The organism is Gluconobacter sp. GP1, assembly GCF_032913585.1.
Lineage (GTDB): Bacteria > Pseudomonadota > Alphaproteobacteria > Acetobacterales > Acetobacteraceae > Gluconobacter > Gluconobacter cerinus.
Genome location: NZ_JASGXC010000005.1, coordinates 1 through 56542, shown reverse-complemented (window position 1 = coordinate 56542; position 56542 = coordinate 1). Strand labels below are relative to the sequence as shown.

Annotated in this window: 59 protein-coding genes and 1 tRNA gene (1 of these 60 cut by a window edge); 37 read left to right on the top strand and 23 right to left on the bottom strand. The window is 54.5% G+C overall.

Going from position 1 to position 56542, the window contains the following annotated elements; all coding sequences use genetic code 11:
* The 3 genes from R5H23_RS12815 to hflX all read left to right on the top strand — a co-directional run.
* Positions 1-648, top strand: partial view of a sigma-54 dependent transcriptional regulator gene (locus tag R5H23_RS12815; protein WP_046901107.1) — the end only. 759 nt of this gene lie to the left of the window's left edge; only the last 648 of its 1407 coding nucleotides appear in the window; its start codon lies beyond the left edge, outside the window; the stop codon is at positions 646-648.
* Positions 649-744: 96 nt separating this feature from the next.
* Positions 745-960 (top strand): RNA chaperone Hfq, encoded by a 216-nt coding sequence (hfq, locus tag R5H23_RS12810; protein ID WP_369826498.1) that lies wholly within the window; start codon positions 745-747, stop codon positions 958-960.
* Positions 957-2264, top strand: coding sequence for a GTPase HflX (hflX, locus tag R5H23_RS12805; protein WP_046901109.1), 1308 nt, complete (start codon positions 957-959; stop codon positions 2262-2264). The genes hfq and hflX overlap by 4 nt, the downstream gene beginning before the upstream one ends.
* On the opposite strand, the gene R5H23_RS12800 is transcribed toward hflX, so the two are convergent.
* The 4 genes from R5H23_RS12800 to R5H23_RS12785 form a co-directional block, all read right to left on the bottom strand.
* Entirely contained in the window at positions 2237-3403 is a 1167-nt protein-coding gene (locus R5H23_RS12800) for an OpgC family protein (protein ID WP_211516188.1), read from the bottom strand. The two genes, hflX and R5H23_RS12800, sit on opposite strands and share 28 nt — an antisense overlap.
* A gap of 203 nt (positions 3404-3606) precedes the next feature.
* The gene (locus R5H23_RS12795) at positions 3607-4032 is read right to left on the bottom strand and encodes a cupin domain-containing protein (protein WP_317215649.1); all 426 of its coding nucleotides are present in this window, start codon (positions 4030-4032) and stop codon (positions 3607-3609) included.
* The gene (locus tag R5H23_RS12790; RefSeq protein ID WP_317215648.1) at positions 4029-4643 is read right to left on the bottom strand and encodes a cupin domain-containing protein; all 615 of its coding nucleotides are present in this window, start codon (positions 4641-4643) and stop codon (positions 4029-4031) included. The genes R5H23_RS12795 and R5H23_RS12790 overlap by 4 nt, the downstream gene beginning before the upstream one ends.
* 83 nt (positions 4644-4726) lie before the next feature.
* Positions 4727-6181: a SulP family inorganic anion transporter gene (locus tag R5H23_RS12785; RefSeq protein ID WP_317215647.1), complete on the bottom strand. Its 1455-nt coding sequence runs from the start codon at positions 6179-6181 to the stop codon at positions 4727-4729.
* Between the two features lie 173 nt (positions 6182-6354).
* On the opposite strand from R5H23_RS12785, the gene R5H23_RS12780 reads away from it, so the two are divergent.
* On the top strand, positions 6355-7218 hold the full coding sequence (locus tag R5H23_RS12780; protein ID WP_099213128.1) for an SDR family oxidoreductase: 864 nt from the start codon (positions 6355-6357) through the stop codon (positions 7216-7218).
* Positions 7219-7294: 76 nt separating this feature from the next.
* Positions 7295-7370 (top strand) — tRNA-His (locus tag R5H23_RS12775).
* Between the two features lie 179 nt (positions 7371-7549).
* Here R5H23_RS12775 and R5H23_RS12770 read toward each other — a convergent pair.
* The 3 genes from R5H23_RS12770 to rplM all read right to left on the bottom strand — a co-directional run bounded on the left by R5H23_RS12770 (position 7550) and on the right by rplM (position 9794).
* Positions 7550-8629, bottom strand: coding sequence for a branched-chain amino acid aminotransferase (locus R5H23_RS12770; protein WP_317215645.1), 1080 nt, complete (start codon positions 8627-8629; stop codon positions 7550-7552).
* A 190-nt stretch (positions 8630-8819) separates the two neighbouring features.
* Positions 8820-9311, bottom strand: coding sequence for a 30S ribosomal protein S9 (rpsI, locus tag R5H23_RS12765; protein ID WP_010502298.1), 492 nt, complete (start codon positions 9309-9311; stop codon positions 8820-8822).
* A 9-nt stretch (positions 9312-9320) separates the two neighbouring features.
* The gene (rplM, locus tag R5H23_RS12760; RefSeq protein WP_046901116.1) at positions 9321-9794 is read right to left on the bottom strand and encodes a 50S ribosomal protein L13; all 474 of its coding nucleotides are present in this window, start codon (positions 9792-9794) and stop codon (positions 9321-9323) included.
* Positions 9795-10119: 325 nt separating this feature from the next.
* Between rplM and R5H23_RS12755 the strand changes: the two genes are divergently transcribed.
* The 4 genes from R5H23_RS12755 to R5H23_RS12740 all read left to right on the top strand — a co-directional run bounded on the left by R5H23_RS12755 (position 10120) and on the right by R5H23_RS12740 (position 15252).
* Positions 10120-11535 carry a hypothetical protein gene (locus tag R5H23_RS12755; RefSeq protein WP_317215643.1) on the top strand — a complete coding sequence of 472 codons (1416 nt, stop codon included), beginning with the start codon at positions 10120-10122 and terminating at the stop codon, positions 11533-11535.
* On the top strand, positions 11532-12437 hold the full coding sequence (locus tag R5H23_RS12750) for an NAD-dependent epimerase/dehydratase family protein (protein WP_317215641.1): 906 nt from the start codon (positions 11532-11534) through the stop codon (positions 12435-12437). Before R5H23_RS12755 ends, R5H23_RS12750 begins: the two co-directional genes overlap by 4 nt.
* 93 nt (positions 12438-12530) lie before the next feature.
* Entirely contained in the window at positions 12531-13466 is a 936-nt protein-coding gene (locus R5H23_RS12745; RefSeq protein ID WP_211508660.1) for a DMT family transporter, read from the top strand.
* Between the two features lie 364 nt (positions 13467-13830).
* The gene (locus R5H23_RS12740; protein ID WP_317215721.1) at positions 13831-15252 is read left to right on the top strand and encodes a mannose-1-phosphate guanylyltransferase/mannose-6-phosphate isomerase; all 1422 of its coding nucleotides are present in this window, start codon (positions 13831-13833) and stop codon (positions 15250-15252) included.
* A gap of 9 nt (positions 15253-15261) precedes the next feature.
* On the opposite strand, the gene R5H23_RS12735 is transcribed toward R5H23_RS12740, so the two are convergent.
* Together R5H23_RS12735 and R5H23_RS12730 are read right to left on the bottom strand one after the other, a co-directional pair.
* A complete protein-coding gene (locus R5H23_RS12735) occupies positions 15262-15852 on the bottom strand; it encodes a nucleotidyltransferase family protein (RefSeq protein ID WP_317215639.1) in 591 nt (196 codons plus the stop codon).
* Entirely contained in the window at positions 15852-16817 is a 966-nt protein-coding gene (locus R5H23_RS12730; RefSeq protein ID WP_317215638.1) for an XdhC family protein, read from the bottom strand. The genes R5H23_RS12735 and R5H23_RS12730 overlap by 1 nt, the downstream gene beginning before the upstream one ends.
* Positions 16818-16963: 146 nt before the next feature.
* Between R5H23_RS12730 and R5H23_RS12725 the strand changes: the two genes are divergently transcribed.
* From R5H23_RS12725 to R5H23_RS12700, 6 genes are all read left to right on the top strand, one after another.
* Positions 16964-18160: a molybdopterin molybdotransferase MoeA gene (locus tag R5H23_RS12725; RefSeq protein WP_317215637.1), complete on the top strand. Its 1197-nt coding sequence runs from the start codon at positions 16964-16966 to the stop codon at positions 18158-18160.
* On the top strand, positions 18114-19187 hold the full coding sequence (gene moaA / locus R5H23_RS12720; protein ID WP_408874354.1) for a GTP 3',8-cyclase MoaA: 1074 nt from the start codon (positions 18114-18116) through the stop codon (positions 19185-19187). The genes R5H23_RS12725 and moaA overlap by 47 nt, the downstream gene beginning before the upstream one ends.
* A gap of 18 nt (positions 19188-19205) precedes the next feature.
* Positions 19206-19688 (top strand): cyclic pyranopterin monophosphate synthase MoaC, encoded by a 483-nt coding sequence (moaC, locus tag R5H23_RS12715; RefSeq protein ID WP_211496701.1) that lies wholly within the window; start codon positions 19206-19208, stop codon positions 19686-19688.
* Positions 19685-20512 carry a MoaD family protein gene (locus R5H23_RS12710; protein ID WP_317215636.1) on the top strand — a complete coding sequence of 276 codons (828 nt, stop codon included), beginning with the start codon at positions 19685-19687 and terminating at the stop codon, positions 20510-20512. The genes moaC and R5H23_RS12710 overlap by 4 nt, the downstream gene beginning before the upstream one ends.
* The gene (locus tag R5H23_RS12705) at positions 20509-21015 is read left to right on the top strand and encodes a molybdenum cofactor biosynthesis protein MoaE (protein WP_099213138.1); all 507 of its coding nucleotides are present in this window, start codon (positions 20509-20511) and stop codon (positions 21013-21015) included. Before R5H23_RS12710 ends, R5H23_RS12705 begins: the two co-directional genes overlap by 4 nt.
* A 201-nt stretch (positions 21016-21216) precedes the next feature.
* On the top strand, positions 21217-21777 hold the full coding sequence (locus R5H23_RS12700) for a hypothetical protein (RefSeq protein WP_198942027.1): 561 nt from the start codon (positions 21217-21219) through the stop codon (positions 21775-21777).
* Between the two features lie 124 nt (positions 21778-21901).
* Here R5H23_RS12700 and R5H23_RS12695 read toward each other — a convergent pair whose 3' ends face one another.
* Both R5H23_RS12695 and R5H23_RS12690 read right to left on the bottom strand, forming a co-directional pair.
* A complete protein-coding gene (locus R5H23_RS12695) occupies positions 21902-22108 on the bottom strand; it encodes a molybdopterin-binding protein (RefSeq protein ID WP_046901128.1) in 207 nt (68 codons plus the stop codon).
* Positions 22109-22226: 118 nt separating this feature from the next.
* Positions 22227-23366, bottom strand: coding sequence for a type III PLP-dependent enzyme (locus tag R5H23_RS12690; protein ID WP_211498528.1), 1140 nt, complete (start codon positions 23364-23366; stop codon positions 22227-22229).
* Positions 23367-23749: 383 nt separating this feature from the next.
* Here R5H23_RS12690 and R5H23_RS12685 point away from each other — a divergent pair, with 383 nt between their 5' ends.
* Positions 23750-24898, top strand: a complete 1149-nt coding sequence (locus tag R5H23_RS12685; protein ID WP_211501333.1) for a YihY/virulence factor BrkB family protein — start codon at positions 23750-23752, stop codon at positions 24896-24898.
* A 30-nt stretch (positions 24899-24928) separates the two neighbouring features.
* Here the strand turns inward: R5H23_RS12685 and R5H23_RS12680 are convergent, their stop codons facing one another.
* Positions 24929-25489: a septal ring lytic transglycosylase RlpA family protein gene (locus R5H23_RS12680; protein WP_408874356.1), complete on the bottom strand. Its 561-nt coding sequence runs from the start codon at positions 25487-25489 to the stop codon at positions 24929-24931.
* Between the two features lie 212 nt (positions 25490-25701).
* Here R5H23_RS12680 and aroQ point away from each other — a divergent pair, with 212 nt between their 5' ends.
* Genes aroQ through R5H23_RS12660 form a run of 4 tightly spaced genes read left to right on the top strand, consistent with a single transcriptional unit; the run spans position 25702 to position 28537 of the window.
* Positions 25702-26151, top strand: coding sequence for a type II 3-dehydroquinate dehydratase (gene aroQ, locus R5H23_RS12675; RefSeq protein WP_023943307.1), 450 nt, complete (start codon positions 25702-25704; stop codon positions 26149-26151).
* Positions 26148-26603: an acetyl-CoA carboxylase biotin carboxyl carrier protein subunit gene (locus R5H23_RS12670; protein ID WP_099213141.1), complete on the top strand. Its 456-nt coding sequence runs from the start codon at positions 26148-26150 to the stop codon at positions 26601-26603. Before aroQ ends, R5H23_RS12670 begins: the two co-directional genes overlap by 4 nt.
* On the top strand, positions 26603-27952 hold the full coding sequence (gene accC, locus R5H23_RS12665; RefSeq protein ID WP_046901132.1) for an acetyl-CoA carboxylase biotin carboxylase subunit: 1350 nt from the start codon (positions 26603-26605) through the stop codon (positions 27950-27952). The genes R5H23_RS12670 and accC overlap by 1 nt, the downstream gene beginning before the upstream one ends.
* Positions 27953-27967: 15 nt before the next feature.
* Positions 27968-28537: an NIPSNAP family protein gene (locus tag R5H23_RS12660; protein ID WP_317215634.1), complete on the top strand. Its 570-nt coding sequence runs from the start codon at positions 27968-27970 to the stop codon at positions 28535-28537.
* 103 nt (positions 28538-28640) lie between these two features.
* On the opposite strand, the gene R5H23_RS12655 is transcribed toward R5H23_RS12660, so the two are convergent.
* Positions 28641-29315, bottom strand: coding sequence for a YfdX family protein (locus R5H23_RS12655; RefSeq protein WP_317215633.1), 675 nt, complete (start codon positions 29313-29315; stop codon positions 28641-28643).
* A gap of 438 nt (positions 29316-29753) precedes the next feature.
* On the opposite strand from R5H23_RS12655, the gene edd reads away from it, so the two are divergent.
* The 5 genes from edd (at position 29754) to R5H23_RS12630 (ending at position 34939) form a co-directional block, all read left to right on the top strand.
* Complete coding sequence (gene edd, locus R5H23_RS12650) at positions 29754-31601, top strand: phosphogluconate dehydratase (protein ID WP_317215632.1); 1848 nt, start codon at positions 29754-29756, stop codon at positions 31599-31601.
* 12 nt (positions 31602-31613) lie between these two features.
* On the top strand, positions 31614-32237 hold the full coding sequence (gene eda / locus R5H23_RS12645) for a bifunctional 4-hydroxy-2-oxoglutarate aldolase/2-dehydro-3-deoxy-phosphogluconate aldolase (protein ID WP_099213145.1): 624 nt from the start codon (positions 31614-31616) through the stop codon (positions 32235-32237).
* 214 nt (positions 32238-32451) lie between these two features.
* A complete protein-coding gene (locus R5H23_RS12640) occupies positions 32452-33015 on the top strand; it encodes a metal-dependent hydrolase (RefSeq protein ID WP_083956515.1) in 564 nt (187 codons plus the stop codon).
* Positions 33012-34589 carry a bifunctional phosphoribosylaminoimidazolecarboxamide formyltransferase/IMP cyclohydrolase gene (gene purH, locus R5H23_RS12635; RefSeq protein WP_064275084.1) on the top strand — a complete coding sequence of 526 codons (1578 nt, stop codon included), beginning with the start codon at positions 33012-33014 and terminating at the stop codon, positions 34587-34589. Before R5H23_RS12640 ends, purH begins: the two co-directional genes overlap by 4 nt.
* Positions 34586-34939 (top strand): hypothetical protein, encoded by a 354-nt coding sequence (locus tag R5H23_RS12630; RefSeq protein WP_046901138.1) that lies wholly within the window; start codon positions 34586-34588, stop codon positions 34937-34939. The genes purH and R5H23_RS12630 overlap by 4 nt, the downstream gene beginning before the upstream one ends.
* 333 nt (positions 34940-35272) lie before the next feature.
* Here the strand turns inward: R5H23_RS12630 and R5H23_RS12625 are convergent, their stop codons facing one another.
* Complete coding sequence (locus tag R5H23_RS12625) at positions 35273-35467, bottom strand: hypothetical protein (protein WP_317215631.1); 195 nt, start codon at positions 35465-35467, stop codon at positions 35273-35275.
* On the opposite strand from R5H23_RS12625, the gene R5H23_RS12620 reads away from it, so the two are divergent.
* The 9 genes from R5H23_RS12620 to R5H23_RS12580 all read left to right on the top strand — a co-directional run bounded on the left by R5H23_RS12620 (position 35466) and on the right by R5H23_RS12580 (position 44856).
* Positions 35466-36308, top strand: a complete 843-nt coding sequence (locus R5H23_RS12620) for a hypothetical protein (RefSeq protein WP_317215630.1) — start codon at positions 35466-35468, stop codon at positions 36306-36308. The two genes, R5H23_RS12625 and R5H23_RS12620, sit on opposite strands and share 2 nt — an antisense overlap.
* A gap of 13 nt (positions 36309-36321) precedes the next feature.
* The gene (locus R5H23_RS12615) at positions 36322-37044 is read left to right on the top strand and encodes a flagellar hook capping FlgD N-terminal domain-containing protein (RefSeq protein WP_317215629.1); all 723 of its coding nucleotides are present in this window, start codon (positions 36322-36324) and stop codon (positions 37042-37044) included.
* Between the two features lie 164 nt (positions 37045-37208).
* The gene (fliF, locus tag R5H23_RS12610) at positions 37209-38876 is read left to right on the top strand and encodes a flagellar basal-body MS-ring/collar protein FliF (protein WP_317215628.1); all 1668 of its coding nucleotides are present in this window, start codon (positions 37209-37211) and stop codon (positions 38874-38876) included.
* Positions 38877-38878: 2 nt separating this feature from the next.
* Entirely contained in the window at positions 38879-39892 is a 1014-nt protein-coding gene (locus tag R5H23_RS12605; protein ID WP_317215627.1) for a flagellar motor switch protein FliG, read from the top strand.
* Positions 39889-40560: a hypothetical protein gene (locus R5H23_RS12600; RefSeq protein WP_317215626.1), complete on the top strand. Its 672-nt coding sequence runs from the start codon at positions 39889-39891 to the stop codon at positions 40558-40560. The genes R5H23_RS12605 and R5H23_RS12600 overlap by 4 nt, the downstream gene beginning before the upstream one ends.
* 5 nt (positions 40561-40565) lie before the next feature.
* Positions 40566-40898, top strand: a complete 333-nt coding sequence (fliN, locus tag R5H23_RS12595) for a flagellar motor switch protein FliN (protein WP_099213153.1) — start codon at positions 40566-40568, stop codon at positions 40896-40898.
* Between the two features lie 143 nt (positions 40899-41041).
* Positions 41042-43123, top strand: a complete 2082-nt coding sequence (gene flhA / locus R5H23_RS12590; RefSeq protein WP_408874355.1) for a flagellar biosynthesis protein FlhA — start codon at positions 41042-41044, stop codon at positions 43121-43123.
* Between the two features lie 126 nt (positions 43124-43249).
* Positions 43250-44092 carry a carbon-nitrogen hydrolase family protein gene (locus tag R5H23_RS12585; RefSeq protein ID WP_317215624.1) on the top strand — a complete coding sequence of 281 codons (843 nt, stop codon included), beginning with the start codon at positions 43250-43252 and terminating at the stop codon, positions 44090-44092.
* 5 nt (positions 44093-44097) lie between these two features.
* Entirely contained in the window at positions 44098-44856 is a 759-nt protein-coding gene (locus R5H23_RS12580; RefSeq protein ID WP_317215623.1) for an NAD kinase, read from the top strand.
* A 5-nt stretch (positions 44857-44861) separates the two neighbouring features.
* On the opposite strand, the gene R5H23_RS12575 is transcribed toward R5H23_RS12580, so the two are convergent.
* The 5 genes from R5H23_RS12575 to R5H23_RS12555 form a co-directional block, all read right to left on the bottom strand.
* Positions 44862-45794 (bottom strand): 2-hydroxyacid dehydrogenase, encoded by a 933-nt coding sequence (locus tag R5H23_RS12575; RefSeq protein ID WP_317215622.1) that lies wholly within the window; start codon positions 45792-45794, stop codon positions 44862-44864.
* Between the two features lie 17 nt (positions 45795-45811).
* A complete protein-coding gene (locus tag R5H23_RS12570) occupies positions 45812-46303 on the bottom strand; it encodes a low molecular weight protein-tyrosine-phosphatase (RefSeq protein WP_317215621.1) in 492 nt (163 codons plus the stop codon).
* Positions 46285-47265, bottom strand: a complete 981-nt coding sequence (locus R5H23_RS12565) for an AEC family transporter (RefSeq protein ID WP_211498509.1) — start codon at positions 47263-47265, stop codon at positions 46285-46287. Before R5H23_RS12565 ends, R5H23_RS12570 begins: the two co-directional genes overlap by 19 nt.
* A gap of 7 nt (positions 47266-47272) precedes the next feature.
* On the bottom strand, positions 47273-47545 hold the full coding sequence (locus R5H23_RS12560; RefSeq protein ID WP_317215619.1) for a hypothetical protein: 273 nt from the start codon (positions 47543-47545) through the stop codon (positions 47273-47275).
* Between the two features lie 475 nt (positions 47546-48020).
* A complete protein-coding gene (locus tag R5H23_RS12555) occupies positions 48021-49811 on the bottom strand; it encodes a hypothetical protein (protein WP_317215618.1) in 1791 nt (596 codons plus the stop codon).
* 883 nt (positions 49812-50694) lie between these two features.
* On the opposite strand from R5H23_RS12555, the gene R5H23_RS12550 reads away from it, so the two are divergent.
* The 3 genes from R5H23_RS12550 (at position 50695) to R5H23_RS12540 (ending at position 54359) form a co-directional block, all read left to right on the top strand.
* On the top strand, positions 50695-51072 hold the full coding sequence (locus R5H23_RS12550; RefSeq protein WP_317215617.1) for a S24 family peptidase: 378 nt from the start codon (positions 50695-50697) through the stop codon (positions 51070-51072).
* On the top strand, positions 51072-52331 hold the full coding sequence (locus R5H23_RS12545) for a DUF4113 domain-containing protein (RefSeq protein ID WP_317215616.1): 1260 nt from the start codon (positions 51072-51074) through the stop codon (positions 52329-52331). The genes R5H23_RS12550 and R5H23_RS12545 overlap by 1 nt, the downstream gene beginning before the upstream one ends.
* 309 nt (positions 52332-52640) lie before the next feature.
* Entirely contained in the window at positions 52641-54359 is a 1719-nt protein-coding gene (locus R5H23_RS12540; RefSeq protein WP_317215615.1) for an ATP-binding protein, read from the top strand.
* Positions 54360-54794: 435 nt separating this feature from the next.
* On the opposite strand, the gene R5H23_RS12535 is transcribed toward R5H23_RS12540, so the two are convergent.
* The 4 genes from R5H23_RS12535 to R5H23_RS12520 form a co-directional block, all read right to left on the bottom strand.
* Complete coding sequence (locus tag R5H23_RS12535) at positions 54795-55025, bottom strand: hypothetical protein (protein WP_317215614.1); 231 nt, start codon at positions 55023-55025, stop codon at positions 54795-54797.
* Positions 55022-55291 carry a hypothetical protein gene (locus R5H23_RS12530; protein WP_317215613.1) on the bottom strand — a complete coding sequence of 90 codons (270 nt, stop codon included), beginning with the start codon at positions 55289-55291 and terminating at the stop codon, positions 55022-55024. The genes R5H23_RS12535 and R5H23_RS12530 overlap by 4 nt, the downstream gene beginning before the upstream one ends.
* A 132-nt stretch (positions 55292-55423) precedes the next feature.
* Positions 55424-55588, bottom strand: a complete 165-nt coding sequence (locus R5H23_RS12525) for a hypothetical protein (protein ID WP_317215612.1) — start codon at positions 55586-55588, stop codon at positions 55424-55426.
* A gap of 262 nt (positions 55589-55850) precedes the next feature.
* Positions 55851-56542 (bottom strand): hypothetical protein (locus R5H23_RS12520; protein ID WP_317214621.1); only part of this gene is annotated, 692 nt, incomplete at its 5' end.

Below are 56542 nucleotides of genomic sequence, written 5' to 3'. Positions count from 1 at the left end.
GCTTTGCAGGACCAGACGTTTGAGCGGATTGGAGGCAACACACGCCTCAAGGTCGATGTACGGGTTATTGCCACGACAAACCGTGATCTTCAGTCTGAAATCATGGCGCATCGCTTCCGGGAAGATTTGTATTACCGGTTGGCCGTGGTCCCTCTGCGCATCCCTTCACTCCGGGAGCGCCGTGAAGATATTCCGGGATTGGCCAAGCACTTTCTGGAGCGTTGCGCGCAGTCTTCGGGATTGCCGATCCGCGAACTTTCCGTGGATGCGCTTGCGGCGTTGCAGGCTTATGAGTGGCCCGGCAATGTGCGTGAACTGCGGAACCTGATGGAGCGTCTGCTCATCATGATGCCGGGCTCGGGGAGTGACCCGATCCGGGCTGATATGCTGCCATCCAGTATCAGCCAGGGTGCGCCGTCCATGACGCGCCTGAACTCCGGGGCAGACGTTATGAGTCTGCCGCTTCGAGAGGCCCGAGACCTGTTTGAAACGCAGTATCTACAGGTTCAGCTCATGCGGTTTGGCGGCAATATCAGCCGGACGGCCAATTTCGTCTGCATGGAACGCAGTGCATTGCATCGCAAGCTGAAGCAGCTTGGTGTTACCACACAGGAAGATCGCTCGACGTCACCGGCAGTCGGGGGATAAACGGGCAGTGATCCCAATTCCTTTTTTCCTCAGGGCCGGCGAGTCAAAATTATCGTGACGTCAGAAACTTCATCCACTTCCGCCGGAAGAGACGCTGTGCAGGAAGTTTTCCTCCAGCATCTCCATCAGATCGAGGCACCGGTCACGGTGTTTCTCGTCAATGGCGTGAAGCTTCAGGGGGTCGTAGCTCAGTTTGACAGCCACACGCTGCTGCTGCGCCGGGATGGGCATGTTCAACTCATTTACAAGCATGCCATCAGTACAATCATGCCCGTGGGAGCCCTCCCGCGGTTTGCGGACAATGAACTTTGAGCGGATTTGATACCAAGAAGCCTGCCACGCGTGCTGCTGTCATTCTCCCGTGGGAAAAATCGGGACAGCAGGAAGATATCCGGGCTGCAGATGCCCGTCTGGAAGAGGCGGTGGGTCTTGCTGCCTCCATCGGACTGGTGATCGTTCGGCAGGCGGCAATTCTGCTTCGGGCGCGTCGCCCGGCAACGCTGCTGGGTAGCGGGCAGGTTGAACAGCTTGCCGAAGCCGTGAAGCTGGATCAGGTCGATGTCGTCATTATCGATGCCCGCCTGTCTCCGGGGCAGCAGCGCAATCTGGAAAAGGCGCTGGGGTGCAAGGTTATGGACCGGACGGGTCTGATCCTTGATATTTTCGGCGCCCGTGCCGCCACCCGAGAGGGTGTGTTGCAGGTCGAACTGGCCCATCTCGAATATCAGCGCTCCCGTCTTGTACGTCTGTGGACCCATCTTGAGCGTCAGCGCGGTGGCTTCGGCTTCCTTGGTGGACCGGGCGAAACGCAGATCGAAGCAGATAAGCGAATGCTCGCGGACCGGATCGGCCGGATCAAAAAAGAGCTGGAGCAGGTTCGGCGCACACGTGGTCTGCATCGGGACGCCCGCAAGCGGGTTCCATTCCCGATTGTTGCCCTTGTGGGATACACCAATGCGGGTAAGTCCACGCTCTTCAACGCGCTGACAGGCGCGGCAGTCCATGCTGAAAACCAGCTCTTCGCGACGCTGGACCCTACGATGCGCGCGCTGCGTTTGCCTTCAGGACGGAACGTTATCCTGTCTGACACGGTGGGATTCATCAGCGATCTGCCGACAGAACTGATTGCTGCCTTCCGGGCAACCTTGGAAGAAGTCTCGCAGGCAGATGTCATTTTGCATGTTCGTGATGTGGCTCATCCGGATAGTGCCGCTCAGCGTGCTGACGTGCTGAATGTTCTGGACGGCATGGTGCGGGACGGCATGCTGGATGCCCAATGGCCGGAACGAACCATCGAGGTTCTGAACAAAGCAGACCTGATCGGTGGTGTCGAAGCCGTGCCGAAGCGTGACAACGCTGTGGTGATTTCGGCCATCACAGGCGATGGCATCCCGGATCTGTTCGAGACACTGGACCAGTACCTGACGCAGTCCATGCAGGATGTGAAAGTCAGTCTGTCCCTGCAGGACGGTGCAGCACTGGCCTGGCTTTACCAGCATGGCGAAGTGGTCGAGCGGTTTGATCATGAGGGCGGGATGGATGTGCAGGTCCGTCTCTTCCCCATGGACTGTGAGCGCTTTGAAATCAGCTATCCCGGACGTGCTGCTACGGCCTGAGGGGCCATGCGTGCACGGGCCGCTTTCGCCCTCTGGCGGGAGCGGTCCAGCGGGATTGCCAGCGCGAAGGTCAGAATAAGCCCCAGGACATTAATAATGATTTGAAGGCCCAAGCCTGTTCCAAAACTACCGAGGATCAGGCGCCCTAGCAAATCCAGCACTGTGCCGAACGAGAACACTTCCAGTGAATTTCTGCCAAGCAAAGCCAGAATCTGACCCAGACGATCTGCTGAAAAACGACGTAGAACACGTGAAGACTGCACGAGATAAAAGATCGACATAATGTCGAACAATCGCCAGACGGCGAGGGTCGATTTCCCATTATTGGGTGGGGCCGGAAACAGGCGCAGCCCGCTCAGGTGCCAGTATTCATACGGAAAGCAGAGGATAAAGGCGCCAATCAGGTAGCTTCCACACAGCACTTTGGCCCATGTTCGGGCTGGCAGATCGCCATTATGCTTTGATGCCCAAACCGCACCGAGCACACCCAGAATATATAGAAACTGCCAACCGAACGGATTCATGTACCAGCCATTCGGGTCCAGCCAGTTTGGAACCGTGATGCGCGGATCGATATTGGCAATCGCCCAGATGGCCGCACTGACGCCAAGCAGCAGCCAGACGCTTTTCTTGAGGGCAGCGTAGATCAGCGGGAAAAGAGCCAGAAGAACGATATAAAGCGGTAGGATGTTCAGGTAGCTCGGGAGCGCATCGAATGTCAGGATGCGCCATAGCCAGCCGTATCCGTGGGCCAGCTGAGGCTCAAGAATATATTCAGGTACGGGCTCGTAATGGCGCCAGTGCCGGACGGTCCAGACGAACACCAGTGTCATGGCTGTCTGATAGATATAGAGCTTAGCGCAGCGTGACAGGATGCGGCGGATACCGCTGGTCCACCCGTCGCGGTCGATCAACCGACCATATGCCAGATAGGAGGCATATCCTGCCAGCATGACGAAGATTTCAGCTGCGTCGGCAAAGCCGAAATTGCGAATGGTAATTCTGTTGATGAGATTATCAGGCACATGGTCAGCCAGCATCATCAGCAGAGCTGCGCCTCGCAGTGCATCGACACGATGATCGCGGGTATGCTTGCGCGGTAAAGGCTGTGCATCGGACGAAGAGGCTGGCAGCTGCATAGGGCCTTAATACAGTTTTCATCAAACCGGAGTATGAAGACTCGATTACCGCAACATTAAAGATTGTATGGAAAACAGAACCGCGGGGTGAAAGCAGACTGTGTCTTCTGCTTCACAAGAACAGTGATGTAATTCTTTTAATATTGATAAAATTTCAGAGATATTAAATTTCCTGAAGGAAATTGCTTCTGAGATGAAATCCGCTAGCGAGGAGGCGTCTGAACGTAGTCGTCTGCGGAGAAAGGCGGAGCCGAAATCGCGTAAAAACTCAGAGATGAGTGGGGGGCAGCCGCGATTTTATGCTTCAGATGTGGGCTGACGCGAATGACGTCCCCGGCTTTGACGGGATTAGCCTGATCTCCGAGCCAGACCGTGCCCTCTCCCTCATGAATCAGGAAGATTTCTTCCGAGTGTCGATTGTAGCTCTCAGGGTAGGCCGTTCCGGCAGTCAGGGTGAAGAGTGCGATGCTCTGATGATGGGAGGGAAGCGCAGCGCCGATACCGATGAATTCCTGTAGCGTGCTTCCGGGCGCAGGATAAATAGCTGGAACATGGTCGGGGTGAACAACCTGTGCGGCAGCCAAGCCAGGTGCAAACAGAAGCGACAGAATACCAAGGCTGATCTTCATTGGACCTTGTCTTTCACACGGGTGAGGGCAGAGATCTGCTTGCGGAAGGCAGGGTAACGCTCGCTAAGGGCGTTGCGTTCACCTAACTGAAAATCTTCTGGAATAAAGCCTGGCGCCATGGTCGTGCCGACAAATGACCAGCCTGATGGCCCAGCGGGGGCTGAACCCTGCCAAACACCTTCCGGCACGACATACGCGGGATGATCTTTATCCAGCGTAATGCTCTCGCCCTGTCCATTAGGGTGAAGCAGTAAAAGATGAACGGGGTCTCCAGCATAGAAATGCCAGATCTCGGCTGTCTTCAGGCTATGAAGTGCGGAGAAGTCACGCCGTGTTTCTACAAAGAGGATTGCCGTGGACAAAGGGTGCGTGACGCCATCATAACGGGCAGGCAAAGCCGAGCCAGCAATAGTCTCTGTGGTGCGCTGAAGCTGGGAAAACCAGCCGCCTTCTACAGGAACTGGCTGCATCTTGTAGCGATTGATCAGAGCCTGTGCCGCGGCAGGGATCTGGGCCGCAGCGTCGCTGTTCTGAGGCGCGGGCTGCGCGGAAGCTGAAGCCCCAGATGCCACGATGGAGCATATGAGGCTGGCAATAATAAATCTGCGCATCCGGGCAGCTTTCCTTCTCACGATCATGAGGAGGCCTTTGTATCCTGCTTCCTGCCCGGACGCGATATTTCCTTAGAGGCGTCTCACATCGCCAGAAGCGTATTGTCTGACTGGGATGCAATTATGCCATGCTGCTCATGCTTCAGACCTGTGACTTCAACTGTACGTCCATGACTTCGAAGCTTGTCCAGAACCTTTTCCAGTGCCTGAACGGACGTGACATCCCAGAACCTTGCATGCGTTAAATCGAGTACGACGAGGTCAGCGTTCGTCAGATAGTCAATTTCAGCCGAAAGGCCGTCTGCGGATGCAAAAAAGACCTGTCCGGAAATCGTGTAGGTCTCTGTTGATCCCTCGCGGTGGCTCGTTACGGTCAGAAGGCTGGCAGCGCGCCAGGCAAAGAACACACCTGATAGCAGCACCCCGGCCAGAACGCCGGCAGCCAGATCATGCGTCAGCACCACCACAATAACGGTCACAAGCATTGTCAGGCTTGAAAGCTTGGGCTGACGTGTAACGTCTCGCAGGCTGCCCCAGGAGAATGTGCTGATCGAAACCATAATCATGATGGCGACCAAGGCGGCCATCGGAACCTGTCCCACCCAGCGATGAAGAAGGACCATCAGGGCGAGCAGAAAAGCGCCTGCCGTGAAGGTGGAGAGACGTCCACGGCCGCCGTAACGCAGATTGCCGACTGTCTGGCCGATCATGCCGCACCCGGCAATGCCACCGAATGCTCCAACGAGGATGTTGGAGATGCCAAGACCAGTGCACTCCATACGTTGATTGCCGTGCGTGTCCGTCAGGTCATCGACGACTGATGCTGTCATCATGGATTCCAGCAAACCCACGGCAGCCATGGCGACGGCATAGGGAATAACGGCTGACAGGGTCGCCCAGTCCAGGTTGATGTGGGGAATAGTGAGGTGAGGGAGACCAGTTGGGAGTTCACCCAGATCTGACACCGTGTGAACAGGCATTGGATGGACCATTGTGATGACCGTCAGCAGGACAATGCAGATCAATGGGGATGGGATGGCGTCAGAAATCTTGGGAAGCAGGTAGATGATGACGAGACCCAGAGCGATCAGGGCGTAAGTTTCCCAGCCAACACCCAATAGCTGTGGCACCTGTGCGGAAAAGATCATGATGGCCAGGGCATTGACGAAGCCTGTGCGAACTTCCGCAGAAACAAACCGCATAACGGCCTGAAGGCGCAGAAGGCCGAAGACGATCTGTAGAGCGCCGGCAATCAGGGTGGCGAGCAGCATGGCCTGCACGCCGTGGGCATGTACGAGTGGCGCCGCAACAAGAGCAACAGATCCAGCAGCTCCTGAGATCATTCCAGGTCGGCCACCAAAAATTGCGATTGAGACCGAAATGACAAAAGACGCGAACAGCGAGACCGCAGGCGAAACCCCGGCGATGTAAGAGAAGGCAATGACTTCGGGAATGAGGGCAAACGTGCCGACCATGCCAGCCAGAACCTCACGCAGCGGGTTTTGTCCCCACTGGCGGCGGTAGAGAGCGGGTGTCATGACAATCCTTGAGAGTGAAGAGCTACAGGGTGCGACGTATTCGGGCCCGGCGCGGCAATGATGCAGCCAGTGTAACGTGCCTTGAAGCGGGATTGAAGATGTTCACGTCGAAAGATGATTGAACATTCACGGCATTAACGGCGTTGGCATGGCGACAACTTAAGGAGTTCGACATGAGCCGATATCCGAAGCCCCCGTTCGACACGCCATTGCAGAAGCATATTCCTGGCCAGACATCGGAAATGACACCCAAGCCTGATCATGGCGAGCAGACCTATGTGGGGAATGGGCGCCTGAGGGGGAAAACGGCAATCATTACCGGAGGGGATTCCGGGATCGGCCGTGCTGTCGCCATTGCCTTTGCGCGGGAAGGCGCAGACGTGGCGTTGTCGTTCCTGCCCGAAGAAATGGACGACGCCCGTGAGACTGCTGCGTGGGTCGAGAAGGCTGGCAGAAAAGCGCTGCTCTTGCCGGGAGACATTAAAGAGCGCTTCGTCTGCAAGGAAATCGTCGACAAGACGGTGGCCGAGTTCGGCAAGGTGGATGTGCTCGTCAATAATGCTGCCTTTCAGATCGAACGTGAATCTCTGGAAGATGTCAGCGAAGACGAATGGGATCTGACGTTTGATACGAATTCAGGCGCGGTGTTCCGTCTATCGCGGCTGGTTGTTCCTCATATGCCTGAAGGCGGCTCCCTGATTCACACCGTCTCCGTCAATGCGGATCGGCCAAAGCCAAAGCTGTTGGCCTATTCGGCAACCAAAAGCGCCATATTGAACTTCAGTGGTGGTCTGGCAGAGTTGCTGGCGGAACAGGGAATACGTTCAAATACGGTTGCTCCCGGGCCAATCTGGACGCCGCTAATTCCCGCAACCATGGGCGGAGAACACGTTCGCAATTTCGGAGCAGATGGTCCGATGAAAAGACCGGGGCAACCTGCGGAGCTCGCCGGGGCCTATGTCTTTCTGGCCAGTGATGAGGCAAGTTACGTTTCGGGTGCCAATATCGCTGTAACTGGTGGTGTCCCTGTTATCTAAGCAGAAAATTGAAGAAAACTTTGAGAAAGGGCTAGACGCCAGCTGAACCTTTCTCTAAAGAACGCATCGCTGTGTGGCGGATGTAGCTCAGTCGGTAGAGCGCCGGTTTGTGGTACCGGTTGTCGCGGGTTCGATCCCCGTCATTCGCCCCAGCAATCTCTCTTAAAAAATATTGCCTGACTAAAGCCCATTACGGGTTTGCGTGCGTTCTTTCGGATGTGTGACTGCGCAATCCGCATGCGGTGCCGATCAGAAGCTGAAAGCCTGATCTGTGGTTATCAAAGCTGTAAAAACTCCTGTCAGTATTGAACTGACAGGAGTTTTTTTGTCGTCAGACGATGCGATGCACCCAGCCATGGGCGTCATTGGTGCGGCCACCCTGAAGATCGGTCAAAATTTTCTTCAGTTTGGTTGCTACCGGACCCGGCGTCTCGCCGTAGCCAAATACGGCTTCTCCGGAAGGACGAACCAGCTTGCCAACGGGTGAAAGCACGGCAGCAGTGCCGCAGGCGAAGGCTTCGGTGTATTTCCCGGATACGGCTCCTGTGAAGATCTCGTCGATTTCAACGGGTTCTTCGATGACTTCGATGCCGTTGTCAGCAGCCAGTCTGATCAGGCTGTCACGGGTAATGCCGCGTAGAATGGTGCCTCCGAGGGGAGGCGTGACGATCTTGCCGTCGTTGCGCACGAACATCACGTTCATGCCGCCCATTTCTTCAACATAGCGGCGTTCACGGGCATCGAGGAACAGAACCTGATCGCAGCCTTTCTCCTTGGCTTCGGCCTGAGCGACAAGGCTGCCGGCATAGTTGCCGCCGCACTTCGCTTCGCCCGTGCCGCCAATCGCTGCTCGGGTGTAAAACTCGGAAACCCAGACAGAGACGCAGCCTGCACTGAAATAGGCGCCTACCGGGCAGGCGATGACAATGAACAGGTATTCGCTTGCAGGCTTTACGCCGAGGAACACCTCATTGGAGATCATGAAGGGGCGAAGATAGAGGCTTTGTCCTTCCCCAGCCGGAACCCAGTCCTGGTCAATGCGGACAAGTTCATCCACGGCTTGAATGAAGAGGTCTTCGGGCAGTTCAGCCATGCCCATCCGGCGGGCTGAGGCTGCGAAACGGGCTGCGTTGGCTTGCGGACGGAACGTCGCGATATGACCATCGGCTTCCCGATAGGCTTTCATGCCCTCGAAAATTTCCTGTCCGTAGTGCAGGACTGTGGACGCCGGATCAATGCTCAGGGGGCGGCGCGCTGTAATTTTGGCGTCGTGCCAGCCTTTTTCGCTCGTATAGCGAATGGTCGCCATATGATCAGTGAAAACACGACCGAAAGCCGGGCTGACAAGAAGCTGCGCGCGATGAGCCGGGTCCATCGGGGTTTCGGTTTTTTCAATAGTGAAGGTCGTCATGAAAAGAACTTCCGCAAGCTACTCTGATAAACGTGCGGGGCACTCTGCCACAGGAGTTGGGGAGAGGCGATAGGGAAATATTATTTCCAAATTCACTTTCTGATAGAAATTAAAGTTTGCGCGTCAGGCATGAAAAAACCCCGGCCACATCGTGACCGGGGTTTCTCCAAAGCTTCGAAAAGCTGACGGATCAGCGCTTCGAGAACTGGAAGGAACGACGTGCCTTCGCACGGCCGTACTTCTTACGCTCGACAATACGGCTGTCACGCGTCAGGAAGCCAGCAGCCTTCAGGATGCCACGCAGGCTCGGCTCGTAGTGCGTCAGTGCACGGGAGATACCGTGACGAACTGCACCAGCCTGGCCGGACAGACCACCACCAGCGACTGTGCAATACACGTCGAACTGGTTGTAACGGTCAGCGATCAGGAACGGCTGCGTCAGAAGCATGCGCAGAACCGGACGGGCAAAATACGTCGTGACCGGACGGCCATTGACGATGATGTCACCCTTGCCAGGCTTGATCCACACACGGGCTACGGCGTCCTTACGACGGCCGGTAGCATAGGAACGGCCCTGGGCGTCACGCTTTACTTCGTGAACCGGGGCGGCGTTGGTGGCTACTGCAGGAGCAACGCTCGCAAGGTCCTGCAGCGTGCCGGTGCGCTCTTGGGTCTCGGACATGGTCAGGCCTTACGACTCGTGTGAGATTGTGTTCTTGCGGTTCAGGGCAGCCACGTCCAGCTTGACAGGCTTCTGGCCGTCATGCGGGTGCTCGGAACCAGCGTAAACATAAAGGTGCTTCATCTGAGCACGCTGCAGCGGACCGCGCGTGATCATGCGCTCAACAGCCTTCTCGACAACGTGACCCGGGTTCTTGCCCGTGAGACGCTGCGTGATGGTGCGCTCCTTGATGCCACCCGGATGACCCGTGTGGTAATGGAAGAGCTTCTGGCCGAACTTGTTACCCGTCAGAGCGATCTTTTCTGCGTTGATGACAACAATGTTGTCACCGCAGTCGACGTGCGGGGTGAACTGCGGCTTGTGCTTGCCGCGGAGACGAGTAGCGATGATGGTGGCGAGACGGCCGAGAACGAGCCCTTCGGCGTCGATCAGCACCCAGTTCTTCGTCACCTCCGCCGGCTTCAGCGAACGTGTGGTCTTCATTAGTGACATTCCAGCTTGGGGCGCGACAGGGCCGCGCCGTGGATGGCGCTTTCAAAAACAGAAACATCCTCTGCTGAGAATGCTGCTGCCTGGAAAGCGGATCAGGTGCGGCCTTATTGCGGGCTCGCGGCTTTCCGTCAAGTCATCTTTTGGAATCATGATGGCTGATTCGGCCCGGTTTCCAGCCATTTTGAGCTATGAGGTATTATAATACCGCAATTTTTTTGGGCCTGATTTGCCCCGGACGCCCGGAATGGTATCCTGCCCTCAATTCAGGGACCGCATCTTCCTGTCCCCAGTGTCGATGAAAAACAGGAAAAACAACGTGAAACGCCCTTGGCTCACAACGAGCCTGCTCGCAGTCATCGCTGGAATGAGCGCGATTGGTATCCATCACGCAGCCTCTGTTGCGCTTGATCGGGGGATTTCCCGGTTCCGTGCCTCCCTTCCTGTGGGAGCAACCCTGAGCTATTCCGCCGCGCGCCCGGCCATTCTCGCCCGTGGAGCGTTGCTGACGGATGTCATTCTTCAGAATGGCAACATGACGTTCCGGGCACATACTTTACGTCTGGGTCATCCAATCCCGACACCTGATGGTGGCCTGACGCTGTCCCACATGGATATGGTGGATCCGTCCCTCCAGACGCCTACTGCGGTCATCCGGGCTCATTCCGTCACTCTGAATCATCTGGTGACGCCGCCGGCTCCCGCAGGGAAAAGCGGTTTGGAGTCGCTTGATCTGGGGCATCTGAATCTGGAGCGTGGATATATAGATCATCTGTCGGTGCAGAATCTTTCGCAGGTTCTTCAGCCGAACAGCATGCATTTCAACAGTCTGACGTCAGATTCGATCCAGATTGCTGGTTACGGCCCGGGACGCACGACAACGATCGCGATCCAGAACGGCCTTGCCATTGCGTCCCGTACGACGCTTCAGCCTGACGGAACGCCTCGCGCCATGTCAGTGCAGATGTCTCTGAAAAATTTCCAGCTTCGCCAGCCTGAACTTGCCACCCGGATTGCCTACGAGCAGGCGGGGAACGAGGCCGCTGCCTATGCGCTGCCACCTCTTGAAAGCATGAAGCTGAGCGGCACGCAGATCATTTCGGCAGACAGAACGTTCAGCATGGATACGCTGATTGGTACAGGAACGCGTAAAAGCGGCAAAGACACGACGGTTTTCGAAGGAGAGGGTTTTCACACACACTCTTCAAGCGGCAAGGTGCCGGTCCATATTGATGGGCATTCTTCAACCTTGAAATATACGCAAGAGCGGATTGCGCAGACGGGCGAACTGCATGTGCAGGGTGTCTTGAACATTCCAAACTTCACCGAAGCTCATTTCGGCATGAATTTGCTCGGTCCTTCGGATCAGCAGCTCAAGGTTGGAACAGCCAAAAATCCGCATGATGCCATTCAGCTGGCGCAGGTGACTCTCACCTTGCATGGCGATCGTCTGGTGCAGTCTCTTCCGTCCCTGAATGCAGGACGCCCTCTGGACGGTGCAGCGCAGGACCAGGCAAGAACGGTTCTCGCGCAGGGAATGGAAATGGGGCTGTCGCCATATCCTGCCCTGGCGGCTCTGCCGGATTACTTCGCCAACCCCAATGACCGCACGTTATCGATTACTCTGACGCCAAAGCCGCCTTTGACGCTCACGGCATTAGCAGCAATAGCGTCGTCGCCTACGGCAGCCATGACGTTGATGTCGCCGGATAATCTCAAGGTGACTGTCCAGTGAGCCAAAGCGCCAGCACGTCTACGATCTGCGTTATTGGCGCCAGTGGTCGTTCAGGCTCGGCGCTCTGTCGTCAGCTGATTGCTCAAGGGCGCAGTGTCATCGCTATTGTGCGGAGCCGAGGAAAACTGGCTCCTGATCTTACAGAGATGTGCACAGCCGTAAGGCAGGCCGATCTGACAGATCCGGTTGCTCTTCCAATTGCGTTGGAGCAGGCGGACGTTGTCGTGAATACAGCTCATGCCCGTCATCTTCCAGCCATTCTGCTTGCAACCCGTGCGCCTGTTGTTGCTCTTGGCAGCACTCGCAAGTTTACGCGGTGGCTGGATGATCATGGTCGTGGGGTGCTGGCAGGCGAAGCTGCCCTCAAGGCAGATGGCCGCCCTTCCATTCTTCTGCACCCGACGATGATTTATGGTGCTCAGGGAGAGGATAATGTGCAGCGGCTTGCGCGGCTTTTGGAGCGTCTGCCGATTGTTCCACTTCCTGGTGGTGGGCGCTCGCTGGTTCAGCCCATTCATCAGCAGGACGTCACGCGCTGCGTTGTTGCGGCCATTGATCTTATTCTGGGTGGGAAAGTCAGCGGGCCAGAGGTTTTTGTCATCGCTGGCCCCAATGCTGTTCCCTACCGAACGTTTGTTCGGATGATTCTCTACTTTTCAGGGCTCGGTGGTCGGCCAATCATCTCGCTTCCTGCGTGGTTTCTGATCGCTGCTGCTCACATCATGCGGCACGTTCCTAAGCTGCCCACAATTGCGCCGGAAGAAATCCGACGCCTTTTGGAAGACAAGAATTTCGATATTGCTCCGATGAGGGAGCGCCTGGGCGTGAACCCGATGCCGTTGGAGATAGGGCTGCAGAATCTTTTGGCAGTGCCGCCCGCTCATCAGGATCATACAGTTTAGTTTTAATGTTTTGTCACATTGACTGCGCGGCAGATGAGGTCTCCATAGTCTCCGGGCCATTATGACGGTCCGGAATGCGTGGAGACTCATCGGGTGAATCTGAAGTTCCTCTCATCAGGCATGATGTTGTCTTTCGCGGCTTTTGCCCTTTTTTCCATTAGCGATGCCTGTTCCAAAGGCCTTGCTGGGCAGCTGGATCCGTTTGAAGTTGCTTTTTCAGGCGGTATTTTCGGTTTTCTGATTCTGCCGTTCATCCGAAAGCCACAGGAATCCTATTCCGATATTTTCGCGACGGATCGCCCGTCCATGTGGCTGTTGCGTGCGTTTGCGACATTTGTGTCCACGGCTTCCAGTGTCATGGCTTTTATGCTGCTGCCGATGCCAGAGGCATTGTCGCTCATGTTTCTGATGCCATTTTTCGTGACCCTGATTTCCGTCGGAATTCTGAAAGAAAAGGTCTCCGGGTGGACCTGGCTTTCAGTCGGTGTGGGATTTCTCGGGGTCCTGATCGTTCTACGACCGGGTGTGCGGGCGTTTCATCTGGGGCACCTCTGTGCGGTGATTGCAGCCATGGCGAATGCTGCCAGTGTGATTGCCTACAGACTGGCAGGCAACCAGAGCGCTCGACTGTCCTTGTTTGGCTCAAGCCTGTTTGGCCCGCTGATCGGCGATGGTCTTTTGATGCTGGCACACGCCACGTGGCCACATGGTGCTGGAAACTGGGCGCTTTTGTTCGGATACGGTTTCCTGGCCGCTCTTGGTCAGCTCTTCATGATGATGGCAACAGCTCTGGCGCCCGCTAATCGGGTTGCATTGCCCCAGTACAGTCAGATGCTCTGGGCAGTCGCATTCAGTTATCTGCTTTTTCATCAGCCGTTGGATAACTGGACGTTTGTGGGCATCGTTATCGTAACACTTTCCGGCATGCTGCATTGGGTGCGCCAGAAGCTTCATTACGAACGGCTGGCCCTTGAAGGGCATTGGCAAAAACATCATCCGTCTTCTCGTCCGCCTGCCGAAGTGGCTTGAGTGGCGGGTAGCGGGCTAGAGCCTTTATGAGGGGCTGGCTGAGTATTTTCTGAGACATTCAGAAGCGTTGAGTAGCGAGATGTTTCTGCAGAAACGTATGTTTCTCTTATAAAAGATTAGTGATCGTCAGAATAAGATGCGGTTTCGTTTTTGCGGTAGTCTTGTGAGTATCTGCAATTGTCTCAATTTTTGACCTGAGCATCTCATTTTTGTCGCGATGTGTCCGTATGTACTTTTGGGCGTCTCAAAGGTTCTTTATGCGTGACGCGATTGGCAATGCTCGTTAGCCCCTGTAAAATCGTTCGCAACTATGGCTGCGGACGTGCGTGGCTACTTTATTAACTGGTGGAAGAATATCTGCTCCATGGTTCAGAACGTCGTCCCAGTCATCCTCTCTGGTGGGTCCGGAAGCCGCCTGTGGCCGGTTTCACGCAAAAGCTATCCAAAGCAGTTCTGGCCTCTTCTGAGTGATAAGACGCTCATCCAGGAAACTGCTCTTCGAGGGCGAGCTGCGGGCTTTGCCGATCCGGTTGTCATCTGCAATTCAGAGCATCGCTTCATCGTTGCTGAGCAACTGCGCGACGCGGGGATTCACAAGGCCAAAATCGTTCTTGAGCCGGTTGGCCGAAACTCCGCTCCTGCCATTGCTGCTGCGGCCTTCATGGTTGCAGAGCAGGATCCAGACGCCATCCTCTGGATTATGGCAGCTGATGCAGCCATCACCGATGAGACTGCTCTTCAGCACTCCCTGAAAGATGCTTTGAAGGCTGCAGAGGCTGGCCGGATCGTTACGTTTGGAATGAAGCCGACGCGACCGGAAACGGGTTACGGATACATTGAGGCCGGTTCTGAACTGGCCGGTGTACAGGGCGTCTATGAAGTCTCCCGTTTCATTGAAAAGCCGCAGGCTGCCAAAGCCGAAGAACTTTTCCGGTCCGAGAAGTGTCTCTGGAATTCGGGAATGTTCTTTGCCAAGGCTGGCGTATTCCTGAAGGAGACCGAAAAGTTCGAACCCCGGATTTACGAAACCGTTGGGCAGTCGGTACGCAATCGCCATACCGATATGGATTTCGAGCGGCTGGAAGAAGAAAGCTTCTCTGCTGCACCGGATATTTCCGTTGATTACGCTATTGCCGAGCGCACCAAGCTTGCAGCCGTTGTGCCGGGTAATTTCGGGTGGTCGGATATTGGCAGCTGGGATGCTCTGTGGGATCTGACGCCCAAGGATGCAGAGGGAAATGCGACCTTCGGCGATGTTTTCCTTGATGATGCGCGCAACTGTTACGTCCGTTCAGATGGGATCATCGCCACAGTTGCGGGTGTGGATGATCTGATCGTGGTGGTGACACCTGATGCGGTGATGGTCTCGCATCGTGATCGTGCTCAGGATGTGAAGCACATGGTAAACCGGCTGGCGCAGGCAGGCCGTAAGGAAGCTGTTGCGCACAACCGGTGCTATCGTCCGTGGGGCTTCTACGAAAGCCTCATTCAGGCCGATCGTTTCCAGGTCAAGCGTATCGTAGTCGAGCCAGGGGCGAAGCTCTCCTTGCAGAAGCATTTCCATCGTGCGGAGCACTGGGTCGTTGTTGGTGGAACCGCCCTGGTAACACGTGACGAAGACTTGGTGATGGTTCGTGAAAACGAAAGCATCTATCTCCCGTTAGGCTGTGTTCACCGGTTGGAAAATCCGGGCAAGATCCCCTTGACCCTGATTGAAGTTCAGTCCGGTCCTTATCTCGGGGAAGATGATATCGTTCGCATTGAGGACGTATACGCACGAAGCTGATCTGAGACGTCAGGCAGGCGGATCAATCCACCCTCCCTTGACGGCTTCGGCCATTTGATCAGGAGTATCGAGGTCTTCGAGCAATTCGGGGGCCTCGATTTTTTTTGGTGGCAGGTCTGCCCACAGGTTTCGAAATCCTTTGTCCCCACTGACTTCGGGGGCCTTGGCTAATGTGGCGGCAGAGACGCGAACCGGAATTCCCATCGCGCCTTTTTTGTACTGTGTGACGACATTCGCATTGGCAGGGAGGGTGTCCCTCAGCCGGAGCAGGTGTGGCAGAGATAGCCTCGGCTGGTCTGTTCCCGCGATGAGAATTGACCTGTCCCGTCCCCTCAAAACTCGTGCTGCGCATTGAATGGAACTCGCCAGGCCGGTGTTCCAGAGCGGGTTGTAGCATATGTCCACAGGGAGCCCTTGAAGGGCTAAGGCGACGGCTTCGGCGGAGCCTCCGGTAATGATGACCAATCGGTCCGGAGATGTGCTCAGGAGAAGTTCTGCAACGTACCGGACAAGCGGTGTGCCCTGACGGGTGAGCAACTGCTTGGGACGCTTCAGTCTCGTGCTGCCGCCTGCGGCAAGAAGAACTGCGTCATGGGGCATTATGCTGGGCGGTTCGCTGTGATCTGGGACAAAATTGACAGAGCAATCTGCATCGGATTGCGTGCGTTGATGTCCATCCCTGCGGGCAGGTGAAGTTTCTCCAGATCTTCTTCAGTGATGCCGGCTGCGTGTAACGCAGCGAGCCGGTTGGAGATTTTGCGCCGGCTGCCCAGAATTCCAACGCAGAAGGCGTCAGATTTCAGAGCTTTCGAGGCAATGGCCAGGTCAGTGTGAGCATCGTGAGTCAGAGCGTAAACTGCGCTCCAGGCATCCAGGCGCAAATCATGCAAAGCCTCGTCCAGATAGCGACGATCGTAGCACTCCGGCGCCAATCCTTCCGGCGGAAGCGCAGGACCCAGTGGGCGCAGCAGGAAAGGCTCAACCCCAAACTGGGGGGCCAGCTTCAGAAGAGCCAGTGTCACCGGATCTCCTCCCGCGACAATCAGTCGAATCGGTGGCGTATGTCGTCGTACAAACAAATTACCCCGCGTTTGCACAACTGACGGCGAAACATGCATCTCGCCGGTTTCGAGGTCCGTTTGTACGATGATGGCCTGACGGGCTTCTCTCGCCTGACGGAGCGCAGCGACATAAGCGGCAAGGTTTGCGATGGGCCGAACGAAAATGCCGATCCTGCCACCACAGGTTAATTGAATATCCAGAACCGGACTGCCTGCGCCATAATCCAGAGATCTGGGCTGGCGGTCTTTCAGGCATTGCAGGGCTTCTGCTGCAACCGCTGCTTCCACGCATCCGCCAGACACATAGCCCTGTACGTCTCCCGCACTGGAAATGGCCATTTCACTGCCAAGTGGGCGGGGAGACGATCCGGTGATTGACACCAGCGTAGCAAGGGCTACCTCTTTTCCCTGTGCCAGCCAGATCTCCAGATACGGGAGGAGATCGTCTGTCAGGCCATAGTCTGGCCACTGGGGAAGAGGAACAAGCCCGTCCGGCCCAATCATGAAATATCCTTTCCTTTATGGGGCCATGAGACTAATCCCAAATGCGTTTGTGACATAGCCTGTCATGCCGGGGAGTTGATCGGGGCGGCATCAGGTCTATATCGGCAAAGATGAACTCCGGACACGGATCATCAGTGGAGCGGAAATTGGTTGAACTCCTGAGCGTCGCGCAGGCCGTGGATCTTGTCCTCGGATATGCAGGTCATTTTGGAACGGAACATGTTCTACTGGCCGAGGCTTCTGGCCGCATCCTGCAACAGAGTGTCCATGCCGAACGTGATCAGCCTCCTTATGACCGGGTCATGATGGATGGCGTGGCTTACCGTTATGGCGCTGGCGCAGTTCTGGGCTGCCATGGTGTCCAGCGCGCAGGGATACCCGCGCGGCCTCTTCCAGATGGAGCGACCTGCCTTGATGTCATGACGGGAGCCGTTTTGCCGGAAGGGGCTGACACCGTTGTTCCCGTTGAGCGATTGATCCGTGATGGCAAGCATGTGCATTTTGAAGCCGGATATGAGCCCCAGAAAGGCCAGTTCGTTCATCTGAAAGGATCAGACTGTGAGGCGGGGCATGAACTCCTGAATCCCGGTCTGCGTCTGAATGGGCCTGCATTGGCGGTCCTGGCTGGTAATGGATATCCCTCCGTTGAAGTCTCTAAAGTGCCTTCAATCGGCATTGTGGCCACGGGTGATGAACTGGTCGATGTCGGGACGACTGTTCAGAGTTGGGAAATCAGGCGTTCAAATGAATACGCTTTGACGGGAGCTTTGGCTTCGAGAGGCTTTACCCGCCTTGAACGTTCGGTGGTCCCCGATGATCTGGCCGAGACCATGCTGGCACTGGAAAAGCAGCTTGCCCGGCATGAGGTGCTGATCCTGAGCGGCGGCGTTTCAATGGGGCAGTTTGATCACGTCCCCAAGGCGCTGACGAAACTTGGTGTGGAGCGGGTTTTTCATAAGGTTGCGCAACGTCCCGGCAAGCCGCTCTGGTTTGGGGTTGGTCCTGAGGGGCAGCGCGTTTTTGGTCTGCCGGGAAATCCCGTGTCGGCCACCTGTTGTGCCACACGTTACGTTATTCCCATGCTTCTGGCAGGGCAGGGCGTCAGTCGGCCAGAAACCTACTCCGTTAAGCTCGATGCTGATGCTGCACGTGTGTCGACATTGACCCGCTATCTGCCCGTTCGTGTCCTGCACGATGCCTCGGGGCAGGCATGGGCAAGCCCTTATCCGATGCCCACATCTGGCGATTTCAGCTTTCTTGCGGCAACGGATGGGTTCGTGGAGTTGGCGCCTGGCGATGTCGCTGCCCCAGCCGGGTCCCATGCTGTGTTCCATGGCTGGTAGCACGCCTCCCGATCCTGTCCGGGACCGCTTCAATCGCCCGCTGCATGATTTGCGGATTTCGGTGATGGACCGGTGCAACTTCCGATGCCCCTACTGCATGCCGGAAGCGACGTATCATGAACATTTTCGCTTTCTGGAGCCCAAGGAACGTCTGAGCTTTGACGAAATTGTCCGGGTCGCACGGGCGGCGGTCTCGCTGGGCGTCACCAAATTGCGTCTCACAGGGGGTGAGCCTCTTCTGAGGCCTGATCTTGTCTCTTTGGTGCGCAGGCTGGTGGCAATTCCAGGCGTCGAAGATGTGGCACTGACGACCAATGGTGTTTTACTAGGCCGACATGCACAGTCTTTGAAGGATGCTGGTCTAGGGCGCATTACGGTAAGTTTGGACAGTCTCGATCCCGCTGTTTTTGCACGAATGAGTGGGGGCCGGGCACAACTCGAACCAGTTCTGGAGGCTATCGAGCACGCGCAGGCATTGTCGTTCCCCGGTGGGGTTAAGCTGAACACCGTTGTGCAGCGTGGGGTGAATGATGACGGGGTCGAAGCTTTGGCTGCCCGCTTCCGTCATACGGGTGTTATCGTCCGTTTCATTGAATACATGGACGTCGGCACACGGAACCACTGGGAGCTGGGTGAAGTTGTTCCGTCTCGTGAGCTGGTCGAGCGGTTGAACGCTCACTGGCCGCTTGAGCCACTGGGCGCGCAGTATCAGGGTGAGGTTGCGCGTCGGTATCGGTATCAGGATGGTGCGGGTGAGATTGGGTTCATTTCTTCCGTGACAGCGCCGTTCTGTGGGGATTGTTCACGGGCGCGACTGTCTTCGGAAGGGCAGATTTATACGTGCCTTTTCGCTTCGGAAGGGACAGACCTGCGGTCACTTCTTCGCAGCGGGGCAGATGAGGAGGCTTTACGCGAGCGTCTGGCTTCGGTGTGGCGGATGCGTACCGACAGGTACAGTGAAGAACGAACCGCCGGTGAGGCATCTTCGACGAAACGTCGGATAGAAATGAATTATATCGGTGGTTAGATCGGGAGATCAGGACGGATGAAAACGCTCACGCATGTTGATGAACGTGGTGAAGATCCGCGCATGGTGGATGTCAGCGGCAAGACCGTGACAGACCGCACGGCTCATGCTCAGGCTCGTGTTCTTTTTCCCCGGGACGTTGCGCAGACGCTGAGTGATGCCGGGTTCATGACCAAGAAGGGTGCGGTTTTGACTGTTGCTCAGATTGCGGGTGTCATGGGTGTGAAAGCGACGTCCCAGCTGATCCCGCTGTGTCATCCTCTATCCCTGAACGGATGTCGTGTGGAAATCACCATGGAGGGTGATGAAGCCGTCATTGACTGCCGCGTGTCCTGCCAGGGCAAGACAGGCGTGGAAATGGAAGCCCTCACGGGTGCCTCAGTCGCTGCTCTGACGATCTATGACATGTGTAAGGCCCTGTCTCATGACATGGTCATTCGCGAAGTGAAGCTTATGGGGAAGGCCGGTGGAAAGCGTGACTTCCAGCGGATTGAAGCATGAGGCCGCTTTACGGTCTGGTTCTGGCGGGTGGCGTTAGTGCGCGGATGGGGCAGGACAAGGCTGAGCTGACCTATCACGGAGCGCCCCAGTTACACGTGGCGTATGACGCGCTTTCTACGCTTGTAGAACGCTGTTTTGTCTCTGTGCGTCCGGCACAGAAAGAGGATCCGCTACGGGCACGGTTTCCTCAGATTGTTGACGCTGTCACGGTAGACGGTCCAGCCGCAGGTCTTCTGTCTGCACATCAGGCATTCCCGGAGGCCGCCTGGCTGGTTCTGGCGTGTGATCTGCCACTTCTGGATCAGGTTACGCTTGAAACTCTGATTACTGCCCGTGATGATCGGCATGTGGCAGTGGCTTACCGCAGCGAACATGACGGACTGCCAGAACCTCTCTGTGCGATCTGGGAGCCGAGAGCGCTGGACGCTCTGGCGCTTCAGGTCGAAGGAGGGCGGAAGTGTCCTCGTAAGCTTCTTATCAATAGCCAGACGTTACTGCTTTCCCCGCGGACAGTCGGTGCTCTGGATAACATCAATACTCCGGAAGAACGTGCAAGCGTCTCACGGCGATTGGGAGGACAGATGATCCGCCTTGATGTGGAATATTTTGCTCAGATGCGTGAACTCGCAGGGCAGAAAACCGAAACTGTGGAAACGCATTTCGGAACGGTCGGCCCGCTTTATGAGCAGCTGAAAGAGAAATATGGCTTTCCGTTCGAGGCTGATCGCCTGCGGGTTGCTTTGAATGGAGATTTCGCACCTTGGACGCAGCCTCTGAAGAGCGGGGACCACGTTGTGTTCATTCCGCCGGTGACCGGCGGATGACCCATTTTCTGATGGCTGATGCGCCAGTCGATCTGAACATGCTGCGAGAGGGCTTACATCTGGCTGAAGCAGGTGGCTTCTGCACTTTTGAAGGCTGGGTTCGCAATAGCAACGAGGGCCGTCCAGTGGATGGCCTGGAATATGAATCCTACGCTGCTCTCGCTGAAAAAGAGGGTGCGCGGATTATTGAAGAAGCATTGGCTCGATTTGAAATCAGCCATGCTGTGGCCATGCACCGGACGGGAACACTACGGGTTGGGGATGTTGCCGTCTGGATCGGCGTGTCCGCGCCTCATCGCGATGCTGCATTCCGAGCCTGTCGTTATATCATCGACGAGATCAAGCACCGGGTGCCCGTCTGGAAGAAAGAGCATTATCTGGATGGTGACGCCGAATGGGTGGCCTGCCATCACTGTCAGGTCGCTCCCCGGATAAGCGATGACGATCACGGGCACGACCATCATCACCACCACGATCATGGGTCTTGCGGTCACAAGCACTGATCTATTGCCCGGCGAGTGCGTCTGACTATGGCCGGGCATTCTCTTCTTTCTGAAAAATCAGAGTGTTGCTGTCCTCTTTCCAGGAGAGGGCAGCGAGCATTTTTTTTCGTGCAACAAGCGTGCGGTCACGCATTTTTAGTTTGATATTGCAAATCATTCTCAATTAGAGTGTCTCTGGTTCTGCTGATTCGGAGATTGATCATGACACGGACACCGCTTTTCCTGTCTGACCTGTGCTGCTGCGAAAGACTGGCACTCTGGAGTATCCGGTGTCTGGTCAGCCGATACCGCCTGCCGTACTGCCATGAAACCCGCACGACGGATGGCATGTTTCCGGCATCTTTCCGTCCTGTTCTTGATGCCGCGGAGCGCGCGTTCGAGGATGCAGCCCAGCATCTTAGAGAAGCCGGGCAGCCTGTGCTGGATATCAATCCGCCAGGCTCTCAGGGGCTAAGTGCGATGGAGGAGCGCTTTCTCCAGGGGATTCAGACGGTGCAGAATGATGGCCAGAAGGAAGTCTTCCACCTTCTTGCCGACCTTTTCCCCGAGCGACTGATGCAGGGCTACATCGTCACGGCTCTCGCCCTGATTTCAGACTGTATGGCTGGGATCGGTCACTGGCTTCCGCGGCATGAGCGCAAGACAGCGGGGGCCGGAGCTTTGTCATCTCTGGCACGATGGAAAAAGATTCATCCGGCTGAAATGCGGGTTCTTTGGCCACGGGATATCCCTCAGGCCTGGGCGGGACGCACTCTGCACTGAATTCCGCTGAAATCTACAAGAGATGAAACACCACAGCCTGCGGGGCTTGGATTTAAAAGCGGTCAGACCTCACCAGACTGCCCTGCAATCATGAGTGAAGTCTGGACCGAATGGGTGTGTGGACTCAGTCCACGCCAACCATGACGCTGGAAGCCTTGATAACTGCATAGGCTTCCTTGCCCACTGTCAGTGACAGTTCCTCAACAGCTTCATTGGTGATGGCACTTGTAATAATCGTGCCGTTGACGTCGATCGTGATGTGAGACGTCGTTGCGCCTTTTACGATCTGTGTAATCTGGCCTTTGAGCTGATTACGTGCGCTGAGTTTCATGGTGCTGTCCTTTTGCTACCCCCTTGGAGATGGGGGTGACACATTAGGACACAAGGCCTGAGGAAGCAGACAAGGCTTTTTTCGGGGATGGCCTGTGCCACCCCCAATCAGAAGCGTCTTAGATATAGTGCTCGGTCAGGGGCGGAAAACCATTGAACCCGACGGAGCAGTAGGTCGAAACATAAGCGCCAGTCGCCAGGATTTCGATACGATCTCCAGACTTCAGGCTGTTCGGCAGCGGGATGCGGTTCTTCTCATAGAGAATATCGACACCATCGCAGCTTGGTCCTGCCACGACGCAGGGGGAACGTGAGCTGTCTGTGTCGTCGCGAGACGTGCGGAATGTGTAGCGAATGGCTTCACCTTCCGTCTCCGCGAGGCCACCGAAGCGTCCGATGTCCAGATAGACCCAGCGTGGGTCTGTTTCTGCACCGCCACGACGGCTCACAAGAATGACCTCGCTCGACACTACACCAGCCTGGCCAACCATATATCGACCCGGCTCCAGCAGAACCTCTGGCTGCCCATCAGGAAAGTGCTCACGGAGAGCGGCCTGAATGGCAGCGCCAAATTCCTGCACAGACGGAATGTCTTCCCGATAATGGGTTGGGAAGCCGCCGCCCAGATTGATCATCTGAAGGTCAAGGCCTTCGGCGCGCAGCTCATGATAGAGGCGTGCGGCCGTTGCAATGGCGTGCTGGTAAGCGGCGATACCCGTCTGCTGGCTTCCGACATGGAACGAGAGGCCATAGGGATGCAGGCCCAGATCGCGCGCACGGATCATCAGATCGCGGGCGTGGGCAATTGTTGTGCCGAACTTGCGCGACAGCGGCCAGTCAGCGCCTTCGTTCTCAACAGCCAGGCGGCAGAAGACGCGCGCTCCCGGTGCGTTCTCTGCAATCTTTTCGAGCTCTTCCATGCTGTCGAGCACAAAGAGATCAATGCCCATGTCCCGGGCTTCACGGATCGCACCAACCTTCTTGAGCGTATTGCCATAAGAGATGCGATCAGGTGTGGCGCCAGCCTTCAGGCACATCCGGATTTCTTCGAGCGATGCTGCATCGAAAGACGATCCCAGAGCGACAAGGCGCTTCAGGATGGACGGTGCCGGATTGGCCTTGATGGCGTAATAGATCTTGCCAGCTGGTAGGGCGTCGTGAAGGGCACGATAGTTGCTTTCCACAACATCGAGATCAACGACGAGGCAAGGGGTTGCCGGCTGCTGCTCGGCAAGAAAACGGGTGATTTTGGGAGTCATGACACTCTTTCCCAGAACCGGACTCGTCAGGGAACAGTTACACCCTGCGAGTGTGTTGCGAAACGGTCGAACGGACCAGCGAATAGCGGGGACCCAAAAGAAGCGGGACCCGGAAGGCCAGAACGCTTGACGTCGTTGCGTAACCTCGAGAGGGCCAGTGGCACGTGCGTTGCTGCGTGACGGGGCGTATGAAACCAAAGCCCCGCCGTTGCAAGAGCTAATTTTGCATTATTTGTGTTTTGGAAATATTGAGGGGATTGAAATCGGGGCAAATTCGGAACGCAGAAGGCGATTTCTGCGTATGCTAGGTTCTGTCGATCCTGAGAACGGAACGACTTAATCTCGCCTGTTGCCCATAACAGGAACTGCCGAGGACCCCCTGAGTGAGCTTATTTCCCGATTCTGCGTCAGCTTCCGGTCCAGCGCCAGACGCACCTTCGGAGCCTGACCGGAAAAAAATCCACCAGGACATCCAACGTGTCCATGAACTGGCGCCTGAACCCAGTGAAGAAGATATTCGCAAGGCGCGTGAACTTGGTCCTGATGCCCCGGGTACGGGAGCGAACTCCCCTCTGAGTATGCCCAGAGCGGGGTGGAAGATCGTCCTGCGCCAGGTTTTCTCGGAAGTAGGATCGTCCCAGACGTCCCTTTCTGCTGCGGGCTGCGCGTTTTACGCCACGCTCTCTCTCTTTCCGGCCATATCGAGCCTGATCTCGCTTTATGGTCTGGCATTTGATCTGCAGACCGTTGAGCCGCAGCTTGAAGTGCTGCGTCATCTGCTGCCCCCAACAGCTTATTCGCTGATTGGCAATCGGATCCACGAGCTGGTTTCCCAGCCGCATACGTCTCTGACCATCGGGCTGATTTTTTCTGTTTCCGTCGCCTTATGGTCCGCTTCAGCCAGTACGAAATCCATCCTGTCCGCGTTGAATATGGCGTATAATGCCACCGAAACACGCGGCTTCCTGAGGTTTCAGGCGACTGCTCTGGCCACCACCCTGATGGCTGTTGTTGGGGCTGCGCTGACATTGGCGCTGATGGTGGCTGCGCCTGCGCTGGTTGATTACCTTCCGCGGTATCTGGGTTTCAGAAAGCCGCCGCCGCCGTTTGATCTTCTGGTGTCTTACGGTGCGCCGCTTGTCGTGCACACGCTTGCACCGATCCTGATGCTGCTGTTCGTGTTCGTGGCAGTCACGATGCTTTATCGCTTTGCCCCCAGTCGGGAGCCAGCAAAGTGGCGGTGGATATTTCCCGGATCAGCGCTGGCGACCGTCCTGTGGGTTCTCATGTCGCTCGGGTTTTCGTGGTACGTCGCGCACTTTGCGAGCTACGGCGCAACCTATGGACCCTTGGGGGCAGTTGCGGCAATTATGATGTGGTTCTTTGTCAGTGCGTATGTTGTGCTCTTCGGAGCAGAGCTGAATGCGGGGCTGGAAGAGCGCATTAAAGGTGCGCAGCCCCGGATTGCTGGTCTGCCACAGACAGACCCTTTGATTGCTGAAGCCGTTACGGCCGAAAGTACACCCCGGTAACCACCGGGGTAACTCAGCCCGTCCGTCGTTTTAACGGTGGGTGGGCTGCTTTGTGCTGTCAGATTGGTTGCCGGCGGCCTTGATGGCTTGTTCGCTCGTATCCTTGGACTCGGCTTCAGCGACTTCGCTCGCGGCATCTGACGCAGGCTTGTCAGCCATCCGGGCAATGGTGACGTGAGCGGTTCCGCTGTTCAGCATCCCGATCTTCGCTGCTGCCGCATGTGAAAGATCGATGATGCGGCTATTGAACGGCCCGCGATCATTCACTGTGACGACAACAGAACGGCCCGTATCTTCAGACGTCACCAGCAGTTTTGTGCCAATCGGCAGGGAAGGGTGTGCGGCGGTCAGATCATTTGTGTTGAAGATCGTCCCGCTACTGGTGCGGCGTCCGTGGAAATGACGCCCATACCAGCTCGCCATGCCATGCTGGGTCCAGGACGCGGCCTTGTGGGCCCGGTTTGCCAGCGCGGATCGAACAGAGGCTGCCCAGCTGGTCCGGACCGTCCCCGCTGCATCACCAGAAGAATCGTCTGCTGCATGAGCAGTCGTTCCACCTGCAATTCCGGCAAGCGCGAGTGCAAATGTCATGCTGCGCAGGGGAGACAGTCGACGGGATGAGCGAATGGCAGGCGGGGCAAATTTCACTAGACTGGTATCTTCTCCAGTGGACGAAAACGGGCTTGAGCCGTGCTTCCTAGCACAAAACCATGGGCCTGTCCCCCTTTTGAAGCCTGCGAAGACGGCAGGATTAGGGCGATGACGCTTTCATGACGGCTCCGAAAGTGCTATCGCGCGGCCAGATGAAACGTCCTCTCATTGCCGTTCTGAACGGTCCGAATCTCAATATGCTGGGTCTGCGCCAGCCTGGAATCTACGGTCACGCTACGCTCGACGATGTCGAGCAGGTGTGTATTCAGGCTGCTGAACGCCTCGATGTCGCGATCGATTTCCGCCAGACCAACGGTGAGGGAGAACTTGTGTCCTGGGTGCAGGAGTGTCGCGGCCGCGCTGATGGAATCGTGATCAATCCTGCTGCTTATGGGCATACCTCGATTGCCCTGCTCGACGCGCTTCTTGCGGTTGAGTTGCCGATAGTTGAGGTTCATATTTCCAATATTCATCGCCGGGAGCCATTCCGCCATCATACCTACGTCTCGCAGGCCGCCATCGGTGTGATCTGCGGCCTCGGCGTCAGGGGATACGCGCATGCGCTTCAGGCAATAACCGACATGATCGAAGACGAAGGATGAGCCGCATGCTCGTGGACAAGGATGCCATTCGGGCATTGGCCGATATTCTGACGCAGACCGGCCTGACCGAAATCGAGATCTCCGAAGCTGATAGCCGCATTCGCGTGGCGCGCAACGTCAACGTGGTTCAGGCTGCTGCACCAGCCGTTGCTGCTGCTCCCGCCGCAGCACCAGCCGCTGCTCCTGTTGCGGCACCTCCGGCTGATCCTGCCAAGCATCCTGGTGCGGTTCCCAGCCCGATGGTGGGTGTCGCCTATCTGGCGCCGGATCCGGCTTCCCCGGCATTCGCTCAGGAAGGTCAGACCGTTTCTGCCGGTCAGACGATCATGCTGATCGAAGCCATGAAAACCTTTAACCAGATCAAGGCTCCTCGCTCTGGCACCCTGACAAAGTTCTTTGTCGAGTCCGGTCAGCCTGTTGAATTTGGCGAAGCTCTGGCGATCATCGAGTAATGATTTCTAAAGTCCTTATTGCCAATCGAGGCGAGATCGCGCTGCGTATCCAGCGCGCCTGCCGTGAGATGGGCATCAAAACCGTGGCCGTGCATTCGACGGCTGACGCCGATGCAATGCATGTGCGTCTTGCCGATGAAGCCGTCTGCATTGGTCCGCCGAGTGCACGCGATTCTTATCTGAACGTCGCTGCCATTCTGTCAGCCGCCATGATTACGGGCGCGGATGCCATTCATCCGGGTTATGGCTTTCTGTCAGAAAATGCCGAGTTCGCCGAGACTGTTGAAGAGCATGGTCTGGCGTTCATTGGCCCGACGGCGGAGCATATCCGCACGATGGGCGACAAGATCACGGCCAAGACGACCATGCGCGCGCTTGGCGTGCCGCTGGTGCCAGGCTCCGATGGGGCGCTGGTCGATATTCAGGCCGCCCGTGAAGTCGCCGAGAAGGTCGGTTATCCGGTCCTGATCAAGGCCGCTGCCGGCGGCGGTGGTCGCGGCATGAAGGTTGCGCAGACTGCGGACGATATCGAGGAAGCCTGGTCGGTAGCTCGTGCAGAAGCCCGTGCCGCCTTCGGGAATGACGAGGTCTATCTCGAGAAGTATCTCGATCGCCCGCGTCATATCGAGCTTCAGATCCTTGGCGATGCGCATGGCAACGTAGTGCATTTCGGCGAGCGTGACTGCTCCCTTCAGCGTCGTCACCAGAAGCTGCTTGAAGAAGCCGGTTCCCCAGCTCTGACGGATGCCGAACGTGAAGAAATCGGTCGTACTTCGACCGAGGCTCTGGCTCGCATGGGCTATCGCAATGCCGGCACGCTTGAGTTCCTATATCAGGATGGCCAATTCTGCTTCATCGAGATGAATACCCGCCTTCAGGTGGAACATCCGGTGACAGAAATGGTGTGCAGTGTCGATCTGGTGCGTGAGCAGATCCGGATCGCTGCTGGTGAGCAACTCGGTTATACGCAAAAGGACATCAAGATGTCCGGCCATGCGATCGAGTGCCGTATCAACGCCGAAAACCCCGAAACCTTTGCGCCGAGCCCTGGCACGGTCAATGTTTTCCATGCCCCAGGCGGTCTTGGTGTGCGAATGGACAGCGCCATTTACGCTGGCTATCGCATCCCGCCTTACTACGACAGCATGATCGCCAAGCTTATCGTTCATGCGCCGACGCGCCAGGAAGCCATTGCCCGCATGCAGCGTGCTTTGGATGAATGTGTGGTGGATGGAGTGGAAACGGTTATCCCGCTTCATCGGAAAATTCTGGCGGATCCGACTTTCCAGAAAGGTGACTACACAATTCACTGGCTGGAAAACTTTGTCGCCGCCCAGACCAAGTCCTGAAGCGGAGATGATGTGATGAGTTATGTAGAGACCATCTTTCTGGACGTTCAGCCTGGGCATATCCCGCAGGTGGTCTCTGCTCTCTCAGGTCTTGAGGGGGTAGGGGCATGGGTGACCGAAATAGGTCGCCTGAACCGCATTACCCTTCTCAGGGCAGCGCAGACCTACGAGGCGCTTTTGAGTGGCCGTCCAGACGTCTTGTCTAGCCTGCCTCATGAGAACCTGGTTCGGGTGGAAGTGACATCCTGGCGCGCCATCACGCCTATCGCCAATCCCGGCTCTTATGGAAGTGTCTATGAATGGCGCTGCTATGAGGCCAAGGCGGATGGCATGCCTGACGTTGAGGAGCGTTTCCTTGCTGCTGTGCCGGAGAGAGAAACGGTCTCCTCGCTGACGTGCACACTCGTCTCTCTTGAGGGCACGCCGCGCATTGCGCATCTGTGGCCTTATGCAGACCTGAATGCACGGTCGGAAAAGAGGGCCGCTGCTGTGGCTACCGGAAGCTGGCCGCCAAAAGTCGCGCCGTTTCTGACGCGGATGGAAAGCGAGATTCTGCTGCCATTGGCAATCTCTCTCTGGAACTGAAGTGTTCGGTCTTTAGTGTCCGTATTCAAAAAAAGGCGGCCTGCAGAATATGCAGGCCGCCTTTTTTTGTTTCTGGTTCTGCGCGTTAGATGGGCGCGAGAGCTTACTTCTTGGTCGCGTTTGCGGGGGCTAGTGTCGTAACGAAGTCTTCGGACACAAACACAATGGAATCCAGAGCTTCATCCAGAGCCTCTACAGCTTGCTGCGGATGGCGACCTTCTGTGAAGACAGTTGCCCGATTGATTGCGCCCTGGAATGGGGCAATCGGGGCTAGGGCGAGAATGAAGTCCGCGTTCTGGCCCACGACCTTCATTGTCTGGGCAGCTGAATCCGTATCACCGTTTTTCAGCTGTGCATTGGCGGATGCGACGGCTGCTTTCTGCTCTGGGGCAAGCGTCTCGCTGGCAATGAACTCACCACCCACGGGTAGCCAGTCAACCTGGCCGGAGATCGCATGATGCGTTGAGGGAAGTGGGTGCTGTGGGGCTGCATGCAGATCGTTTTCTGCAGCCTGGAACTTCTGACTGGCCGTTGTTGCGGCTGTCAGTCGCTTCTGGGCGTCATAGAGAGCTGGAATGGCCGCATCTGTCTGTCCGGCACTCAGGATCTGACGTGCTTTGAGAATGTCCGTAACGGCGCGTTGCCCGTCAGCAGACAGGTGATGAAATGCCCGATGAGCTTTGAAAGATTCCCAGTCCTTATGAAGAGATCCGGCATGCGCTGGCATAGTAGAGAGTGTCAAGGCTGCTGATGCAAGGATGGGAAGTAGAATTCGCATGATGAGGTCCTAATGAATATAAAATCAATATCGAGAAACATAAAAACATAATTCAGAATCTATCAAATGAAAGTTGATTTATATTTCATCATTAATCCGGATCAATTTCGTTCTGATTTCCTGCGATAGGAATTCATTTTGAGTATTTGCTCATCATCGCATCGACGTATATGAAAATACATAATATTGAAAATACTGGGTAAGTCTGAGTTTGTACTTTATTTTCATTTTTTCGAAAAAAAACGGTTTAAATGAAAAGATAAAAAGCCATTCTGAGAAATAAAAATAATAAATTTTCTCGGAAAGGCATTGTGAGGTGTTGCTGTTCCAGGTTCGGTTCCGTATGAAAGTAGCCCCTTCACGAGGCTGTGTCTTTCAGCGGAAAGAGCGTTTTTTCCGTCTGGCAGCGCGTGTGTCAGTCGAGCAGCGAGTGTTCCAATGTCTTTGAATTCCGTCGTCGAGAGCGTGACCGCCCGGATCATCGAGCGTTCGAAAGTCTCCCGTCGCCGTTATCTTGCTCTGATGGAGCGAAACCGGGCCAAAGGCGTCTCCCGTCCACGCCTGGCCTGCGGAAACCTCGCTCACGCCATTGCAGCGGCTGCGTCTGACAAGCCGGAGCTCATGCGTCCGGCCAGCACGAACCTCGGGATTGTGACGACTTACAACGACATGCTGTCGGCGCATCAGCCGTATGGACGTTACCCGGACCAGATGAAGCTGTTCGCCCGCGAAGTTGGTGCAACTGCTCAGATCGCCGGTGGCGCGCCAGCAATGTGTGATGGCGTGACGCAGGGACAGGAGGGAATGGAGCTTTCCCTGTTCTCCCGTGACGTTATTGCCATGTCCACGGCTGTCGGCCTGAGCCACGGCATGTTCGAAGGTGTCGCGCTTCTGGGGATCTGTGACAAGATTGTCCCGGGCCTGCTGATGGGGGCTCTGCGCTTCGGGCATCTGCCGACAATGCTGATCCCGGCCGGCCCTATGCCGTCAGGCCTTCCTAACAAGGAAAAGCAGCGGATCCGTCAGCTCTATGTGCAGGGCAAGGTCGGGCAGGACCGTCTGATGGAAGCGGAAAATGCCTCCTACCATAGCGCCGGCACATGCACCTTCTACGGCACGGCCAATACGAACCAAATGATGGTTGAGATCATGGGTCTCATGATGCCGGATTCTGCCTTCATCAATCCGAACACGCCGCTTCGGCAGGCCATGACGCGCGCAAGCGTCCATCGTCTGGCGGAAATCAGCCTGAATGGCGAAGATGTCCGATCACTGGCACAGTGTGTTGATGAAAAGGCCATTGTGAATGCGGCAGTCGGATTGCTGGCAACCGGCGGTTCGACCAACCACACCATCCATTTGCCTGCCATTGCCCGAGCTGCTGGTATCATCATTGACTGGGAAGATCTGAGCCGCCTCTCAGCCGCAGTTCCGCTGATGACGCGCGTTTACCCCAGTGGCTCTGAGGACGTGAACGCCTTCAATCATGTGGGTGGTATGCCGACACTGATTGCTGAGCTTTCCCGTGCCGGCCTTCTGCACACGGACATCATGACGGTCTCACGCGGCGGATTTGCGGATTATGCCTGCCGTGCCAGCCTGCAGGATGACGAAGTCGTTTACACGCATGCCAAGCCATCGCTGGACCGTGACATTCTCCGTGACGTCAAGGAGCCGTTCAAGGCTGATGGTGGTATCAAGCTCATGCAGGGCAATGTCGGTCGTGGCATCTATAAAAGCAGTGCCATTGCTGAAGAATTCCTGACTATTGAAGCCCCGGCGCGCGTTTTCCATGATCAGCATGATGTCGCTACGGCGTTCCAGAATGGTGAGCTTGAGCGGGATGTCGTTGTTGTTGTGCGGTTCCAGGGGCCGGAAGCCAACGGAATGCCGGAACTGCATAAACTGACGCCAACGCTCGGCGTGTTGCAGGATCGGGGCTACAAGGTGGCTCTCCTGACAGACGGACGGATGTCAGGTGCGAGTGGTAAGGTGCCTGCTGCCATTCACGTCGGCCCGGAAGCTCAGGTCGGGGGCCCGATTGCCCGCGTTCGGGATGGTGACATGATCCGGGTTTGTGCCGTAACCGGGCAGATTGAGGTTCTCGTCGATCCGGCAGAATGGGAGGCACGCGAACCTGTTGCGCCGCCACCGCCTGCTCTCGGAACCGGACGTGAGTTGTTCGCCCTCATGCGTTCGGTGCATGATCCGGCCGAAACCGGCGCATCGGCCATGCTGGCCCAAATGGATCAGGTAATCGAAGCCGTTGGCGACGCCATTCACTAAGGACCAAATTTCATGACTGATACTGCCAAACTTGATGCTGTCATGACCCGCTGCCCGGTTATTCCGGTGCTGGTGGTCAATGATGTTGCACAGGCTCGTCCCTTGGCTGAAGCGCTGGTCGCTGGTGGCCTGACCACTCTGGAAGTAACGCTGCGGACGCCTTGTGCGCTCGAAGTGATCGAGGAAATGTCCAAGGTTGAGGGCGCGTTTGTTGGTGCCGGCACTGTGTTGAACCCGACGGATCTGGAGCGTGCAGTGAAGGCTGGCTCCCGCTTTATCGTGAGCCCTGGCTTAACCGCACCGCTGGCTGACGCTGCCCGCGACCATGACATGCCTTTCCTTCCGGGCGTCGCAAATGCTGGTGACATCATGCGCGGTCTGGATCTGGGCCTGACACGCTTCAAGTTCTTCCCGGCTGTGACCAATGGTGGCATTCCGGCGCTGAAGAGCTTGGCCAGTGTATTTGGCAATGTCCGCTTCTGCCCGACGGGCGGCATCACTGAAGGGAGCGCTCCGGACTGGCTGGCACTTCCTTCTGTATCCTGTGTCGGCGGATCGTGGATTACGGCAGGTGAGTTCGACGCAAAGACGGTGACGCAGCGCGCAACGGCTGCTGCTCTTTTGCGCCAGAGCTAAGATCCCTTGTAAATTATTCGCTCCACTGAAAACAGGAAGGCGGTCTGGAAGTGATCCGGATCGCCTTTCTTTTTTTCATTGAGGGCCTGTTTCTCTGCTTGAGAACGGATAAAGAACATCCCCAGAAGAAGAGGGGATGGAATTTATGAATATCTTTGCAGGAAAAGGGGTTACGGCCCTTTCCGATAACGTCCGAATCGGATCATAAGAACCCGTGACTGGACGTTCTCACCTCCTGATTGGCGGATTTGCTGTTTTGTGTGCGATGCGCTGGCATGTCCTGTCACCCGAGCCTTTTTCGGTCTGTACAGGGTTGCTGGGTAGCCTGCTTCCGGACATTGATACGGAGCGCTCCATGCTTGGGGCCCGGGTTAAATTTCTGTCCCGTTTTCTGGCGCGGACGTTTGGTCATCGTGGGATGACGCATTCCGGCGTTGTGTTGCTTTTGATCGCCGCTCTGGTTGGGGCTTTTATGGGGGAAGGTGCGCTGCGAGGCCCGATTGGCGCTCTTCTACTGGGCGTTGCCACCCACATTGCGGCTGACCTGCCAACCGGTGGCTGCCAGCTTCTGGCACCCCTTAGCCGGTCCAGACTGTCTTTCTGGCCCTATGTCCGCACAGGCGGCCTGGGCGAGATCATGCTTCTTCTGCCTACTCTTTTTCTATTAGGGTGGGCAGGGTTCGCGGGACGTGATCCATTTGGTGGTCACGCTCCTTACGTCGTGCATCACCAGCGGTTGCACGGACATGTTTTGAAGGATATTGCATTTCCATCATGACTGAGACCCGACTCCCCGTCCGTCGCGCCCTTCTCTCCGTTTCTGACAAGACGGGACTGATTGAACTGGGGCGCGCGCTTGCCGCCCACGGTGCAGAACTGCTTTCGACGGGGGGCTCGGCAAGGGCGCTGCGTGAGGCGGGTCTGACTGTCAAAGATGTTTCAGAACATACGGGCTTCCCCGAAATTCTTGACGGTCGTGTCAAGACGCTGGTTCCGCAGGTTCATGGCGGCATTCTTGCACGTCGTGACCTTCCGGCTCATCTGAGCCAGATGGAAGAGCACGGCATCGTGCCAATCGATCTGGTCTGCGTTAACCTGTATCCTTTCGCAGCTACGGTTGCATCCGGCGCGGGCGATGAAGACTGTATCGAGAATATCGATATTGGCGGCCCGGCCATGATCCGTGCTGCGGCCAAGAACTTCGATCATGTCACGATCCTGACGTCTCCTCAGCAATACGGTGATTTCGTTCAGTCTCTGGACGCGGGTGGAACGTATTTGAGCGAGCGTCGTGATTATGCCGGTGCTGCGTATGCCCATACGGCGTCTTATGACGGTATGATCTCCCGTTGGTTCGCAGAGCGTGCGGGCGAATTGTTGCCTCCTGTTCTGACGCTCAGTGGGTCCCGCGACGAGCTTCTGCGTTACGGTGAAAATCCGCATCAGAAAGCTGCTTTCTATCGGGATGGCAGCACACGGGCGGGCATTGCCACGGCTCGTCAGGTGCAGGGCAAGGCGCTGAGCTACAACAATCTGAATGACACAGACGCAGCGTTCGAGGCTGTTGCCGAGTTTGATGCGCCGACTGTTGTGATCGTCAAGCACGCTAATCCATGCGGTGTGGCATCTGCTGAAACGCTGGAACAGGCATGGATCGCGGCGCTGCGTTGTGATCCGGTTTCGGCATTTGGTGGCATCGTAGCCGTAAACAGAACGCTGGATGCAGAAACTGCTCAACGTATCAGTGCGATTTTCACGGAAGTGATTGTTGCCCCGGATGCGGACGCACAGGCTATTGAAATTCTTTCTCGCAAGAAGAACCTGCGCCTGTTGCTCACTGGCGGAATGCCTGATCCGGAAGCTGAAGGGCTGGCTTTTCGCTCTGTCGCCGGTGGTTTTCTGGCGCAAAGCCGGGATGCAGGCCGCGTCCTTGAGAGCGATCTAAAGGTCGTCACTAAACGCGCGCCCACGGAAAAGGAGATGAAAGATCTCCTGTTCGCGTTCCGAGTGGCCAAGCACGTGAAATCCAACGCAGTCATTTATGTTCGCAACAATGCGACTGTCGGGATTGGGGCGGGGCAGATGTCTCGTGTGGATAGCGCGCGCATTGCTGCTCGCAAAAGCGAAGATGCTGCAAATGTTGCGGGTGAGACTGCCCCGTTGACCAAGGGATCTGTGGCCGCATCGGATGCGTTCTTCCCGTTCGCAGATGGCCTTGAGAGTGTTGTTGCTGCTGGTGCTGTGGCTGTGATCCAGCCTGGTGGCTCAATCCGCGATCAGGAGGTGATCGACGCTGCAGATGCAGCTGGAATCGCCATGGTCTTCACTGGCATGAGGCATTTCCGGCATTGAAACCTTTCGCTCTCGCAAGCCTGCTTCTGGCTTTCTCCGCCCCGATGGTCGCCGAGGCCGCGCCATGTCTGTATGACATGTCACCGCTGCCCGTCACGAAAGGGATTGTTTCCCGTATTACGCCTACAGGTGTGATGCTGCGTGATGGGACGACTGTCATTCTTCCAGAAGAGCTTCTGGCAGGTGTGCGTCTGGCACAGCCTCTTGCGGTGAGAGGGCTCGTGGCAGCATCGACCCACACAGTGCAGGCTTTTGCACTTGATGGCGTTCCGCCAGTTTGCCCGGCGCCAGCCGCAGTTACGCGAGGGCCATTTCCGGGTTCTCCTGGATACGATCACATTCAGAACTGAGTTTTGTGCGCGGCCTCTTTGAAAGGGCCGCGTATAAACCTTTTATTTACGTCTGCCATGCCACTCTCCTTACGGGTTGTTTCCCCGGGAGCTGGAGGGCTTGTCATTGTCGCAGATTTTGCCCGCAGCAAAGCAGGGAATGACGACTGGTGTCAGCACGTTTCCTGTTGGTGCGCCACTTGCTTCAAAAGAACGATTTCAGGATTTTCTGAAAAGCTACGTTCATGAGAGGTTTCCGTCTTCTGATTGTGCCGTTCTCTCTCGTAAAAATACGCCGCGGGTGCAGAGTGAAAAGAACGTTCAGACAAACAGAGGGTCTGAGGTTGGCAAGGATCAGCCTGTTTCAACAGAGAACCGCGAGGTCTCTCGAAGTTTAAAACCTTTGAGCGCAGCGACGAAGGTCTCCGCACAGCCTGTCCGTTCGAATTCACTTCCCGAAAAATCTTCGAAAATACCGAACCCGGTTAACATTGCTCGACGCGGATCAGAGTTATCCGCTCGTAAAGTTTCGACGGATGCATCCTTCATGGAAGCTCCCGAAATGTCTTCATCGGTGCTGCAAAACGACGTCGTAGACGAGCATGTGACGACAGAAGAACCTGATCCGGGGCAACACGCAGAACAATTCGCACAATGTGCGTCGGATCTAGAGGACGACAACGGCCAGAGTTTGATGTCTGATTTGTCTCTTGGTGTTGCCTCTTTTGATGGCGCGTCGAAATCCACGATAGACCCACTTGAGGTCAAGGAAGACAGGACAGTCTCTGAAACAGTGGCGTCTCCCACGTCGGCAGAAAATATTCACGTCTTGCAGGGGGCGAATACTGAGGCCTCCGGATCACGCTTGGAGCTTCCGTCCTCGGAATTACAGAATTCCGGTTCCGAGCATACGAGCGTTTCAAGCACCACGCGGGACGAAGCCGGCCCGTCATCCCTGAATGGCCCTGTCATTACTCATCAGGCAACGGATCAGCGTCTCAATACCCAGATCGACATTTTCCTGAAACATGACGGCAAGATCCGGATGTCCGTTGCTGAGGACAAAGGGGGTGAACGCCACATCCATATTCTGGCTGAAAATTCGGAGGCGCTGCGTAGTCTTTCTACAAATAAAGAAAGCTTATTGTCGTCGCTGAACCAGAACCTCGTGTCGGCCTCCGCAGATCAGCCTGTGATATCCACAGAGGTCAGTTTTGGTTTGCTGGGATCTTTCTCGCAAGACTATCCGACAAATTCTGGCCGGGATGAGGGTCAGCAACGGCCCTTCACGGCTTGTGGTTCCTCTGAGACTTCGTCTGAAAATCTCAGTGAGAACGCCTCTGTATCTCCTCGAAAATTTTTGCGCGGTGTTGTTGATCTGACCGCTTAAAGGACGTTTTTTAATGGTCTCTTCTGTCACGTCATCATCGCTTCTGAACCAGGCTGTCTCGGCGGCCAAGTCGAGTGCGTCATCTCAGACGTCGAGTGCATCAACATCCACAGCAAGTAGTGTGGGCAGCGCTGCACTGTCTTCCATGGCAGGGAATTTCAATCAGTTTTTAACACTTTTGACTACTCAACTTCAGCATCAAGACCCCAGTAATCCAACCAGCACGGACAGCTTCACCAGTGAGTTGGCGCAGTTTGCGGGTGTGCAGCAACAGGTTGAGACCAATACTAATCTTACCAGCCTGATTTCTGCCACGCAGGACACTCAAATCACGTCTGGTATTGCGCTAGTCGGTAAAACAACGACAGCCACGACCGCTTCGCTGCCCTTACAAAGCGGTAAGGCCAGTATGACATTTACAGCGGAGCAGGCTGGGCCTGTAGCCATTGCCGTGACCGATGCCAGCGGTCAGGTTGTCAAAACCGACACGATGACGGCCACTGCGGGGACAAATTCCTGGTCTTGGGACGGCAATGATAACAGCGGACAACAAATGTCTGATGGTCAGTATTTCGTAGCTGTTGAAGGGGCCGGGGCGAGTGGAGACACGGCATCTTTCCCGACAACAGTTTCCGGTACCGTTACAGGTCTGACACGGACATCGAGCGGCGTTAACGTGCAGATGGGAAGTGCGACTGTTCCGCTGAGTGATCTAGACGGATTTTCAGGAGCCTGAACAGTCAGGGGGGAAAATTCTATCGTTTTAAGCGCCCGTTAACCTTTTCTGTCCACAATGTCTGTCAGTGATTGCAGCAGGACAGGGTGAACGCGCATGTGGGCAGGGCTTGAGGCATCTCCTGAAAAAGCTTGTACGCAGATGACCGTATGGTGGGCGATTAAGTGAAGGCTCTTCTCGCAAATCTGAAGCAGCTCGGCCTTCCACGGCTGGCTGCTCTGGGGGGAGTGGGGGCGGCGCTGCTTGTGCTGCTCGGAGTTCTGGTTATGCACGGGGCAAATTCCACGACCGGACTGCTCTATCGAGATCTGGACCCCAGAGAAGCTGGTGAAATCGTAGATCAGCTTGCTAAGGCCCATATTGCGTATCGCCTGCAGGATCAGGGGGCGACGATCATGGTCCCTGATGACGAGGTGGCAAAAGCACGCCTTCTTCTTGCGAAAAGTGGCCTGCCGTCCGGCGGTTCGGTCGGATACGAGATTTTCGATAAGGGAAACAGTTTTACAGCCACGCAGTTTGAGCAAACGATCAACGAGACGCGTGCGCTGGAAGGTGAATTGGAGCGATCCATCCGGTTGATCCACGGTGTTCGCAATGCTCGTGTTCATCTTGTTCTGCGGCACAGAGAGCTTTTCTCTACGAATGAGCAGGGCGCCCAGGCAAGTGTGCTTCTTTCAATGGAAGGCGGCCGCCGTTTGGATGAGGAAAGTATTGCGGCGGTCGTTAACCTGGTTTCTGCGGCGGTACCGGGTTTGGAGGCGCAGAATATCTCACTCGTAGACAATCGCGGGCATGTCCTGCTGCGCCAGGGCGCGGGAAGCGTCGATGGTAATCAAACGGCAGAAATGCAACGGCAGGCGCTGGAACAACGCATCTCCCGTGAAGTTGAGGACATGTTGGGAGCTTCTGTCGGCATAGGGCGTGTGCGGGTGGAAGCGACCGTGGCGATGAATAATGATCATGTGCGGGAAACTCAGGAAAGTTACGACCCTGACCAGCAGGTTCTTCGCTCTCAGCAAACCAAGAATGATAAAAGTATAAACACACAAGGAACAGCGAATACGACGGTCGGAAACAATCTGCCGAATGCTAATGCTGGTCAGCCGCAGAACGGAAGTCAAAGCAGCAGGCAGGAACAAACGGATAATTACGAGATTGGTAAAAAGATTCGGACCCTGGTGCAGGATCAGCCACGCATTTCTCGTATCAGTGTTGCTGTCATGGTTGATGGAGCCATGCAGACGGACGTGAAAGGTCAACATGTCTGGCAGCCACGAAATACTCAGGAGCTGGAAAGGCTAACGGCTCTGACCAAGACTGCCATTGGGTTCGATCAGGCTCGTGGCGATGTTGTTACCGTAATGTCTATGCAGTTTTCGGATATCGAAGCGACAATGCCCGCGCCCCAACAGACGTTTCTGAAGGGAATTTTGAGCCGCTCAAATGAAATGGAAGCTGCGCGTTTCGGTATTTTTGCTCTGTGCCTATCGATGGTGCTTTTCTTTGTCGTGCGCCCCTTGTTGCGTCCCCCTGGGGGCGGGCTTTCGGCCGGGCAGCTTCTATCTGAAGCAAGAAGTGGCGGAACTCCTCTGCCTGAGTCGGGGGGCACACTGGCGACTGAGGCGGGGAACCCGACAGCTCTTTTGGCTGCTCCATATGATGCCACAGTGCCTCTAACAGAGAGTGACGAAGAGACGGTGGCCGTGAATGGCGTTTCCGGCCGTATTCGAGCGTCCTCTGTTCAGCGGGTGGTAGACCTCGTGGAAACGCATCCTACGGAAAGTATTGCACTGATGCGCAGTTGGCTGATGCCGAGACAGGAGGGGCACTAACAATGATTGGACTGGAAAAATCTGTCACGGGTGCGCAGAAGTCCGCCATTCTGATGATGGCATTAGGAGAAGATAATTGTGCGCGCCTGTTTGAGCAGATGCACGAAGAAGAAATTCGAGAAATTTCTGCCGCGATGTCTCAGCTTGGAATGGTCTCTGCAGAAACTGTCGAAAGCGTCTGTCACGAATTCAGCCGGAGCCTCGGGTCTTCAGAAGTTTTGATTGGCGATATCGAAACAACAGAACGATTGCTCAAAAATACGCTCCCCGCCGGGCGAGCAGCAGCTATCATGGAAGAAATTCGTGGTCCTGCCGGGCGAACTATGTGGGATAAACTTGGAAACGTCTCAGAGGCAGTGCTCGCTAACTATTTAAAAAATGAATACCCGCAAACGGTTGCAGTTATTCTTAGCCGGATCAAGGCGGCGCATTCGGCGAAAGTTCTCGCTTTGCTGCCTGAAGAATTTTCGCTGGATGTTATGACGCGGATGCTGAAAATGGAAAATGTGCAAAAGGGTGTTTTGCACAGCGTGGAGCAGACATTAAGATCCGAGTTTGTCTCTAACCTTCCTCGTGGTTCGCATAGAGACAGCCACGAAGTTCTCGCAGACATCTTTAATAATTTTGATCGAAGACTTGAAGCACGCTTTATGACGGCCCTGGATGAGCGCAGTCATGATGATGCGGAGCGAATTAAAAGCCTCATGTTTACTTTCGAGGAATTGGCTCAGGTTCCTGTAGAGGGCCTTATGGTGTTGCTTAATCAGATTGCACGCGAAAGCTTGCCGATTGCTCTTAAGGGTGCAAGCGAGAAACTGCGAAGTGCATTTCTTGCGGCAATGTCTGAGCGTGCAGGGCGTATTCTTATAGATGAAGTTGAAGCATTAGGCCCTGTGCGCGTTAAGGACGTCGATGCGGCACAGAGTGATATTCTGCTTGTCGCCAAAGCTCTCCTTGATCGTGGGGAAATTGAACTTCTGGATCAAGAACAGGCCGCGAATGAGATGCTCGTATGAGTATTCCTGATTTCGACCGCCGCGATCAGGTCTCCAAAGTTCTTTACGCTGAAGATTTTGACGTCCCGGTTTTGTCTCCAGTCGAACCGGAACCAGTCTCAAATCTGTCTTCTGGGGAAATAACTACACCTGAACTCTACACTGCCGAAGATTTAGATTTTGCCTGTAGGCAGGAAAAAGAACGAGTGTCTGCACTCGAAAGAAATTTTTATGAAAAAGAAAAATCTGAGTGGAAGAACTGTATTGAGAATAATTCTTTAAATATTATAAAAAAAATTTCTGATCAGATGGATCAATCTGCACAGCAAGAAGCCGAAAATTCCTCGATCGCCATTTTTTCTCATCTAGCAAAAATTTTTCCATCCCTTTTGGAAAATTATGGCCCCAGAGAACGGGATGTATTGATTGATAAAATCATGCCAACCCTCAGAGAGGCTGCGCGCATCAGAATAGAAGCTAAATCTCAGGAAATTCAGCATTTATTAACGTTGTGTGAGCGAGAAGGAGTGGAAGTGATTGATTGTCGTGCAGATGACACTTTGGCTTGGGGAGATTTTCGAATTTTTTGGGCGACGGGAAAGGCTTGCCGAGAGGCGGGAACCTTGGTGCAGGAAATTTTGAAAATATTTTCTCTGGATAAAGTTTTACCTGCAGTGAGCGCGGAATAATTGAAATGACTGATACACAGAATAATTTCGATCTTGATGACGTCGAAGCAGTATCGGCGCAGTCTGTAGAGCCGCCTCGCTTCGCTCATGATCTCGAAGCGATCTATGATATTCCTGTAACGGTCAGTGCCGTTCTGGGACGTGCAAATATGCAGGTGAGCCAGCTATTACGCTTGGGGCGTGGGGCTGTTGTGGAGCTTGATCGAAAAGTCGGTGATTCGATCGACATTCTCGTAAATAATCGTCTGATAGCTCGTGGTGAAGTCGTGATGGTTGATGAGAATAGACTTGGTGTAACCATGACGGAAATTATTAAATCTGGAAAAGTTAAAAACTGAAAAATTCCCTAATATTTAACCTTTTGGTTATATTTTCTCTCAAGATAAAAATTTAATCAGGTAAGACTACTATTATGAACACATCAGAAGGGGTTCTTTCTTCCTTTGTGAAAAAGACCTCTCTCTCTGGTTATTTTCAGAAAATGCCCTTGCCGGCCTGGTTGCAAGGAGGGCAGCGTTGGCTGCCCGGAACGGATGTCGGATTGGCACTGGCTGTTGCCGGATTGCTTTCAGTTCTCGTCTTGCCGTTACCGACATTCATTCTGGATGTCGGGTTGGCCCTCTCAGTCACGGCATCCGTACTTGTCCTGATGGTCGCTTTGTTTTTAACGCGACCACTCGATTTCACCTCTTTCCCGACATTGCTGCTCCTCACAACATTGCTCCGTCTGTCGTTGGAGGTTGCGACCACCAGACTTATTCTTAGTCACGGTTATGAGGGGATGTATGCAGCTGGCCATGTCGTAGCTGCCTTCGGAGGTTTTCTGATGGGAGGTGACGTCGTAATCGGCGCGATCCTGTTTGCAATCCTTCTGGTTGTGAATTTTATGGTGATCACAAAGGGGTCAGGGCGTATAGCCGAAGTGGCAGCACGCTTTTCGCTGGATGCCATGCCTGGAAAGCAGATGGCGATTGATGCTGAACTGTCTTCTGGCGCCATCAGTGACAAAATTGCGCGGCAGCGCCGTAAAGAACTCCAGGAAGAAAGTGGGTTCTATGGAGCGATGGATGGTGCGGCCAAGTTCGTCCGTGGAGATGCAATCGCGAGTTTGATCATTACGGCCATCAATATCGTCGGAGGGTTAGCCATCGGCATCGGGCGTCATGGGATGTCTGTGGCGGATGCTGCATCTGCTTTTACGACTTTGACGATCGGCGATGGCCTGGTTTCGCAAATTCCTGCTCTGCTTGTCTCTACGGCCTCGGGTATTGTGGTGACCAAGGGAGGGACTGAAGGTGCGGCGGACGTAGCTTTGGTGCGGCAACTTGGCGGCAACCCCAAACCGCTTGCTTTGGCAGCTGGCTCTGCGGCTGTCCTGTCATTAATGCCTGGTTTGCCGACGCTTCCCTTTCTTGGTTTGGCAGCTCTTGCAGGAGGAGGAGCGTGGTTGCGACATCGCTCACCTGTTAAGGATCAGAATGCTGAAGAGGATGCTGTCAGCCTTCCTGAAAACACGCAGTCTGGTGAGCCCCCCATTACCGAAAGCCTCCGTGTAGATTTGCTACGTTTAGAGTTGGGCTTTAATTTGCTCTCAATTGCGAGCGGTGATGGTGCGCGGTTGACTGAGCAAATCAAGGTTCTCAGAAGAACAATTGCTGGAGAAATGGGATTTATTCTGCCTCCCGTCCGTATTCAGGACAATCTTCAGCTTTCTTCCGACGCGTATGCTGTAAAAATTAAAGAAATCGAAATTGGACATGGTGAAGTACGGATTAGTCGAATTTTGGCGATGAATCCAAAAGGAGGTTTGCCAGACTTGCAGGGTGAGGAAACGCGAGAGCCGGCATTTAATCTTCCAGCATTGTGGATCGATCAAAGTGAACGAGAGAATGCGATCATCAAGGGATACACAGTCGTTGATCCAGCAAGTGTTATTATTACGCACTTAACGGAGTTGGTTCGGGAAAACATGGCCGACCTCCTGTCTTACTCCGAGACACAGAAACTTCTGGATGACATGCCAAGAGATCAGCAGAAACTGATTGTCGATCTTATTCCGTCTCAAGTGTCAGTGAGTGTTGTTCAGAGAGTTCTACAAAGTCTTCTTGCGGAGCAGATTTCAATTCGTGATCTGTCGGGTATTTTAGAGGCGCTTCAGGAAGGCTGTGGGCAAGGTCTCAAATCTGTACTGGCGTTGACCTCACATGTTCGGACCCGTTTGGCGCGTCAGATAAGCTTCGCTGTTACCGGACCAAAGGGCTATATTCCTGTTTTGACACTAAGCCCCGATTGGGAAGTCGTGTTGTCAGAGAACATGATTGGTCCTGCAGATGATCGCCAGTTGGCGCTCCCGCCATCTCGCCTGAACGAACTGGTAGGCAAGCTGAGGCAGGCTCTGGATGTAGCTTTGGGGCAGGGTGAAAACCCGGTTATTCTTGTCGCCGGGGGGATGCGTCGTCCTATACGAATGATTGTGGAACGCATTCGCCCAGTGACCATGGTTCTATCGCAAACAGAAATTTCTACTCGCGCAAAGATACGGACCGTTGGGGTGATTCAGTAAGAGCCCAAGAGAGTGCATGGCTCTCGTGTGTTGCAAGCTGCCATCTGAGTCTAAAGTGTTCGGGCTTACCTCGGACTTTATGATCGCTTATGGTCTTTGGTCATTGCTAAAGGGAATGTACCGACCATGCGTGTTGCACTGATCCAGATGGCTCCTTCGGCTGACCGGGATGCAAATATTGCTCAGGCTCAGCATCTCGTGGCGGATGCAGTAAAAGCCGAAAATCCTGTTTTGGTGGTTTTGCCAGAGGTGTGGAGTTGCCTGGGCGGGACGGCTGAGACCAAGCATGCCAGCGCTGAGCAACTCCCTGCTCCAGGAGAGTCTGGCGGCCCGTTGTATGAGGCTTTGCGCGCAATGGCGAAAGAGCATGGCATTTGGGTGCATGGTGGCTCAATCGGAGAAACCGTCTCGGGTGAGGGGAAAGACAAGTTGGCGAATACATCGCTGATTTTTGACCCTCACGGCAATGAATGCGGACGCTACAGGAAAATTCACCTTTTTGATGTGGTCACGCCGAATGGGGATGGTTATCGGGAGAGTGATAACTATGTGCCAGGTGACAGCGTAGAGGTTGTAGATATTTCAGGGGTCCCGACGGGTCTCGCCATTTGTTACGATTTGCGTTTTGCTGAGCTGTTTCTTGCATTGCGGGCCGCAGATGTGGCGATGATCATCTTGCCTGCTGCGTTTACACAGCAGACAGGGGAGGCTCATTGGGAAATCCTGATCCGGGCACGTGCGATAGAAACGCAGGCTTGGGTCATTGCCTGTGGGACAGCCGGTTGGCATACGGATGCTGCTGGAAACGAGCGTCAGACATATGGTCACTCCATGATTGTGAATCCATGGGGCGAGGTTGTTCTGAAACTGGGGGGCGAAGCCGCTTGGGGAACTGCCGATCTTGATGTCGATCAGGTGCGTCAGGTGCGTGAACGTATGCCTATTCAGGCAAATAGGCAGCTGATCTGACCGGTATGAAAATTGCTTTTGTAGCGGCGTCAACAGACGCCGCCCAGGATGCACTCGAAGTTCTGGTCGCTCGCTATGGGAACGTTCCGCTCGAAAGCGCTGATGTGGCTGTCAGTCTGGGGGGCGACGGCTTCATGCTCGAAACGCTTCATCGTGTTCTTGGCCTTGAGTTGGCCGTGTACGGTATGAATTACGGAACCATCGGGTTCCTTATGAACACGCCCAATGAAGATGATCTACCGGAACGCCTGTTAAATGCGCAGCCTTCCTTGCTGCATCCGCTGCATATGACAGCGAGGACAGTTAATGGAGAGGTGTCTGAAGCGCGGGCGTTTAATGACGTGTTCCTCTTTCGCCAGACACGCCAGACATCCCGTATTCGTATTGAGGTTGATGGCAGGACAAGGCTGGAAGAGTTGATTTGTGACGGGGTCATTGTTGCGACCCCTGCGGGATCGACGGCGTACAATCTTTCCGCGCATGGCCCCATCGTGCCCCTGAGTGCGAACATCTTACCGTTGACGCCAATTTCTGCTTTTCGTCCCAGGCGCTGGCGGGGCGCTCTCCTGCCATCAACGGCCGTAGTCAGACTGACATTGATGGACACAGACAAGCGACCCACGGCGGCAGTCGCAGATTTCAAGGAAATCCGTGATGTGGCTGAGGTGATTGTCAAAGAGGACCGCAAGCTGCATGCCACGGTCCTCTTCGATCCAGATCACGGCTTGTCCGAGCGTATTATCGCTGAACAGTTTCTGGAGTAGCTGTTTTACAGGATGGGTGTCAGTAACGGCTTACCGTCAAAGTGCGCGATGAGATTGTCGACCATCAGGTTGCCCATAATGGTCCGCGTTTCTACGGTTGCCGATGCCTGATGAGCTTGCAGGACCGTATTATCAAGCTTGAAGAACTCAGGATTGATGTTTGGTTCATTCTGGAACACATCCAATCCCGCGCCTGCAATCCGCTTTTCTTGCAAAGCTGACAGCAAAGCTGCCTCATCTACAACCGATCCGCGAGCAATGTTGATGAGGACGCCGTCTGGCCCGAGAGCTTCAAGAATTTCCGCATCAACCATATTGGCTGATCGAGGGCCTCCCGAGACTGCCAGAACGAGAATATCGCTCCACTCAGCCAGTTTCTTAAGATCACTTTCGAAGCGTACGGCGCTTTCAGGACGTGGCTTGGAATTGAAATAGGCCAGTTCCATACCGAATGCTGCTGCACGGTGGGCAATCGCTTGCCCTATCTGGCCAAAACCTGCGATGCCCATCCGCTTTCCAGTCACGCTGCGGGACAGGGGCAGCGAATTTTTTGCCCACTCGCCGGAACGAACCAAGCGGTCATTCAAGACCGTGTCACGCATGACTGATAGCGTCAGGACAATGGCCATGTCTGCAACATCATCGGTAAGGGTGCCGAGCGTTGTTGCAACACCAATTTTGCGGCGGCGTGCTTCGTCAAGGTCGATCTGATCTGTCCCGACGCCGTTGACGGCGATGACTTCTAACGCAGGAAGCGCGTCCATGAGGGGGCGCGGAAGTCCTGAACCGCCGCCAGTGGCCACCCCCCGGACTTTATCTGCGATTGACTTGAGCTGATCGAGGTCACTGTATGTGTGCAGGTTAAAATGCTCTGCAAGTCGCGCGACGATCCCGGCTGGAAAGGGGTCGATCATGAGCAGGTCAGGTTTGATAGACAAGTCGGTTCTCCTGTTGATCAGTGACGGGAGGGAAGAGTGTCGAGCTCTTTGTCCGCAAGGGCACGGCAGGCGTGTTCAACGTCGTTCCAGGTGATCGTAAAGCCGCTTTCTGGGCCATAATAAGGATCATCGACGTCTTCACCCTCTCGGCCAGGAATATGGTCGAGCATAAGGGAGAGGCGCGCTCTACTGTCCGAGGGCTGCATATTTTGCAGGTGGGTCAGATGTGAGTGATCGAGCGCAATGATGTGGTCAAAACGGTAAAAATCATCTTCGCAGATGAGGCGTGATCTAAGTGCGGAAGCGTCCAGCCCGTGTTGGCTTGCTACCTTGCAGGCTCTTGGATCTGGTGGATATCCGAGGTGCCAATGTCCAATAGCAGCTGAATCAATATCGAGTTCAAGTTCTCGCCTTTCAGCCTCTCGACGCATGGCAAGTTCAGCGAGTGGAGAGCGGCAGATATTGCCAGTGCAGACAAAGAGGAAGCTATTTAAGCGCCGGTTAGCCATATGAAAAATGCCATTGTTGCAATGGAAGTCAGTGTTCCGAAAAACAGGACGGAAGCGATTTCGCGTTCCAGAACGTGATACCGCATTGCCAGAATAACGTTGATGGAGGCACTTGGGATTGCCATCGTCAACACACTTTCCTGAAGGGCCTGCGGGGGAAGGTGCCACGCTCGAGCCAGAGCATAGATTATTCCCGGAATGACAATGTTGCGGATCCCCACAATCGTGCCCACCAGAGGACTAAAACGAACCTGCCGCGTAAAAAGGACGACGCCTGATGCGAACAGAGCTGCTCCTCCCGTCGTATGGCCGAGCAGAAGAAAAGATCCCTTTAGGAATACGGGCAGGAAAGCGCCAGCACTGACCAGTACAAGAGCTAACAGGGGCACCCAGACCACGGGCTCACGGCACGAATGAAGAAGATGCCCTACCAGTTCACGAAGTTCGTTGCGTCTTTCCGTCGTAGTATCGCGGGCCTGTCTGTTTCCGTGATCGTGTCCCATCAGAATAAGGGTTATGGGCAGCTGGATCAGGTTCATCGCTAGGGCGGCGATTGAAATCGGCACACCGCTGGCAGCCCCGAAAATCTGCCCTAAAACTGGGATACCAATAAACGGGACCGAGGGACCGGTGATTGTCATGGCAATGATGGCGGCTTCGCTCAGTCGGCGCTTCAGTGCAAAACGGAACACGCTGAAAACGGCAGCATATCCGCCCACCATTGCCAAAAGTATGAGCGCCGCTACCGGGCCAGCAGATAGAACCTGAGCTTTCGGCGTGCTCAGAATGGAGACGAAGAGTTCGAGCGGAAGGGCATAAAGCATGACCAGTCGCGTCAGAACGCCTGCCTGCTGGGCATCGAAATCTTTACGGTATGCGGCGAAATAGCCGAAGCCCAGTGTGACCAGAATGGGCAAAATAGCCTGGATGATCGTGAGCAGCAGGTTGGGCGAAGAAGTCATGAGATGCTCATAGAAAGGCAGAAGTTCCAGGTGTCGCTATTCTCTTTCGTAATGACATCGTTATCATCCGTCCATCCCTGCCGCTGGAAGCGATTGACCAAAAAGAGCGGGTGATGTCTTTGTAGAATGCTTTTGCTTCAATTCTCACTCTGGGCGAACCATGCAATCCATCTTTGACACCTTGCTCAGTTTCATTCTGATGCTGCTGGGCTTTATTGTCGCGGCCGTAGCTTTTGTGGAAGTCGCTGCGCGTGCCGTATTGAGTAGCATCGGGATACATGGGCAGTTTCAGACGGTTCTTCTTCTTTGTCTGTTATGCGCTCTAATTGTTGTGGCATTTCGTATTTTTGGACGCTTATTAGCGGTGCTTCTGACCGCTGCCTTTGTCGTGTATCTGTTGCACGCGTTGTTAGGTGTTCCTCATAATATTCCCGTCAGGGAAAACTCCTCGGAGAAGGCTATTACTCTGTAAGTATATGTTTTCCGTTATGGGAATAAATTTTTTACTATAAATGTATTTATCTCATTTTCTGAAAATATTTCTCTACAAAGGTGCGGTTGTTTTTCTTTGGTGATGGATTCTTATCTGAATTTATTTTTAAAAAATGGCGGTTTGGGGCGTACCACTTGCAAGAAATTGCTGAGCATTGAGCCATAATCCTTGAAGAATGTGGTATCTCCCCGTCGCTAGGGGGCGCTTCCAAAGCATAGCCGAGGCCAGGGGCGGAAGTCTGGAGCGTTATTTCCCGTAGCCGCTAAGGTGCCAAGGGCGCACCAAGGAGGATGGGAACCCATTTCCCCTGGGAATAGATCACTGGCTGTGCACTGCCCCCGGCACAGTCTGAACATAGGGCCATGCCGCCCTCCACGCCTTTCACCTTCGAAAGAAGTATTGATTTTGTATAAGGCTGCATGAACAACAGGCCGCCATATGTAGTGGCGGCTGTTGCATCCCCAATTGAGATATTATGGGTGATAGGATCTGCGTTGACATATGCGAGACGGGCATAGGATGCGGGTGCAGTTTTTGTTGCGGGCACTGAGCTTCCCAGAACAAGGGATTTGGCTTGCAGTGTTGTTTTTACCGTGGCTAAGCCATTGATATAAAATGCGCCATTGGGAGGCGTTACCGACGTCATCGCTTCATTTGTAGTACTGCTGAGGTTCACTGTTGTCGGAGAACCCACAGAAGCATTGTAAATATTGTTATTGCCGTTCCAGCCACCAAAAATACTGATCGCACCAGATTGCCAGCAGTTATTATTAGATATTGTAGTCTGGGATACTGTATCTGCCGGGGTGGTGATAATCATGCAGGTGCCATGCCAGATGCCAGACGTCTGATTTCCAGTCACAATTGAACCGTCTGACACGTATAATTGGTAGACAGGTGTTGTCTGGGTTGGTTGTCCACCCAGAGAATTCGCACCATTGTCCGTAATCACGGAATATACGCTCGAAGCCGTCGCGCTACCGATTGAGTAGCCGATAAAAGACCGGTTAGCTGCGGCCTGCAGGTTATTTCGTGAGACGATATTTAAGCCGCCCTGAATCCAGATACCGCCATATTTCACATTCAGGCCGTTATCTACAATCTCCATACCTTCGGATCCAGTATGATCTGCTGGAGCCATGTACACCCCGTACCCGAATGTCAGGAACCTGTTTCGAGAAACGAAGATGCCTTGGACATGATCGTGAATACGCACGGCGACCGACCCCTGCGTATAAACGCCTTGAACGCTGTTATCGTAGACATCAGAGTCAGATGAGTACTGGTCTGCGCCAGTTGTTCCTACTGCTTTCGCCACGCCCGTGAACTCGGTGAAAGCCCGAGAAAACGAGCCGTAGTTTCTATAGATACTGAAATGGCCGACATTCTGTCCGTAGAATAAGGACCCTGCTCCCGCAGACACAACAGAAGCATTTGGGTAACGTGGGTCTTTGTTAGGAACCGACATGCCGTGAATGCTGGACTGGAAATATCCAAAAAATTCTTTCGCGTTCTGGACGGTCACGAATTTTGCTTTTCCGGCCGTATCAAAAAATACGCCATCATGAATGTTGAAGCCGGACATCTTGGGAACATTTGATCCATCGAAGACCAGAAAATCTGATCCGGTCGTCGTCACAACGCCTCCGCTGTTGAAATTAATATCAACAATATTGCCTGATCCGGTTGAAATGCGGATTGGTGCGTTATTGACGCAAAGCCGACCCGCCGGGAACGTCAGTGAATTGCCGGTGGCCATAACATAGGCAAAAGCGGTCGAGAGCGCGACATGATCATCAATGGCGGCGTTACATTTGGCGCCGAAATCCAGAGGGCTGAGAATGCGTCCCAGATGATCGGCAAGTGTATGCGCTGTCGGAGCTCCGATCGCTCGTGCCACGGAAGTGGTGACGTCAAGACCTGAGGCTGAACCGCCCTGAATGCTGGGATTTCGCATCCGCCCGTTGACGGCATCAGACCTGACAGGATCTTCCGGATTTCCAGCTGGAGTATAAGATCGCCAGCTTGGCACGGCACTCACGGGATCGGCCACTGCATGCCTCGTGTAAGGCAGTAATAAGACGGCGATGAAAACTGTCCTCACGAGTTTCATGTCACAGGCTCTCCTCATGCCTCAATCGCTATTTTATAATGCAGGCTGATGTCACGTTTGATCGTCATAGTAGGCCAAACACATGTTTGTAACGTACTCGCACTTTTTGGGTCATTACATGTGGAGGGTCGGTCCCTTCACACAAGCATTTGCGTCAAAGTGGGTGTGTTTGAGATACGGTGCCGATACTAACCGGTCATCTGAGGTTAGTGGCACCGTGTGGTAAATTTGGCCTTAGGCCGCGGAAATTTCCAAGGTGAGTGGACAAGCGGCGTACTGAAAAAACTGGCGTCTTCAAAATCATTAGAGGTGAAGGAATGCGGACAATTTCTAACCGGCCCCATCTTAATGGCTTTCCGAAGTGATTCGATGCGAATGGAAAGTAAAAACCTAATAGTGACTAAAAGTTTGGCGATATTTTATCACTGTTTCAGAGATTTTTAGTGTGTAAATTCCTCTGAATAGGGGGGGTATGCAAAAATTATTAAATAAAAAATTTATTGGAAAATACGAAAATTATCGTGACTGTAAAGCGTAGGGAAAATGTAAAATATTACTCGGGAGTGGAGAAAGAGGGGCTTTGTGTGGTGTCCGCGAGAGGAATAGATTTCTCTAATAAAATCATAGTCTTGCGTTTTAATACAGCTCTAATGTCACCATATAAAATCAATGACTTAGAGGGAAATTGTAAAACAATGATCCTCTCAGTCTAAGGCGTTCCGCGTAACTTGCTGAAATTCCTAGCAAACAAAATTTCATTTCAGAATTCATTTGACGTGGCCCTTTTTGTTCTCTTTCTGTTCTCGATGAGCAGGAGGAGAACATGGCGTATCAAGGCGACCGCACCACGGGTTTTGCATCACCCGCAGCTGACAATATCGAGGGCACCATCGACCTGATGACGGCCGTTTTGGATCTGCGTCAGCCAAGCCGCTATCCCGTCCGCGTCGAAGGTGATGCCCTGGTCGGAAGAGGAATCAAGCATGGCGATATTCTTGTGGTCGATTCTGCCCTAGCCCCACGGGCGGGTGTCGTCGTAATCGCCAGCGTCGGAGATGAGTTGCGCGTTTGCGAGCTGACACAGCGTCCCGATGGATGGTGGCTTCGCCCATCAGGAGCTACTAAACCTGTCCAGGTCGATGATGACACCGACGTCTCAATCTGGGCTGTAGCGACCGGCTTGGTTCGCACACACGTCTGATGCGTGTCTTTGGTCTTATTGATGGCAATTCATTCTATTGCTCGTGCCAGCGTGCTTTCGAGCCGCGCCTGAAGCGCAAGCCAGTCGTGGTTCTTAGTAATAATGACGGCTGCGCCATAGCCAGAACACGCGAAGCTAAAATCCTTGGGATCAAGATGGGCGATCCCTGGCACTTCGCCCGCAAACGCCCTGAAGCTCGACCGGTCGTCTGGTACTCGTCCAATTATGCCCTTTATGCCGACATGTCCCGCCGGATGTACGAGGTTCTTCAGGCGCGCGTTCCTGCTGTAGAGCCCTATTCGATCGATGAAATGTTCCTCGATCTGACAAGCCTGCCAGGTGACTTGTATCAGCGCTGTAAGGATATCAGGGAAGCTGTCTGGCAAGAGGCAAAAATTCCCACCTGCGTCGGGTGGGGACCAACAAAGACGATCGCCAAGCTGGCGAATGGTTTGGCCAAGGATCACGCGCGCTTGGAAGGGCTATGTGACCTAACAGATCCGCATATCCGGGCGGAATGGTACGCTGTCACCAGCATTGAAGAGGTCTGGGGGATTGGAAGGCAAACCGTAAAGAAACTGCAGTCGATAGGCGTCGAGACAGTGTCAGACTTTGTGTCACTGGACCCAAAATCAATCCGGAATCTGCTGACTGTCGTAGGGGCTCGCGTCCAGGCGGAACTGCGTGGACAGTCGTGCCTTGCGCTTTCGGATGTTTCGTCCAGTCGGAAAAGTATTGCCTCGACACGGACCTTTGGCCGCATGCTGACAGAATGGTCCGAGATCCGTGAATCCGTTGCTCATTACGCGGCCAGAGCGGCAGAAAAGCTTCGCGCCGAACATCTGGAGTCCGCTCACCTATCTGTTCTAATCCAAACCAATCCTCATAATGGCGACCCTTGGTACGCTAAGCATGTCGGTGCGGCGATTGAGCCTACGTCTGACACTCGGGATCTGATCCGACATGCCACGGAGCTTGCAGAAGCTGTTTGGCTTCCAACCTATCGCTATTTCAAAGCAGGCGTGATCCTGACTGACCTTAGACCGGCCGGTCAGCAATCTCAGCTTTTTTCAATACGAGAGCCGAAAGTCTCATCCGCTGCTATGGCTGCGATGGATGCGATCAATGCGCGATTTGGGGCGGGCATCATCCGCCCGTCTTCCACGGGACTGGGTCAGACTTGGCGTCCCAGGACATCATTGCTTTCTGCTCGCTACACAACCCGTCTCAGTGAAATTGTAAATGTGCGAAGTTGGTAGGTTTATAATGTCCGGTTCCTTCTCATGTCGGTCATTTAGCGCGTCGATTTGTTTTGCTAATCGTGGACATGAGACGTTGCTCTCTCCGTAACCCATTCGGGTTGAGAGCGGGATGCCTCCTGACGTGAGTGATATCTTGCCTCATAACAGGCATTCTAATCAGGTTCTGTGCCGCGTGCGTTCTGATCGTCTACGATATGTGGGCGTGGAAGCACGTTTCTGCGGCTCTCATTTCGGTCAGCAGCCTTGAAATTAGAAGATACCTGTTTGACTCAATGTTACGTTCATGACGTCACATGGGAGAATCGCTTGCGTATCAAACAGGTAGAAATCATCGGCCATCCGGGGATCGGTGATGTTGTCGTATCGTTCACGGATCCAGCAGGATCTAGCTACCCACTTATCGTGCTTGCTGGCGGCAACGGCATAGGCAAAACTGCGATTTTGGATGCAATCCAAAAGACTTTCGAGAGCGATGGAAATGCTCAGATCGGACGGGTCAGCTTGACGCTGGAAATTGAGCCGACGGATCTCGCGCGGTTTGTCGGGCCTACAAATGGCGCAATCTCGCCCGCCTCACCGGTAGTCAGCGCCAGCCTAAACTTCGACAATAGCATACCCAACCCTTGGCCTTATACCAATCTCGATTGGGTCACTCCCTCCGGTCCCGTAAGATCTCTGATCGATTCTCAGCATTCTCCGTGGAAAGGAGTATTCAAAAGCTTCCTCAGCGAGGCTGCGCTCGATTTTCGTGTTCAAACTTTGAGGAGCGTAACAACGCTAACGCTCGACGAACCAAATGCTACATCGCAAAGAAGTGGCCAAGATCTCGCCCAACGGATTGGCCAGCTTCTTGTTGATATTCGTGCTGCTGACGCGGAGGATTTGAGCGCATGGGTAGAGAGAAACCCAGGTGTGGCTCCGCCTCCCTCCGTCACGAACGTCCGCTTCGGACGTTTTGAGAAGGCGTTCAACGCGATGTTTCCATACAAACGCTTTCAGAAGATCGAGCGCAGCAACGGAGAAATACGCGTTGAATTTATAGAATTCGGTAGGACTAGCACGCTCAATACGCTGAGTACCGGTGAGAAGCAGATCGTTTTTCGAGCGGGCTTCCTCCTGCAGAACCTTCAGGCAGTTAGTGAGGGAATCGTACTAGTAGACGAACCCGAATTGAGTTTGCATCCTGAGTGGCAAGCTAGGATTGTTGATTTCTATGTGGCGCTTTTAAGCGACGCTCAAGGCAGACATCCTCAGATAATTTTCTCCACTCACTCGCCATTTATTGTTCATGGGGCAGCGGGCGCAAAGCCGATCATTTTAGAGAAGGATCCGGTTACAGGCAGGGTCACTGAGATGGCCGCGCCTCTTTACCCATCGTCCTCCGGATCTGAAGCCGTTCGCGCTTTCAACATCGAGGCATTCCTTCAAACGGCTGTACAGCCCTTGCTGATTCTGACGGAGGGAGAAACTGACGGCGAAATTTTGAATACTGCCTGGGACAAGCTAAGATCGGGGAAGCCACGCTTCTTCGAAACCAGAGCGGCGCTTGGAGATCGCAATATTTCCATAACGTTGAACGATCAGGAACTGTTCAACCGATTGGGATCGAGAATGATCGTTGGATTATTCGATTTTGATGGCGCGTTCAATCAGTGGAATGGGGTTTGGCGCCAAAACGCCAGGCCGCTCGTTTCTACAACGGAATCGGCTGGTTTGATCAAGCGACATACTGAAGGTTTGGGATGGGCGATGCTCTTACCGGTTCCATCCTACAGGGCGGATTATGCCAGTCGAAGCCTCAAAGGTAATTCGGCCCTATCGATCGAACTCCTTTTTAAAGACACGGACATACCAGCTGGCATGCTCGATGCTAAGCAAATGCCGCTCGGCGCACAGATTCCATATTTCAAAGACGACCAAAAGACGGCATTCGCCACGCATGTGAAAAGTCTTCCAGCATCGTCTTTCTCAGCTTTCGAGCCGCTGTTGGCTCGGTTGGAGGAAATCTATTCAGGCGCAATCTAGCAACGAATGTATGCATCGTAGTAGGCACGAAAGGTATCTCGTAGAAATATCTCTCCAAAAAAGTCTAACGTCCATAAGCTGATTTTGAATGAATAAGTCGAAGATCAGTTTTATGGCGCCTGTCTGCGAGCATCATCCGGCTACAATTGGGCAGGAGGACGTCGCGAAGATTGTTCAATATGAACCGTCCGGTCGACTAATTATTCTGCCCAATAGCCGATCCGCTTTCCCCCCCTTATCAACCATTACACGCTCGGACCTGATCACGCAGGCCGATGTAATCTCCTATCCAGCGGACTACCTGTATTTGTGTGTTTCCTTGAATCTCCCTGGCCAATTCTTTTTGGTCCGCGTTTGAATAAGAAACAATGGTGGGACAGGGCACATAGCGGACAGAGGTACAACCTGTCAGGGCGAGCCCGAGAACAATCCACTTCATGCGTTGCCTCTGTTTAATCTCGCCAAGATATCGCTCTCAGTTGCTGGTTTATCCGCTTCAGCCTCAGCCATGGCTGAAGCCCGATCGAGAGCGCCTTGCGCATCTTTCACGTCCTGGTCGGCCGTATCGGCTTTCTGCGATTTACCCCCGGCTTTATAGAGCCCGAGGGACGACGCCACGCCCACAAGGAGCATGACGCCCAGAATCACCAGATTGGCGGTACTCACTGGGCAGGCGCTTCCATCGCCGGCTGAACGGCCGGACCGGCAGCGATGACACGCTCCAGTTCCGTGGCACCTGCCAGCGTTTTAGTCAGAGCAGCATCGAAAGCCGTGATATCGATATGCTCGGCCAGCTTCGACATAGAGGCCGCCAGAACCCCCTGAAGTACGAGACCGCCGACGCTGATGCCCTGCTGGACCGAGGGTGTGTCAGCCTTGCCCAGAGACTGGTTCACAAGACCTTCAAGGGCGGTAACAGAACTAAAAGCCATTGGTGCTTCTTCCATAAAAAAAGCCGCCTCAATGGGCGGCATTGCATCCGACGGTCTGACAGCTGGGGTGCTGCCTCCTTCGGAGATCTGAGGAATGAGGATAATCGAGCCAGGACCGGCAGAAGGGTTCATTCAGGTCGGCGCTTTGGGCTTTCCCTTGCTGTCGAGGATCTGCACACCACTGTCCGCGCCAGCCTTTTTTAGAAGCGGCGCTTCAGCCCGTGTCGTCAGAACGGCCGTCATGCCGATCTTATAAATGGCAGATGCGTATTTCTGCTCAAACGCCAGAATACTCATGATCTGGTAAAGGCGTGTCCACCTCGAACCGGGATCCGGCGGTGCAATTCTGGAGCGAAGATATCCGCAGACATTCAAGAGGATTGATATGCCCACCAAGATCAAACCGACGCAAAAGAGATAAGCTGGAGGAACAAACCTCAGCAATGAAGCAAGATCCACAACTGTGTCTCCACATATGGAAAAACCGCCCCTCTGGGACGGCTTTTGATAAGAGCGATGAAAATTTAAGATGCTCGCAGAGCAGGGTTGCCAGCTGCGACTATGGCGCCAAAGGCGTACCCAGGAGGACAGGAACCCATTGCCCCCCAGAATAGATTACTGGCTGCGCGTTCCCCCCGGCACAGTCTGAACACAGAGCCATGCCGCCCTCCGCCCCCTTCACCTTCGATAGAAGCGTCGATTTTGTATAAGCCTGCATAAGCAACTGGCCGCCGTATGTGTTAGCGGCTGTTGCATCGCCGATCAGGATATTATGGGTCGCCGGATCAGAGTTGAAATATGCAAGATTGGTGTAGGATGCAGGGGCATCTGCTGTTGCCGGAACCGACGTTCCGAGGACAAGAGAGCTAGCCTGTAATGTCGTTTTTACGACAGCTAGACCATTGATATAAAAGACGCCCTTAGGCGGCGTAACCGAAGTCAATGCCTCATTTGAAATATTACTGAGGTTGACCGTTGTGGAAGAACCTACATACGTATTGTAAACATTATTACTACCATTCCAGCTGCCAGAAATACTGATCGCACCAGATTGCCAGCAGTTGTTATTGGATATTGTGCTTTGAGACACCGTATCTGTAGGAGAAACTATCGTCATACAGCTCCCATGCCAGATGCCGGACGTCTGATTTCCTGTGACCACAGATCCGTCAGAAACATATAACTGATATACAGGAGTGGTCTGGGAGGACGAGCCACCGAGTGAGTTTGCGCCGTTATCCGTGAATGTGG

Coding starts and splice junctions, on each gene's coding strand:
- R5H23_RS12780 (WP_099213128.1), top strand. CDS start 6,355: ATGAGCCGATATCCGAAGCCCCCGTTCGACACGCCATTGCAGAAGCAT.
- R5H23_RS12705 (WP_099213138.1), top strand. CDS start 20,509: ATGACCCATTTTCTGATGGCTGATGCGCCAGTCGATCTGAACATGCTG.
- moaA (WP_408874354.1), top strand. CDS start 18,114: ATGTCGCTGCCCCAGCCGGGTCCCATGCTGTGTTCCATGGCTGGTAGC.
- R5H23_RS12655 (WP_317215633.1), bottom strand. CDS start 29,315: ATGCGAATTCTACTTCCCATCCTTGCATCAGCAGCCTTGACACTCTCT.
- R5H23_RS12795 (WP_317215649.1), bottom strand. CDS start 4,032: ATGAAGATCAGCCTTGGTATTCTGTCGCTTCTGTTTGCACCTGGCTTG.
- moaC (WP_211496701.1), top strand. CDS start 19,206: ATGAAAACGCTCACGCATGTTGATGAACGTGGTGAAGATCCGCGCATG.
- R5H23_RS12790 (WP_317215648.1), bottom strand. CDS start 4,643: ATGCGCAGATTTATTATTGCCAGCCTCATATGCTCCATCGTGGCATCT.
- R5H23_RS12580 (WP_317215623.1), top strand. CDS start 44,098: ATGAAAATTGCTTTTGTAGCGGCGTCAACAGACGCCGCCCAGGATGCA.
- R5H23_RS12620 (WP_317215630.1), top strand. CDS start 35,466: ATGGAAGCTCCCGAAATGTCTTCATCGGTGCTGCAAAACGACGTCGTA.
- R5H23_RS12770 (WP_317215645.1), bottom strand. CDS start 8,629: ATGACGACCTTCACTATTGAAAAAACCGAAACCCCGATGGACCCGGCT.
- aroQ (WP_023943307.1), top strand. CDS start 25,702: ATGAAACGTCCTCTCATTGCCGTTCTGAACGGTCCGAATCTCAATATG.
- R5H23_RS12615 (WP_317215629.1), top strand. CDS start 36,322: ATGGTCTCTTCTGTCACGTCATCATCGCTTCTGAACCAGGCTGTCTCG.
- R5H23_RS12695 (WP_046901128.1), bottom strand. CDS start 22,108: ATGAAACTCAGCGCACGTAATCAGCTCAAAGGCCAGATTACACAGATC.
- edd (WP_317215632.1), top strand. CDS start 29,754: ATGTCTTTGAATTCCGTCGTCGAGAGCGTGACCGCCCGGATCATCGAG.
- eda (WP_099213145.1), top strand. CDS start 31,614: ATGACTGATACTGCCAAACTTGATGCTGTCATGACCCGCTGCCCGGTT.
- accC (WP_046901132.1), top strand. CDS start 26,603: ATGATTTCTAAAGTCCTTATTGCCAATCGAGGCGAGATCGCGCTGCGT.
- R5H23_RS12660 (WP_317215634.1), top strand. CDS start 27,968: ATGAGTTATGTAGAGACCATCTTTCTGGACGTTCAGCCTGGGCATATC.
- R5H23_RS12700 (WP_198942027.1), top strand. CDS start 21,217: ATGACACGGACACCGCTTTTCCTGTCTGACCTGTGCTGCTGCGAAAGA.
- R5H23_RS12565 (WP_211498509.1), bottom strand. CDS start 47,265: ATGACTTCTTCGCCCAACCTGCTGCTCACGATCATCCAGGCTATTTTG.
- R5H23_RS12710 (WP_317215636.1), top strand. CDS start 19,685: ATGAGGCCGCTTTACGGTCTGGTTCTGGCGGGTGGCGTTAGTGCGCGG.
- R5H23_RS12740 (WP_317215721.1), top strand. CDS start 13,831: ATGGTTCAGAACGTCGTCCCAGTCATCCTCTCTGGTGGGTCCGGAAGC.
- R5H23_RS12525 (WP_317215612.1), bottom strand. CDS start 55,588: ATGAGTATTCTGGCGTTTGAGCAGAAATACGCATCTGCCATTTATAAG.
- R5H23_RS12530 (WP_317215613.1), bottom strand. CDS start 55,291: ATGGCTTTTAGTTCTGTTACCGCCCTTGAAGGTCTTGTGAACCAGTCT.
- R5H23_RS12735 (WP_317215639.1), bottom strand. CDS start 15,852: ATGCCCCATGACGCAGTTCTTCTTGCCGCAGGCGGCAGCACGAGACTG.
- fliN (WP_099213153.1), top strand. CDS start 40,566: ATGACTGATACACAGAATAATTTCGATCTTGATGACGTCGAAGCAGTA.
- R5H23_RS12600 (WP_317215626.1), top strand. CDS start 39,889: ATGAGTATTCCTGATTTCGACCGCCGCGATCAGGTCTCCAAAGTTCTT.
- R5H23_RS12625 (WP_317215631.1), bottom strand. CDS start 35,467: ATGAAGGATGCATCCGTCGAAACTTTACGAGCGGATAACTCTGATCCG.
- R5H23_RS12550 (WP_317215617.1), top strand. CDS start 50,695: ATGGCGTATCAAGGCGACCGCACCACGGGTTTTGCATCACCCGCAGCT.
- purH (WP_064275084.1), top strand. CDS start 33,012: ATGACTGAGACCCGACTCCCCGTCCGTCGCGCCCTTCTCTCCGTTTCT.
- rplM (WP_046901116.1), bottom strand. CDS start 9,794: ATGAAGACCACACGTTCGCTGAAGCCGGCGGAGGTGACGAAGAACTGG.
- flhA (WP_408874355.1), top strand. CDS start 41,042: ATGCCCTTGCCGGCCTGGTTGCAAGGAGGGCAGCGTTGGCTGCCCGGA.
- R5H23_RS12545 (WP_317215616.1), top strand. CDS start 51,072: ATGCGTGTCTTTGGTCTTATTGATGGCAATTCATTCTATTGCTCGTGC.
- R5H23_RS12800 (WP_211516188.1), bottom strand. CDS start 3,403: ATGCAGCTGCCAGCCTCTTCGTCCGATGCACAGCCTTTACCGCGCAAG.
- R5H23_RS12605 (WP_317215627.1), top strand. CDS start 38,879: ATGATTGGACTGGAAAAATCTGTCACGGGTGCGCAGAAGTCCGCCATT.
- R5H23_RS12730 (WP_317215638.1), bottom strand. CDS start 16,817: ATGATTGGGCCGGACGGGCTTGTTCCTCTTCCCCAGTGGCCAGACTAT.
- rpsI (WP_010502298.1), bottom strand. CDS start 9,311: ATGTCCGAGACCCAAGAGCGCACCGGCACGCTGCAGGACCTTGCGAGC.
- R5H23_RS12670 (WP_099213141.1), top strand. CDS start 26,148: ATGAGCCGCATGCTCGTGGACAAGGATGCCATTCGGGCATTGGCCGAT.
- R5H23_RS12570 (WP_317215621.1), bottom strand. CDS start 46,303: ATGGCTAACCGGCGCTTAAATAGCTTCCTCTTTGTCTGCACTGGCAAT.
- R5H23_RS12560 (WP_317215619.1), bottom strand. CDS start 47,545: ATGTATCCCGATGCTACTCAATACGGCACGCGCAGCGACTTCCACAAA.
- R5H23_RS12785 (WP_317215647.1), bottom strand. CDS start 6,181: ATGACACCCGCTCTCTACCGCCGCCAGTGGGGACAAAACCCGCTGCGT.
- R5H23_RS12585 (WP_317215624.1), top strand. CDS start 43,250: ATGCGTGTTGCACTGATCCAGATGGCTCCTTCGGCTGACCGGGATGCA.
- R5H23_RS12680 (WP_408874356.1), bottom strand. CDS start 25,489: ATGACATTTGCACTCGCGCTTGCCGGAATTGCAGGTGGAACGACTGCT.
- R5H23_RS12690 (WP_211498528.1), bottom strand. CDS start 23,366: ATGACTCCCAAAATCACCCGTTTTCTTGCCGAGCAGCAGCCGGCAACC.